59 protein-coding genes (2 of these 59 only partly in view) are annotated in these 56801 nt (G+C 67.2%); 27 read left to right on the forward strand and 32 right to left on the reverse strand.

The window, feature by feature from the left end:
* Positions 1-2118, forward strand: the 3' portion of a protein-coding gene (gene metE, locus BST28_RS07125) for a 5-methyltetrahydropteroyltriglutamate--homocysteine S-methyltransferase (protein ID WP_083080539.1). The gene continues 153 nt to the left of window position 1, outside the view; 2118 of the gene's 2271 nt are visible here — the last part of the coding sequence; the start codon falls outside the window, past its left edge; its stop codon occupies positions 2116-2118.
* A gap of 217 nt (positions 2119-2335) precedes the next feature.
* Entirely contained in the window at positions 2336-3214 is an 879-nt protein-coding gene (locus BST28_RS07130; protein ID WP_065287793.1) for a crotonase/enoyl-CoA hydratase family protein, read from the forward strand.
* A gap of 11 nt (positions 3215-3225) precedes the next feature.
* Here BST28_RS07130 and BST28_RS07135 read toward each other — a convergent pair whose 3' ends face one another.
* On the reverse strand, positions 3226-3453 hold the full coding sequence (locus tag BST28_RS07135; RefSeq protein ID WP_234808221.1) for a hypothetical protein: 228 nt from the start codon (positions 3451-3453) through the stop codon (positions 3226-3228).
* Positions 3454-3498: 45 nt separating this feature from the next.
* On the opposite strand from BST28_RS07135, the gene BST28_RS07140 reads away from it, so the two are divergent.
* Positions 3499-4398: a sigma factor gene (locus BST28_RS07140; protein WP_234808213.1), complete on the forward strand. Its 900-nt coding sequence runs from the start codon at positions 3499-3501 to the stop codon at positions 4396-4398.
* A gap of 22 nt (positions 4399-4420) precedes the next feature.
* On the opposite strand, the gene BST28_RS07145 is transcribed toward BST28_RS07140, so the two are convergent.
* The 9 genes from BST28_RS07145 to BST28_RS07185 form a co-directional block, all read right to left on the reverse strand.
* A complete protein-coding gene (locus tag BST28_RS07145) occupies positions 4421-5248 on the reverse strand; it encodes a sterol desaturase family protein (protein ID WP_065287791.1) in 828 nt (275 codons plus the stop codon).
* Positions 5249-5253: 5 nt separating this feature from the next.
* Positions 5254-5970, reverse strand: a complete 717-nt coding sequence (locus BST28_RS07150; RefSeq protein ID WP_065287790.1) for a FadR/GntR family transcriptional regulator — start codon at positions 5968-5970, stop codon at positions 5254-5256.
* Positions 5971-6029: 59 nt separating this feature from the next.
* Positions 6030-7754, reverse strand: a complete 1725-nt coding sequence (locus tag BST28_RS07155) for a DUF3556 domain-containing protein (protein ID WP_083080508.1) — start codon at positions 7752-7754, stop codon at positions 6030-6032.
* A 63-nt stretch (positions 7755-7817) separates the two neighbouring features.
* The gene (gene prpD, locus BST28_RS07160; RefSeq protein ID WP_065287867.1) at positions 7818-9323 is read right to left on the reverse strand and encodes a 2-methylcitrate dehydratase PrpD; all 1506 of its coding nucleotides are present in this window, start codon (positions 9321-9323) and stop codon (positions 7818-7820) included.
* Positions 9324-9352: 29 nt separating this feature from the next.
* Entirely contained in the window at positions 9353-9865 is a 513-nt protein-coding gene (locus BST28_RS07165; protein ID WP_083080541.1) for a DoxX family protein, read from the reverse strand.
* Between the two features lie 10 nt (positions 9866-9875).
* The gene (locus BST28_RS07170; protein ID WP_083080542.1) at positions 9876-11099 is read right to left on the reverse strand and encodes a WS/DGAT/MGAT family O-acyltransferase; all 1224 of its coding nucleotides are present in this window, start codon (positions 11097-11099) and stop codon (positions 9876-9878) included.
* 26 nt (positions 11100-11125) lie between these two features.
* The gene (locus BST28_RS07175) at positions 11126-12016 is read right to left on the reverse strand and encodes an alpha/beta fold hydrolase (RefSeq protein ID WP_083080509.1); all 891 of its coding nucleotides are present in this window, start codon (positions 12014-12016) and stop codon (positions 11126-11128) included.
* Positions 12017-12026: 10 nt separating this feature from the next.
* On the reverse strand, positions 12027-12500 hold the full coding sequence (locus BST28_RS07180; RefSeq protein WP_083080510.1) for a hypothetical protein: 474 nt from the start codon (positions 12498-12500) through the stop codon (positions 12027-12029).
* Positions 12497-13000 carry an Rv1363c family protein gene (locus BST28_RS07185; RefSeq protein ID WP_083080511.1) on the reverse strand — a complete coding sequence of 168 codons (504 nt, stop codon included), beginning with the start codon at positions 12998-13000 and terminating at the stop codon, positions 12497-12499. Before BST28_RS07185 ends, BST28_RS07180 begins: the two co-directional genes overlap by 4 nt.
* A gap of 25 nt (positions 13001-13025) precedes the next feature.
* On the opposite strand from BST28_RS07185, the gene BST28_RS07190 reads away from it, so the two are divergent.
* Together BST28_RS07190 and BST28_RS07195 are read left to right on the forward strand one after the other, a co-directional pair.
* A complete protein-coding gene (locus BST28_RS07190; protein WP_234808214.1) occupies positions 13026-13874 on the forward strand; it encodes an alpha/beta fold hydrolase in 849 nt (282 codons plus the stop codon).
* Positions 13875-14696, forward strand: a complete 822-nt coding sequence (locus BST28_RS07195; protein WP_083080513.1) for an adenylate/guanylate cyclase domain-containing protein — start codon at positions 13875-13877, stop codon at positions 14694-14696. It begins immediately after the preceding gene.
* A 58-nt stretch (positions 14697-14754) separates the two neighbouring features.
* Here BST28_RS07195 and BST28_RS23235 read toward each other — a convergent pair whose 3' ends face one another.
* Positions 14755-14910 carry a hypothetical protein gene (locus BST28_RS23235; protein ID WP_085990273.1) on the reverse strand — a complete coding sequence of 52 codons (156 nt, stop codon included), beginning with the start codon at positions 14908-14910 and terminating at the stop codon, positions 14755-14757.
* A 24-nt stretch (positions 14911-14934) separates the two neighbouring features.
* On the opposite strand from BST28_RS23235, the gene BST28_RS07200 reads away from it, so the two are divergent.
* Positions 14935-15627 carry a guanylate cyclase gene (locus BST28_RS07200; protein WP_065287785.1) on the forward strand — a complete coding sequence of 231 codons (693 nt, stop codon included), beginning with the start codon at positions 14935-14937 and terminating at the stop codon, positions 15625-15627.
* A 7-nt stretch (positions 15628-15634) separates the two neighbouring features.
* On the opposite strand, the gene BST28_RS07205 is transcribed toward BST28_RS07200, so the two are convergent.
* Positions 15635-15958, reverse strand: a complete 324-nt coding sequence (locus BST28_RS07205; protein ID WP_019738009.1) for a putative quinol monooxygenase — start codon at positions 15956-15958, stop codon at positions 15635-15637.
* Positions 15959-15963: 5 nt separating this feature from the next.
* On the reverse strand, positions 15964-16476 hold the full coding sequence (locus BST28_RS07210; RefSeq protein WP_019738010.1) for an OsmC family protein: 513 nt from the start codon (positions 16474-16476) through the stop codon (positions 15964-15966).
* Positions 16477-16549: 73 nt separating this feature from the next.
* On the opposite strand from BST28_RS07210, the gene BST28_RS07215 reads away from it, so the two are divergent.
* The gene (locus BST28_RS07215; RefSeq protein ID WP_065287784.1) at positions 16550-16903 is read left to right on the forward strand and encodes a Fe-S protein; all 354 of its coding nucleotides are present in this window, start codon (positions 16550-16552) and stop codon (positions 16901-16903) included.
* Between the two features lie 21 nt (positions 16904-16924).
* Here the strand turns inward: BST28_RS07215 and BST28_RS07220 are convergent, their stop codons facing one another.
* Genes BST28_RS07220 through BST28_RS07235 form a run of 4 tightly spaced genes read right to left on the reverse strand, consistent with a single transcriptional unit; the run spans position 16925 to position 18175 of the window.
* Entirely contained in the window at positions 16925-17272 is a 348-nt protein-coding gene (locus BST28_RS07220) for a type II toxin-antitoxin system PemK/MazF family toxin (protein ID WP_019738012.1), read from the reverse strand.
* A 1-nt stretch (position 17273) separates the two neighbouring features.
* The gene (locus tag BST28_RS07225; protein ID WP_065287783.1) at positions 17274-17489 is read right to left on the reverse strand and encodes a toxin-antitoxin system protein; all 216 of its coding nucleotides are present in this window, start codon (positions 17487-17489) and stop codon (positions 17274-17276) included.
* Positions 17490-17529: 40 nt separating this feature from the next.
* The gene (locus tag BST28_RS07230; RefSeq protein ID WP_019738014.1) at positions 17530-17928 is read right to left on the reverse strand and encodes a VOC family protein; all 399 of its coding nucleotides are present in this window, start codon (positions 17926-17928) and stop codon (positions 17530-17532) included.
* Positions 17929-17938: 10 nt separating this feature from the next.
* On the reverse strand, positions 17939-18175 hold the full coding sequence (locus tag BST28_RS07235) for a hypothetical protein (RefSeq protein ID WP_019738015.1): 237 nt from the start codon (positions 18173-18175) through the stop codon (positions 17939-17941).
* A 157-nt stretch (positions 18176-18332) separates the two neighbouring features.
* On the opposite strand from BST28_RS07235, the gene arr reads away from it, so the two are divergent.
* A complete protein-coding gene (arr, locus tag BST28_RS07240) occupies positions 18333-18743 on the forward strand; it encodes an NAD(+)--rifampin ADP-ribosyltransferase (RefSeq protein WP_019738017.1) in 411 nt (136 codons plus the stop codon).
* Between the two features lie 9 nt (positions 18744-18752).
* Here the strand turns inward: arr and ychF are convergent, their stop codons facing one another.
* Positions 18753-19826 carry a redox-regulated ATPase YchF gene (gene ychF, locus BST28_RS07245; protein WP_065287782.1) on the reverse strand — a complete coding sequence of 358 codons (1074 nt, stop codon included), beginning with the start codon at positions 19824-19826 and terminating at the stop codon, positions 18753-18755.
* A gap of 64 nt (positions 19827-19890) precedes the next feature.
* On the opposite strand from ychF, the gene BST28_RS07250 reads away from it, so the two are divergent.
* Complete coding sequence (locus BST28_RS07250) at positions 19891-20997, forward strand: DUF6542 domain-containing protein (RefSeq protein ID WP_065287781.1); 1107 nt, start codon at positions 19891-19893, stop codon at positions 20995-20997.
* A gap of 4 nt (positions 20998-21001) precedes the next feature.
* Here the strand turns inward: BST28_RS07250 and BST28_RS07255 are convergent, their stop codons facing one another.
* Positions 21002-22015: a 4-hydroxy-3-methylbut-2-enyl diphosphate reductase gene (locus BST28_RS07255; RefSeq protein ID WP_065287780.1), complete on the reverse strand. Its 1014-nt coding sequence runs from the start codon at positions 22013-22015 to the stop codon at positions 21002-21004.
* A 96-nt stretch (positions 22016-22111) separates the two neighbouring features.
* Here BST28_RS07255 and BST28_RS07260 point away from each other — a divergent pair, with 96 nt between their 5' ends.
* The 6 genes from BST28_RS07260 (at position 22112) to BST28_RS07285 (ending at position 27577) form a co-directional block, all read left to right on the forward strand.
* Positions 22112-22717, forward strand: coding sequence for a lipid droplet-associated protein (locus tag BST28_RS07260; protein ID WP_065287779.1), 606 nt, complete (start codon positions 22112-22114; stop codon positions 22715-22717).
* Positions 22714-23958, forward strand: coding sequence for an exodeoxyribonuclease VII large subunit (gene xseA, locus BST28_RS07265; protein ID WP_065287778.1), 1245 nt, complete (start codon positions 22714-22716; stop codon positions 23956-23958). Before BST28_RS07260 ends, xseA begins: the two co-directional genes overlap by 4 nt.
* Positions 23948-24190 (forward strand): exodeoxyribonuclease VII small subunit, encoded by a 243-nt coding sequence (locus BST28_RS07270; RefSeq protein ID WP_065287777.1) that lies wholly within the window; start codon positions 23948-23950, stop codon positions 24188-24190. Before xseA ends, BST28_RS07270 begins: the two co-directional genes overlap by 11 nt.
* Positions 24191-24244: 54 nt before the next feature.
* Entirely contained in the window at positions 24245-25354 is a 1110-nt protein-coding gene (locus BST28_RS07275; protein WP_065287776.1) for a 3-beta-hydroxysteroid dehydrogenase, read from the forward strand.
* 64 nt (positions 25355-25418) lie between these two features.
* The gene (locus tag BST28_RS07280; protein ID WP_083080514.1) at positions 25419-26456 is read left to right on the forward strand and encodes an NAD-dependent epimerase/dehydratase family protein; all 1038 of its coding nucleotides are present in this window, start codon (positions 25419-25421) and stop codon (positions 26454-26456) included.
* Entirely contained in the window at positions 26453-27577 is a 1125-nt protein-coding gene (locus tag BST28_RS07285; RefSeq protein ID WP_019735329.1) for an AI-2E family transporter, read from the forward strand. The genes BST28_RS07280 and BST28_RS07285 overlap by 4 nt, the downstream gene beginning before the upstream one ends.
* Here BST28_RS07285 and BST28_RS07290 read toward each other — a convergent pair.
* The gene (locus BST28_RS07290) at positions 27560-28189 is read right to left on the reverse strand and encodes a DUF4245 domain-containing protein (RefSeq protein ID WP_019735330.1); all 630 of its coding nucleotides are present in this window, start codon (positions 28187-28189) and stop codon (positions 27560-27562) included. The genes BST28_RS07285 and BST28_RS07290 overlap by 18 nt on opposite strands.
* A 65-nt stretch (positions 28190-28254) precedes the next feature.
* Between BST28_RS07290 and glpX the strand changes: the two genes are divergently transcribed.
* From glpX to BST28_RS07305, 3 genes are read left to right on the forward strand one after another with little or no spacing between them, the layout of a single operon-like run.
* Positions 28255-29286 (forward strand): class II fructose-bisphosphatase, encoded by a 1032-nt coding sequence (gene glpX / locus BST28_RS07295; RefSeq protein ID WP_205634582.1) that lies wholly within the window; start codon positions 28255-28257, stop codon positions 29284-29286.
* Positions 29287-29311: 25 nt separating this feature from the next.
* Positions 29312-30709: a class II fumarate hydratase gene (locus BST28_RS07300; RefSeq protein ID WP_065287773.1), complete on the forward strand. Its 1398-nt coding sequence runs from the start codon at positions 29312-29314 to the stop codon at positions 30707-30709.
* 8 nt (positions 30710-30717) lie between these two features.
* Positions 30718-32052, forward strand: a complete 1335-nt coding sequence (locus tag BST28_RS07305; protein WP_109510869.1) for an MFS transporter — start codon at positions 30718-30720, stop codon at positions 32050-32052.
* A gap of 6 nt (positions 32053-32058) precedes the next feature.
* Here the strand turns inward: BST28_RS07305 and BST28_RS07310 are convergent, their stop codons facing one another.
* From BST28_RS07310 to BST28_RS07335, 6 genes are all read right to left on the reverse strand, one after another.
* Positions 32059-33582: an HNH endonuclease signature motif containing protein gene (locus BST28_RS07310; protein WP_083080543.1), complete on the reverse strand. Its 1524-nt coding sequence runs from the start codon at positions 33580-33582 to the stop codon at positions 32059-32061.
* 41 nt (positions 33583-33623) lie between these two features.
* Entirely contained in the window at positions 33624-34472 is an 849-nt protein-coding gene (locus BST28_RS07315) for a polysaccharide deacetylase family protein (protein WP_083080515.1), read from the reverse strand.
* Between the two features lie 9 nt (positions 34473-34481).
* Positions 34482-35789 carry an RNA 5'-3' helicase PhoH2 gene (gene phoH2, locus BST28_RS07320; protein WP_083080516.1) on the reverse strand — a complete coding sequence of 436 codons (1308 nt, stop codon included), beginning with the start codon at positions 35787-35789 and terminating at the stop codon, positions 34482-34484.
* A 194-nt stretch (positions 35790-35983) separates the two neighbouring features.
* Positions 35984-36811: an acyl-ACP desaturase gene (locus tag BST28_RS07325; RefSeq protein WP_083080517.1), complete on the reverse strand. Its 828-nt coding sequence runs from the start codon at positions 36809-36811 to the stop codon at positions 35984-35986.
* Positions 36812-36878: 67 nt separating this feature from the next.
* Entirely contained in the window at positions 36879-38153 is a 1275-nt protein-coding gene (gene glyA / locus BST28_RS07330) for a serine hydroxymethyltransferase (RefSeq protein ID WP_083080544.1), read from the reverse strand.
* A gap of 49 nt (positions 38154-38202) precedes the next feature.
* A complete protein-coding gene (locus tag BST28_RS07335; RefSeq protein WP_083080518.1) occupies positions 38203-39408 on the reverse strand; it encodes a DUF885 domain-containing protein in 1206 nt (401 codons plus the stop codon).
* A 45-nt stretch (positions 39409-39453) separates the two neighbouring features.
* Between BST28_RS07335 and coaA the strand changes: the two genes are divergently transcribed.
* On the forward strand, positions 39454-40392 hold the full coding sequence (gene coaA, locus BST28_RS07340; protein ID WP_029249338.1) for a type I pantothenate kinase: 939 nt from the start codon (positions 39454-39456) through the stop codon (positions 40390-40392).
* A 3-nt stretch (positions 40393-40395) separates the two neighbouring features.
* On the opposite strand, the gene BST28_RS07345 is transcribed toward coaA, so the two are convergent.
* The 4 genes from BST28_RS07345 to BST28_RS07360 all read right to left on the reverse strand — a co-directional run bounded on the left by BST28_RS07345 (position 40396) and on the right by BST28_RS07360 (position 43610).
* Entirely contained in the window at positions 40396-40854 is a 459-nt protein-coding gene (locus BST28_RS07345; protein ID WP_083080519.1) for a DUF732 domain-containing protein, read from the reverse strand.
* Between the two features lie 53 nt (positions 40855-40907).
* The gene (locus BST28_RS07350; RefSeq protein WP_207570051.1) at positions 40908-41315 is read right to left on the reverse strand and encodes a hypothetical protein; all 408 of its coding nucleotides are present in this window, start codon (positions 41313-41315) and stop codon (positions 40908-40910) included.
* A gap of 98 nt (positions 41316-41413) precedes the next feature.
* Entirely contained in the window at positions 41414-42781 is a 1368-nt protein-coding gene (locus BST28_RS07355; RefSeq protein ID WP_065289670.1) for a hypothetical protein, read from the reverse strand.
* A 7-nt stretch (positions 42782-42788) separates the two neighbouring features.
* A complete protein-coding gene (locus tag BST28_RS07360; RefSeq protein ID WP_029249572.1) occupies positions 42789-43610 on the reverse strand; it encodes a (2Z,6E)-farnesyl diphosphate synthase in 822 nt (273 codons plus the stop codon).
* A 72-nt stretch (positions 43611-43682) separates the two neighbouring features.
* On the opposite strand from BST28_RS07360, the gene trhA reads away from it, so the two are divergent.
* On the forward strand, positions 43683-44396 hold the full coding sequence (gene trhA / locus BST28_RS07365; RefSeq protein ID WP_019738847.1) for a PAQR family membrane homeostasis protein TrhA: 714 nt from the start codon (positions 43683-43685) through the stop codon (positions 44394-44396).
* Positions 44397-44407: 11 nt separating this feature from the next.
* Here trhA and BST28_RS07370 read toward each other — a convergent pair whose 3' ends face one another.
* A complete protein-coding gene (locus BST28_RS07370) occupies positions 44408-45517 on the reverse strand; it encodes a PucR family transcriptional regulator (RefSeq protein ID WP_083080520.1) in 1110 nt (369 codons plus the stop codon).
* Between the two features lie 145 nt (positions 45518-45662).
* Here BST28_RS07370 and BST28_RS07375 point away from each other — a divergent pair, with 145 nt between their 5' ends.
* The 4 genes from BST28_RS07375 (at position 45663) to BST28_RS07390 (ending at position 50881) form a co-directional block, all read left to right on the forward strand.
* Entirely contained in the window at positions 45663-46007 is a 345-nt protein-coding gene (locus BST28_RS07375) for a sensor domain-containing protein (RefSeq protein ID WP_133054285.1), read from the forward strand.
* A gap of 1118 nt (positions 46008-47125) precedes the next feature.
* Positions 47126-48487, forward strand: coding sequence for a cation:proton antiporter (locus BST28_RS07380; RefSeq protein WP_083080522.1), 1362 nt, complete (start codon positions 47126-47128; stop codon positions 48485-48487).
* A 39-nt stretch (positions 48488-48526) separates the two neighbouring features.
* Positions 48527-50197, forward strand: a complete 1671-nt coding sequence (locus tag BST28_RS07385; protein ID WP_083080523.1) for an MFS transporter — start codon at positions 48527-48529, stop codon at positions 50195-50197.
* Positions 50198-50317: 120 nt separating this feature from the next.
* Positions 50318-50881 (forward strand): PadR family transcriptional regulator, encoded by a 564-nt coding sequence (locus BST28_RS07390; protein ID WP_083080524.1) that lies wholly within the window; start codon positions 50318-50320, stop codon positions 50879-50881.
* Between the two features lie 102 nt (positions 50882-50983).
* On the opposite strand, the gene BST28_RS07395 is transcribed toward BST28_RS07390, so the two are convergent.
* Positions 50984-51871 carry a MaoC/PaaZ C-terminal domain-containing protein gene (locus BST28_RS07395; RefSeq protein ID WP_207570053.1) on the reverse strand — a complete coding sequence of 296 codons (888 nt, stop codon included), beginning with the start codon at positions 51869-51871 and terminating at the stop codon, positions 50984-50986.
* 259 nt (positions 51872-52130) lie between these two features.
* Here BST28_RS07395 and BST28_RS07400 point away from each other — a divergent pair, with 259 nt between their 5' ends.
* The 3 genes from BST28_RS07400 to BST28_RS07410 all read left to right on the forward strand — a co-directional run.
* Positions 52131-54971, forward strand: a complete 2841-nt coding sequence (locus BST28_RS07400; protein ID WP_083080547.1) for an MMPL/RND family transporter — start codon at positions 52131-52133, stop codon at positions 54969-54971.
* A 224-nt stretch (positions 54972-55195) separates the two neighbouring features.
* The gene (gene fabG / locus BST28_RS07405) at positions 55196-55903 is read left to right on the forward strand and encodes a 3-oxoacyl-ACP reductase FabG (protein ID WP_083080525.1); all 708 of its coding nucleotides are present in this window, start codon (positions 55196-55198) and stop codon (positions 55901-55903) included.
* Between the two features lie 30 nt (positions 55904-55933).
* Positions 55934-56801, forward strand: the 5' portion of a protein-coding gene (locus tag BST28_RS07410) for an AfsA-related hotdog domain-containing protein (RefSeq protein WP_083080526.1). 146 nt of this gene lie beyond the right edge of the window; only the first 868 of its 1014 coding nucleotides appear in the window; its start codon is at positions 55934-55936; the stop codon falls past the right edge of the window.

Consider the following 56801-nt stretch of genomic DNA (forward strand, 5'->3'; position numbering starts at 1 on the left):
GCGCAGCTGGCCGACGCCGGGCTGGACTCGGTACCGGTGAACACGTTCTCCTACTACGACCAGATGCTGGACACCGCAGTGCTGTTCGGTGCGCTCCCGAAGCGGGTGGCCGGTGTCACCGACGAATTGGACCGCTACTTCGCCGCGGCCCGGGGCAACTCCGACGTCGCCCCGCTGGAGATGACGAAGTGGTTCGACACCAACTACCACTACATCGTTCCCGAGATCGGCCCGGACACGACGTTCGCGCTGAACCCGGCCAAGGTGCTCTCCGAGCTGGCCGAGGCCACGGAGCAGGGTGTCAACGCGCGCCCGGTGCTCATCGGCCCGATCACGTTCCTGCTGTTGAGCAAGGCCGTCGACGGTGGACCGTCGCCGATCTTCCGGCTCGACGAGCTGACCGATCTCTACGCCGATCTGCTGGGCCAGCTGGCCGACGCCGGCGCCGAGTGGGTGCAGATCGACGAACCGGTGCTGGTGACCGACGTCGCCGCCGACGCGCCCGCGCTGGCCGAGCAGGTCTACGCCCGCCTCGGCGCAGTGAGTAAGCGGCCGGCGATCTTCGTGGCGACCTACTTCGGCGACCCGGGCGCGGCGCTACCGGCCCTGGCCCGCACCCCGGTGGAGGCTATCGGCGTCGATCTGGTCTACGGCCCGAACACCAAGATCGCGTCCGTGCCGGAGCTGGCTTCCAAGACCCTGGTCGCAGGGGTCGTCGATGGCCGCAACATCTGGCGCACCGACCTGCAGGCCGCACTGGCCAAGCTGGCGTCGCTGCTCGGAAGTGCCGCGGCTATCGCGGTATCCACCTCCTGCTCGACCCTGCACGTCCCCTACTCACTGGAGCCCGAGACGGGTCTGGACGAGAGCCTGCGCAGCTGGCTGGCGTTCGGCGCCGAGAAGGTGGCCGAGGTGGTCACGTTGGCCCGCGCCCTGCGTGACGGCCGCGAAGCGGTGGCCGACGCGATCGCCGCGTCCAACGCCGCAGTCGCCTCACGCAAGGCCGACCCGCGGCTGAACAACGCCGAGGTCCGCTCCCGGATCGCCACGATCACCGCATCCGGTGCGCAGCGCGGCAGCGCCGAGGCCCGCCGTGCCGCGCAGGCGGAGCGGCTGCATCTGCCGACCCTGCCGACCACCACGATCGGGTCGTTCCCGCAGACGGTCGATATCCGCAAGGCCCGTGCTGCGCTGGCCGCCGGGGAGATCGACCAGGCCGAGTACACCCGCCGGATGAAGGCCGAGATCGCCGCGGTGATCAAGCTGCAGGAAGACCTCGGGCTCGATGTGCTGGTGCACGGTGAGCCGGAGCGCAACGACATGGTGCAGTACTTCGCCGAGCAGCTCGACGGCTTCTTCGCCACCACCAACGGGTGGGTGCAGTCCTACGGCAGTCGCTGCGTGCGCCCGCCGGTGCTCTTCGGCGACGTGGCCCGGCCGCACGCCATGACCGTCGAGTGGGCCACCTACGCCCAGTCGTTGACCGACAAGCCGGTCAAGGGCATGCTGACCGGTCCGGTGACGATCCTGGCCTGGTCGTTCGTCCGCGACGACCAGCCGCTGGCCGACACCGCCAACCAGGTGGCGCTGGCCATCCGCGACGAGACGGTGGACCTGGAGAAGGCCGGCATCGCGGTGATCCAGGTCGACGAGCCGGCCCTGCGCGAGCTGCTGCCGCTGCGCAAAGCCGACCAGCAGGCCTATCTGGACTGGGCGGTCGGCGCCTTCCGGCTGTCGACCTCCGGGGTGAGCGACTCGACCCAGATCCACACCCACCTGTGCTACTCGGAGTTCGGCGAGGTGATCGGGGCGATCGCCGATCTGGACGCCGACGTCACCTCGATCGAGGCGGCCCGCTCGCACATGGAGGTGCTCGACGATCTCAACGCGGCGGGGTTCGCAGGCGCAGTGGGGCCGGGTGTCTACGACATCCACTCCCCGCGGGTGCCCAGCACCGACGAGATGGCCGCATCACTGCGTGAGGCGCTGGATGCCGTTCCGGCGCAACGCCTCTGGGTGAATCCGGACTGCGGCCTCAAGACCCGCAAGACCGACGAGGTGACCGCTTCGCTGGCCAACCTGGTCGCCGCCGCGAAGAAGGCCCGCGCCGGGGTGTAGTTCCCCGCCATCTCGCCATCTCGCCATCTCGCCATCTCACCGCCAGCAGACGCAGAATCGCACGCAAGCAGGCATCGCGGTGCGATTCTGCGTCTGCTCGCCGGGGTAACCGACCCGCCGGGCGAAATCCCCGATCGGCAGCAAGGTCGTCACACCGTCGAGTGTGGAGTCTCCCCCAGGGGCAGAGTCAGCACATCGGTGCAACTAACCTCCAGGCATGGACTTCACCACCCTCCGACACGAGGTCACCGACGGCATCCTCACGGTGTATCTGAACCGACCGGACAACCTCAACGCCTTCACCGTCGAGATGGCCGAGGAGTTGGAGCGCACCTTCGTCGAGGTCAACAACGACGACGACGTCCGCGCGGTGATCGTCACCGGTGAGGGGCGGGCGTTCTGCGCGGGGATGGACCTGTCCAGCTCGGGCAACGTGTTCGGCCTGGATGAGACCAAGTCCCCGACACTGGCCGACATGGCCGATCTCGACGATCCGGAGCTGGCCCGGGTGCGCGACACCGGCGGGCGGGTGACGCTGGCGATCTACGGCTGCCGCAAGCCGGTGATCGCCGCGGTCAACGGTGCCGCGGTCGGGATCGGCGCCACCATGATGCTGGCGATGGACGCCCGGCTGTTCTCCACCAAGGCGCGGTTCGGTCTGGTGTTCGGGAAGCTCGGAATCACCCCGGAGGCCTGCTCGACCTGGTTCCTGCCCCGGATCGTCGGCATGCCAACGGCTTTGGACCTGCTCTACCGCGCCGACATCCTCGACGCCGACGCCGCACACGCCTGCGGGATTGCCCAGTCGCTGCACGAGCCGGACGCGCTGCTGGCCGAGGCGCGCGCGCTGGCCGACGCCTGGACCAAGGGCCGCTCGCCGGTGTCGTTCGCGCTGATCCGCCAGATGCTCTACCGCAACTCCGCGCAACCCGATCCGGTAGAGGCCCACCGGGTGGATTCGCTGGCCATGTTCTACACCAGCATCGGAGACGGAGCCGACGGAGTGCGGGCCTTCCTGGAAAAGCGTGACCCGCAGTTCACCTCCCGGGCATCGCAGATGCCGCCGTTCTACGGCGAGTGGGTCCCACGCGAGTAGACCCCTCGGTCTTACGCCTCGGGCAGTTCGGCGAAGCGCTTTTTGACACCGTTGTACCAGCCCATCGCCTTCATCGGACGGCGCCAGCGGCCCTTCATGTCGGCTCGGGCGGGCACGTGGGCGTCGTCGCCGGCCCTGACGAGTTCCTTGAGGTGGCGGTCCTGCGCCTTGATGATCTCGTCGGCGCTCTCACCGCGGTGGACGAAGTTGCACGGGCCACCTAAGTCCTGGCAGGTCATGGTCTTCACGGGATTCTCCTCCTCTGGTCGCACCGGGCGGTCCGGGTGCGTCAGGATGTTGACGCACCCGACGACGAAAGTGTGACCGCCATGGTGAGCGACGAGCAGCTTGCTCACGGCTTCGAGGCCGAGCGCCCCCGCCTGCAGCGCATCGCTGCGCACATCCTGGGCGATGCCGACGCGGCGCAGGACGTCGTTCAGCAGGCGTGGTTGCGGCTGGTGGCCGCAGACGCCCCGATCACCAATCTGCCGGGCTGGCTGACCACGGTGACCTCTCGGCTGTGCTTGGACCGGCTACGAGCTCGTACGCCGATACCGACGGAGTCGGTCGACGTTGAGACGACCGCACCCGATCCCGCCGACGACGTGGTACTGGCTGACACCGTCGGGATCGCACTGCAGGTGGTGCTCGACCGGCTCACGCCCGCCGAGCGGGTGGCGTTTGTCTTGCACGACAGCTTCGGTTTTGACTTCGAGTTGATCGCGACGATGCTCGACACCACCGCGGTCGCGGCACGCAAGCTGGCCTCGCGGGCTCGGGCCAAGGTGCGCCCGCCAGCACCCGTCGATGCCCTCGCCGACTGGGAGGTCGTGGACGCCTTTATGGCCGCGGCGCGCGAGGGAGACTTCGCACAGCTGCTCGAGTTGCTGGCTCCCGACGTGGTGGTGACTGCCGATGCGTCCGCGGTTGCGCTCGGTACGCCGACTCGCATGGAAGGCGCCGGCGAGGTAGCCGGTTTCTTCAACGGCGCTGCGGCAGCTGCCTTTGCCGTCTTCGTCGAGAATCGCCCGGGCGCCGCCTGGATCCACCGCGGGCAGGTCAAGGTCGCCTTCGACTTCACCGTCATGGCCGGGCAGATCCATCACCTGCGATTCCGTGCGGCCGAGGACGTCCTGGCGGGTGTCCGGCATCGTGTCGGCGGCAACGCCCGGGATTCCGGCTGACCTTCGCCAGTCGAGCTGCCTGTCAGCCGGCGGGCTGCCATCCCGGCCCGCGAAAGAGGTGGCCCCACACCGCGCGCCAATTGCGTGCGCTCCGCACGTCGCGCCAGATCGCGACGTACTCGTGGGTGGCCACCCGCACCGGGTTGAACGTCTCGATGTTCTTGGTCAGCCCGTAGACGACCCGCTCCCCCTCCGGCTGGAAGGTGCCGAACAGCCGGTCCCACACGATGAGGATGCCGCCGTAGTTCGTGTCGAGATACTTCTCGTTCGAGCCGTGGTGGACCCGGTGGTGCGACGGGGTGTTGAAGACGAATTCGACAGGCCGCCAGAGCTTCCCGATCCGCTCGGTGTGGATGAAGAACTGATAGAGCAGGCTGATGGACTGCTGCAGCAGGATGATCCACGGGGCGAACCCGGCGAACGCCAGCAGCACCCAGAACGGGACCGCGGTGAACGGCGTCCAGGTCTGGCGAAGTGCGGTGGACAGGTTGTAGTGCTGACTGGAGTGGTGCACCACGTGGCTGGCCCAGAACACCCGGATGGTGTGGTGAGTGCGGTGGTACCAGTAGTAGGCGAAGTCATCGGCGACGAACAGCGCGATCCAGGTCAGCGGGTTACTCGCCGGCAGGTGAACAGGCGCCAGCAGGTAGACCGCGGTGAAGACCGCCAGCACCGCCAGCTTCCAGCCGATGTTGATGATCACGTTGCCGATACCCATGGTGAGACTGGTTCGGGTATCCCGTAATTCGTAGCCACGCTCGTCGTCGTTGGGCAGCACCGCGAAGGACACCGCCTCCAGCACCAGGCAGAGCACGAAGACCGGGATCGCGTGGGCGATGAGATCGAACACCGCGGTTACCCCTCCCCTTCGGTGTCGGCCTGGCAGGCCGCCACGAACCGGGTCAGCAACTCTTCGGCCAACCGGTACGCGGCGGCCTCGTCGGCGGCCGCGATCGCGGCGGCCAGGTCGATGTGAGCGCTGCGGTCAGCGAATTCGGCGGCCCCCAGCGCGTAGATCGCCTCTCGTCCGATCTCGTCGTAGGCGGCGACCAGGGTGTTCAGCGCCAGCCGGTAGGCGATGTTGCCGGACCCGTCGATGACGGCGATCCAGAACGTCAGGTCGGCGTCGATCACCAAATCCAACTCCCCGGAAACCGGGTATGCCTTGGCGGCGGCAGTGATCACAGACCGCTGCTGCGCCGAGGCGCTCCGCGCGCAGAGTCGTGCGGCATCCGCGGCGATCGAACGCCGCATCACCGCGACGTCGCCGATGATCTGGCGCGCGGGGATCACTCCGGCGAGGGCCAGCCCGGTCAGGGCATCCAGGCCGGCGCTTTCGCGCCAGTCCAGCACCCGGGTCTTGCCGCCGTGGCTGATCCGAACCAGCCCGGCCTGCTGCAACCGCTTGAGTGCCTCGCGCACCGCATGCCGGTTGACCTGCAGCGTCAGGGACAGTTCGCGTTCCGACGGCAGGGGTTCGCCGGCCGGCAGGCGTCCGGTCAGGATCTCCTCGACGAGGCGCACGAAGATCGTGTCGGAGACCGCGGTCCGGGGAATAGGCGCCAGATCCATGGGCTCTATAGTCGAGCACCCGGGCTCAACTGGTCAACTGGTTGGACCAGTTATCTGGATCACATCTCGGCGTGTACCGGCACGTCGTCGTCCCATGGCTGGCGGGTCACCATGTCGGCCACCCGCACATAGCCGCGCTCGAATTCCCCGGTGGCGGCGTCCACCAGCCGGTACTGCTGGGTCTGCCGGTGGATGGGCTGAGCGTCGAGAATCACCACCCGCACCTCCCCCGGCTCGAACCGGCACCGCTGGTGCAACGCGGCGATCAGCTGTTCGTTGCTGAAGTGCCCGTCACCGAAGTTCCAGCCGACCGCGGTGCTGGTGATCCGCTCGCCGTCGGTGAGGACGTAGTCATCCTCGTTCTGATCGGCCATCGCGCGATGCGCCAAGGTGAACAACGCCCGGCCATGAGTGTTAAAGGCACGGAACGCATATCCCATATACATCGGGATCTGGGCAGCCTCCTTGCTGCCGTAGAACCGTTCCAGCTGGGCGGCGGGCATGCTGGCGATCGCCACGATGCCGTCGGCGATCTTCGCGTCGGCGGACGGCTTGACGCACCACAGTGTGGTGTCCCAGTTACCGGCGTAGTAGCGCATGCCCGGCAGGAAGGACACCTTGCGCGGGAACAGGTTTCCGAGCACGACGGTTCCCGCGACGACGACGAACAGCAGGATCGGCAGCGGCGTCGTCAGATCGCCCAGCCCGACGCCGGCGTGCCCGACGAACAACGCCAGCACCGAGAACATCATGAAGACGTTCCATTCCAGCGGAACCCCCATCGGAATCGCCGACAGGATGCCGAAGTGGAAGCACAGCATGACGAACGCGGCGATCGCGCCTGCCCACCCGCCGCGGCTGAAGAACAACACCAGCGGAACACCCATCTCGATGACGGTGGAGAAATGCGCGAGCCAGCGCGATAACCGGCCCGGCCGCAGATCGTCTGGAAAGTGTTCGAAGAACTTGCGTTTGACCGACCGCGCCCGAAACAGCGGGTTGTTGCTCATCATCGTGGAGATGACGAAGGGGAAGTGCTTGTTGAGTTTGGAGGTCGCCGCGCCCAACCAGATGACCAGGCATACCAGCTTGGCGCCCAGGATCAGGTCTACGCCGTACCCGGCGAACAGGAAGGCGACCGTCAACGAGGCATAAACCTCACCGCGGGCCGCCAAAAAGATCACCTTGTCGCGCAGCCCCAGCACCGCCAGCACGCCCAGCACCGCCCAGATCTGCCACGCCGGCAGCACCCCGACCGTCGTCCCCAGCGCCGGGACCGGCCCCGTCGCGTCGGAGAACAGCGCAATGACCAGCAACACCAGCAGCGCCGCGTACAGCGCGGCGTCGAACGGGGTGCGGCGATCGCCGCCCGTCAGCGGTATCCGACCCGGCCACGGCGGCAGCCGAATGGTGTTCGGGCGCAACCAGTACAGGATCGATCCCATCGGTGGGAAGAACCGGTTGTTCAGCGGCCCGAACCCGCAGCCCAGACCGATCACCTCGAACAACATCGTGTACAGCACGACCTTCTCGAACACCACCGGCTCGGCGTACCACTGCGTGACATTGGCGAAGCCATCGATACCGCGCGTGCTCAGACAGATCAGCCACGCACCCAGGATGTACAGGCCGACCTTTGCCACGTAGAACAGGTGCAGCAGCACCGGAGTGCCGAAGCCGACTTCGGCCCAGTGCCGGGCCATCGGAATGATCCGCTCCGCGCGAGTGCCCCGGCTCCACTCCTCGAAGTCGATCTGTGGGGTGTCCTGTTTGAGAAATCCCATAACGGCCAGATTAGAACGTGTTCTAGGTACGCGCGGGTAAAACCCCGTGCTCACCTGGCCCGCTCACCGGAAGATCCCCGCCGGGGTATCTGGTGCCTTGGCGAGCACTACGGGATCGGCCACGATGTTCAACGCGTCCAGTTGCCCGCCACCGAGGCCCGCCAGGCCCTCGACCGCCGCCAGAAACCGATGCTGTTCGGCCGGTGCGACCACTGCATCGGCGAGGCCGGTGAACTTGGCGGTGTACTGCGTGCGCCCGAATGGCCGCGCCCCCAACGGATGCGCGTCGGCGACGGCTAGTTCGTCGGTGATCACCGCGCCGCTCTTCAATGTCACCTCGGCGCGCGCCCCGAAGGCTTTCTCGCCGGGCTCGGTCGAGTGGTAGCGGCGGGTCCACTCCACGTCCTCAACCGTGGAGATCTTGTGCCACAGCGCAATGGTGTCCGGGCGGTGCGCCCGCTCAAAAGCGTAGGAGCGTTCATGATGCCAGGTACCGTCCTGCAAGGCCACGGCGAAGACGTACATCGCCGAGTGGTCGAGGGTCTCGCGCGTGGCGTCCGGGTCGAACTTCTGCGGATCGCCCGAGCCCGTCCCGATCACATAGTGGGTGTGGCGGCTGGTGTGCAGCACGATCGATGCGACCTGGTCCAAATCGCCGATGCGTTCCCGCAGCCGGCACGCCAGATCGATCAGCGCCTGGCTCTGGTATTCGGCCGAGTGCTCCTTGGTGTAGCTGTCCAGGATGGCGCGCTTGGGTTCCCCGCGGCCGGGCAGCGCCACCCGGTAGGTGTGTTCCGGCCCGGACAACAGCCACGCGATGACGCCGTATTCGCCCTCCCAAATCGGTGCCGGGGATCCCTCCCCTCGCATCGCCCGGTCGACCGCCTCGATGCCCACCTTGCCGGCGTGAGCCGGGGCGTAGGCCTTCCAGCTGGAAATCGCTCCCTTGCGGGACTGCCGGGTGGCCGTCGTCAGGTGCAGCGCCTGGCCGATCGCGGAGTAGATGACCTCCGGATCGAGCCGCAGCATGGTGCCGATGCCGGCGGCCACCGACGGGCCCAGGTGCGCGACATGGTCGATCTTGTGCTCGTGCAGGCAGATTCCCTTGGCCAAGCCGATCTGAACCTCGTAGGCAGTGGCCAGGCCGCGGATCAGCTCGGAGCCGGCAACACCGAGTTGTTGGGCGACTGCGACCAGTGGCGGGATGTTGTCGCCGGGGTGGGAGTAGTCGGCGGCCAGGAACGTGTCGTGAAAGTCCAGTTCGCGCACCGCAACCCCGTTGGCCCAAGCCGCCCACTCCGCCGAGTAGCCACCCGGAACCCCGAAAACCTGTGCGCCCGGATCACAAGGGTGGGCCAGCGCTTGCCGGCGGGCGACCGTCACCGGCCGGCGCAACACCGCCGCGGCGCTGACGGCGGCGTTGTCGATGATCCGGTTGACCACCATCTCGGCGGTGTCATCCGGGACCGCGACCGGATCGGCCGCTACCTCGGCGATCTTCCAGGCAAGGTGCTCCGAGCGGGGAAAGTCCTCGGCGCTGCGGCGGGTTCGGACCTCGTGTACCTGCATGCGCCACACCTGGCCGGCAGCGGACTGCCTTACTCGCCGGTCACGGCCGGCGGACGGTAGAACAGCAGCAGCTGGCCGAGCGCGCCGGCCAGCCCCAGCCCGACCGAGATCGCCAGGCCCGCCCAGCCGTTGAGCCAACAGCGGCAGAAGATCTGGTGATCGAGGCTGAGCCGGCCGGGCCCGAGCATCGCCACCACGACGGCACCGGTGGCCAGCACCAGGTTGTATTCCCAGCCCTCGCTGAGCACGAAGAACCCGTTCCCGCGATGCACGGTCCACACCGCGACCGACATCAGCGCCACGAACCCGGCGGCCGCGATCGGGGTGAGCAAGCCGGCGGCCAATCCCAGCCCGGCGGCGATCTCGGCACTGGCGGCCGTCACCGCCTGGAATTTGCCGTATTTCATCCCGATGCTCTCGAACCATCCCGCGGTGCCCGGGATGCGGCCCCCGCCGAAGAACTTGTTGAAACCGTGTGCCGCCAGGGTCACACCCAGCACCAGGCGCAGGATCAGCAAAGCGGTATCGGCAGCGGTGATCATGTGCCCCAACCTACAACGACGCATCCAGTAATCGTAGATATCGGTCGATTCCGCTGATCGCCGACTGCGCGGCGTGCACGCTGATCACCACGGTGTCGCCGATGCCGTGCACGCCGTGCGTCAGGCCCATCGCCGGGGACAGTGCGGGAAACCCGGCCGTCATCAACACCGGCGCGGCGCCCAGACGCAGGTCCGCCGCACCCCGGTAGACGCTGGAGACCACGGTGTTACCGGCCACCCGCACCGGACGGGCCTGCGGGTCGAACTTCTCGACGCCCCAGTGCAACAGCGCCGCCGGTGTCGCCGCGAACGCCCGGTCGGCGGCGGCCGAAGCGGGATGCCGGGCGCGAAGCCGGCCGGTGGCGACGTCGGCGGCAATCGCCTCGATGCGGGCGCCCGGATCGAGTCCCGGGTACAGCCCCACCGGAATGTTGCCGAAATGGTTATGCGCCAGGCGAACACCAGATTTTGCCATCGGCACTTCGGCGCCCAGCGATTCGCACGGCTCGTCGAGATACTCCGACAGCGCCTCAGACACCGCCGACAGCACCGCCACGGTGACGGTGGGTCCGTTCAGTTCGCCCCGGTGGCGCACCAGCGTGCGCACCGCGCGGGCGCCGGCGGGCCGGTTGTTGGTGGCCAGCGGCGGACGGTCTCCGACCGCAGGCGGCAACAGGCCGGCCGCGGTGTCTCGGACCCGGCTGCGGTGGGCGCGTGCCGCGACGACGGCACGCCAGGGCAAAAACTCGCGACCGGGTGGCTGCACCGCGGCCACGGGTGCGGCACGCCCGAACAGCCACGCGGCCAGCGCCGAGGCGCGCGCACCGTCGGCGAGCGCGTGCGCTACCTGCAGGACGGCCACCGTGGCGGGGCCGCCGTGGCCCGGAATGCCGTGCACCGGCGCGAACACGTGCAGCCGCCAGGGCGCGACCCGCACGTCGAGTTGGTCATCGGTGAGGCGGACCAGCGCGTCCAGGCAACCCGCCCAGCTGTCGTCGGCAACCCGATGCCGGACCGCGCCGATGTGGTCGAAAGCCGGCACCCACCGCGGGTAGCGCAGCGGACCGGCATCCTCGACCCGCATGGTCAGCTCCGGGCACGCCCGCGCCCGGTCGAGCACTTCTGCGACGGCGCCGTCGAGGTCGGCCGGTACTGCGGCGAAGGCGTAGAGCAGGAACTGGTCGCTGGGGATCTTCGCCGACATCCAGTAGAACTGGGCGTCGATCGCGGCCATCGGGTGTCCCCGCGTCGCCCGGCCCATCAAGTCAGGAATTGCAGCACCCGGTCGGCCACCTCGTCGGGTTGCTCGAGTTGCAGGAAGTGCCCGGCATGTTCGACCACGGCCACCGCACTGCCGTCCGGCAGCGCCGGCTCCACCCACCGCGTGAAGGCCGGCGACATGCAGCCGTCGGTGCGACCGTGCAGGTACAGGCTCGGCAACAGCGGCAGCTCCAACCAGTGCCGGTGCAGATTGGCGTAGCGGTCCGGCACCCGGACACTGCGCAGGGCCCGGTAGGGACCCAGCGCCGCACGCCAGCCCTCCGGCGTCCCGATCGCCGCGTCGACGTGGCGCAGATCCTCCTCGGCGGGATAGCCCGGCGACCATCGCCGCCACAGCCGCGGCAGCACCCAGGAGGCGGACCGCTCCGGCAGCCACGGCAGTTGGAAGTAGCCGATGTACCAGCTGCGCACCATCTGCGCCGGCAGCTGGCCGGCAATCGCGATCCGGTCCGTTGCGCCGGCCGAGCGAAGCGCCGCCGGCGGGGGCACCGACATGATCACCGCCTTGGTGAACGGGCTGTCCGGCGTGGCGGCCAACCCGGTGGCCGCCATCGCACCCCAGTCGTGGCCGATCACCACATCACGACCGGTCGACCCGACCGTTTCGTAGACCCGCAGCGCGTCGTGCATCAGGGCGCCGATGTGATAGCTGCCGTCCTCGGGAATGGCCGAGGGAGCGTAACCCCGCATGAACGGCGCCACCACATGCCATCCGGCCGCGACCAGTCGAGGCGCCACCCGACGCCATCCGTACGCGGTGTCGGGAAAACCGTGCAGGCACAACGCCACCGGGTCACCCGGCTGTCCCCAGCTCAGTGCTTTGAGCGCCACCCCGGGCGTTGTGACGTCGATCCAGCGCGGTTCACTCATCGCCTGCTCCTCAGACCGGCTCGAAATCTGCGACCAGCCACCGGCCGTCGACCTTGTCCAACGTCACCAGGTAGCTCGAGTCGACGTCGGCTGGTTCGGCCGAGCCGACCGTGACGGTGCGGTCGGCGAAGACCAGCACCGCGGCGTGATCGCCCGTCGCCCGCACCGAGGCCGCACCGGAGACCTCGGCCGCCGCGGTGACGTTGCGCGCCTTGGCATCCGGGACGATCTGATCGCGCGCCCGGGGGGCGAACCGGTCCCGGAAGTCGTCGGTCATCAACTGCTGCGCACCGGCCAGATCACCCTCGATCGTGTCGGGCCGAAACGAGAGCATCTTGACCGCGAATTCGCTTGCGGTATCGATGGTTTCGGCGCGAGCCAACTCACCGGCCCGCTGCGACCCCTCGTACCATTTCAGCCATCCTGCGGCGAGCGCCATGGCCAGGATCAGACCCGGCAGCACACCGTAGACCAGCCGCCTCATATCACGTACTCGACTTCGGAAACCTTGGCCTGCTTGCCCACCCGCTGCACCGTCATCCGCATCCGCAGTTCATGCGGCCGCAGTTCCAGACCGCCCAGGTGCTTTGAGGCGACGCTGACAGCCACCAGCACCTGCGCCTCGTCTCCGGACTGCCATTCCAGACCCGCCTCGCTCACCGAGCTGACCGCCTGTGACTGCTCCCGGGTGACGGTTTCGACCAGCAATGGGGCGCGGCTGGAGAACCGCTCATAGAACTCGCCGGTCGCCGACTCGAGGACGCGCCGCACATCACCCTCGGGGTCTTGGTAATCGACCGTGGTCAGGTCGAGCGCGGCCTGGCGAGCCACCCGCACGAACATCTCCCGCCCGGTGGCGGCGCTGTGGGCCGCTTCGGCGCGAACACCGAGCCAGCCGAGCAGGCCCGCCAAGACCAGTACCGTGATCAGCCCTGCAATCAGTGCGCGACGCTGTCCGACGTCGGCGATGTCATCACCCACCATGATTCACACTGTCTACCATCTCCTGATGAGCACAGCCCAGACCGTCGAATTCGCCGGCGTTGACGGAGTCACGCTGGTCGCCGACGAATGGAACCGGGGTGTCGCCGCAGACACCACCCCGACGATCCTGATGCTGCACGGCGGCGGCCAGAATCGGCACTCCTGGCACAAGACCGGTCAGATCCTGGCCGACCGGGGTTATCACGTCGTCGCGCTCGACACCCGCGGGCACGGCGACAGCGACCGTTCGCCCGGCGCCGACTACGCCATCGAGACTCTGGCCGCCGACGCCCTTGCGGTGATCGAGGTGATCGGCCGCCCGGTAGCGCTGATCGGGGCGAGTATGGGCGGGCTGACCGGCATCCTGGTCGCCGATCAGGCCGGACCGCAGCGGGTGGCCAAGCTGGTGCTGGTCGACGTGGTGCCGCGCTACGAGAAGGACGGCAGCGCGCGGATCCGCGACTTCATGTTCAGCCACGTCGACGGCTTCGACTCGCTCGAGCAGGCCGCCGACGCCGTCGCGGAGTACCTGCCGCACCGGACCAAACCCCGCAGCCCCGAGGGGCTGAAGAAGAATCTGCGGTTCCGCGACGGCCGGTGGTACTGGCACTGGGATCCGGCGTTGCTGACCAAGCCCGGGGATGATCCGGCGCTGCGCACCGAGAAGATCGAGGCGGCCGCCATCGGCCTGCAGATCCCGATCCTGCTGATCCGGGGCAAACTCTCCGACGTGGTCAGCACCGAAGGCGTCAGAGACTTCCTGGACAAGGTTCCCGGAGCGCGCTTCATCGAATTGTCCGAGGCCGGGCACACCGCGGCCGGCGACGACAACGACGCCTTCAGCGCGGCCGTCGTCGAGTTCGTGTCCAGCTGAATGTTCGGGATCGAATGGCTGACGCCGACGCTGCTCGCGGCCGGCGTGCTGGCCGCGGTGGTCGTCGCCGAAGCCGTCGCCCTCGCGATCTTGACCCGACAGCTGCACCGCGCACGGGCCGAGGCCGAGACGCTGCGACAGCGCGTCGACACCCGCAACCTGCTTTTATCCGGCGGTCGTGAGGCCGTCAAAACCGTGTGGCAGACCGCGAACCTGGTGCGCAAACAGGGGTTCGGGGCGGCGGTGCGGTCCTCGATCGAAGAGCTCGCCGATTGGGCCGAGGTGGAGCGTCCCGATTTGGCCCGGCTCACCCCGGACGGGCACGTGGTGATCCTGTTCACCGACATCGAGGAATCCACCGCCCTCAACGAGCGGATCGGCGACCGCGCCTGGGTGAAGCTGATCGCCCGGCATGACGAGATGGTGCAGCGAACGGTCGGCCAGCACGGCGGGCACGTGGTCAAAAACCAGGGCGACGGCTACATGATCGCGTTCGCGCAGCCCGAGCAGGCGGTGCGCTGCGCCATCGACATCCAACGCGCGCTGCAGCAGCGCCGGGGCCGCAAACCGGCGCATCCGCTGCGGGTCCGGATCGGGATCCACATGGGACGCTCGGTGCGCCGCGGCGACGACCTGTTCGGACGCAACGTCGCGATGGCCGCGCGGGTGGCCGCCGCCGCCGACGGCGCCCAGATCCTGATCAGCGGGCCGGTGCGCGACGCGGTCAAGGAGTGCGACGACATCACCGTCGGCGCCGGCCGCGACGCCGAGCTCAAGGGCTTCGCCGGCACCCACCGGCTCTACGCCGTCGAGGTCGGTTAGTCGTCGCCGCCGGGGCCATGCGGCGGGGCAGCTTCGCCTCTCCTTCGGCGAGCCTCGCTCAACCGCCGGCTTCGGCCAGCCGCTCATGCAGCCGGGCGCGGACCTCTTCGGGCGTGTACGCCCGTCGCCGTCGCTGGTCTCGCGCCACCAGCACTCCCCCGGCGGCGACGCCGACGACGCCCGCCAGGCCGATCCATTTCCAAATGCTGCGCACGATCACACCCTAGGGTGCTGATTCGTGGACGAACACACCGTGACGCTGGAGCGCGCGCTGGCCGAGACCCGCACCGGCGATATCTGGCTGTTTCGCGGCCGCTCCGGGCCGGACCGCGCCATCCAGACCCTGTCCAACGCCCCGGTGAACCACGTCGGGATGACGGTGGCCCTCGACGACCTGCCGCCGCTGATCTGGCATGCCGAGCTCGGTGACAAGCTGCTCGACTTCTGGACCGGCACCAATCACCGCGGGGTGCAGCTCAACGATGCCCGGGCCGCCGTCGAACAGTGGATGGGCCGCTATGAGCAGCGGTGCTGGTTCCGTCAGCTCCACGGAACCATCACCCGCAAACAAGAAGACCGGCTGCTGCAGGCGATCGCCCGGATGGACGGCACCGCGTTTCCCACCACGGCGCGGCTCACCGGCCGGTGGCTGCGCGGCCGGCTCCCGACGCTGGGCGACTGGACCCGCGGCATCCCGGTTCTGGATCGCAAGGTGCAAGAGATCAGCCAGCGCCGCAAGGCGCGCCGCAGCAAGGTGGGGCTGCAAACCGCCTACTGCGCCGAGACGGTGGCCATCACCTACGAGGAGATGGGCCTGCTGTCGACCGACAAGAACGCGAACTGGTTCGATCCCGGGTCATTCTGGAGCGGTGACATCCTGCCGCTGACCCCGGGATATCAGCTGGGCCGGGAGATCGTCGTGGCGCGCTAGGCACGTCCTAGTCGACGGTCAGCTCGCCCATCAGCGACCAGTCCGTCGCGTCGATCTGCTGGCTGATGATCTTCGGTGTCGACGCCAGCGCCTGGGGCATCTCGGCCATGGCCCGTTTGAAGTGGTCGCTGTTGACGTGCGCGCTGCCGGCCGCGCCGTCCCGGAACGCCTCGACGAGCACGTATTCATTCGGATCGTCCAGGCTGCGTGACCAGTCGAACCACAGGTTGCCCGGCTCGGCGCGGGTGGCCTCGGTGAACTGAGTGACCAGCTGCGGCCAGCGCTCGGCCCACTCCGGCTTGATCGCGAACTTGACCACGATGAAGATCACGGCTGCTACCCGACTTCCAGAGTGCTGTGCACCGGTGTGACGTTGGTGGTCAAATCCAGTACCGGGCAGTGCTTTTCGACGACCTGGTGCAGTTCGGCGTAGCGCTCTGCGGTTTCCGGGCCGGTCACCGTGATGACCACCCGCACCTCCTTGAAGCCGGGGCGCACCGCGTCGTCGAGGCCGAAGAACCCGCGCACGTCCAGATCCCCCTCGGCGCGCCCGGTGATCTCGTCGACGGTGATGCCCAGTTTCTCGGCCCAGTACCGCCAGGTGACGATCTGGCAGGACAGCAGCGAACCCAGGTAGTACTCGACCGGGTTGGGGGCGGTGTCCTCGCCGCCGAGCGTCGGCGGCTCGTCGACTTCGACGCTGTAGCGCCCCATGGTGATCGTGCTGGCGACCGCGTCGTGGGCGACCGCGGAGGCCCGGAAGACGACTTGGGAGCCGGCCGGATCGGCGGCGGCCGGGTCACTGGTGGCGGCGACGACGGCGGCCAGGCGGGTGGTCGATGAGGTCATGGCGGTCAAGGGTAGCGGCCGCCCGAGTGCCGAGGGTTGGCCCACGCCCATGTCGCGGGCTAGCCTGGGCGACGTGGAGGTACTACGGCACGTAATAGTTCTGCTGCACATCGTCGGCTTCGCGGTGACGTTCGGGGCGCTGGCCGCCGAGGCCGCAGCACGGCGCTTTCAGCTGACCGCGCTGATGGATTACGGCGTGGTGCTGTCGTTGCTGACCGGTCTGGCGCTGGCCGCGCCCTGGCCGGCCGACGTGGTGCTCAACTACCCCAAGATCGGGACCAAGCTGGTGCTGCTGATCGCCCTGGGCGCTGTGCTCGGGATCGGCCGGGCCCGCCAGCGCAAGTCAGGTGGGGAAGCGCCGCGTCCGCTGTTCTACGCCGCCGGCGCACTGGTGCTGACCGCCGCGGGCATCGCCGTCATCTGGTAGCGGGCCGGTAGGGCCTGAGCATCACGGCAACCCGAGGAAGTCGCGCAGCCAACTGTCGACCTCACGCATCGTCGCGCTGCCAACGGTGCCGATAACATCGAAGATTCGTTCACGCGTGACCGTCCGCGGTTGCTCCGTCATGGCGAACGTCGGCCCGCCGAATGTCAGACCCGGCCCCTGCAGAAGCACATGGTTGGGCCAACCACGGCCTTTCGTCGTCGCCGGGACGATGATTGCCAGGGTGTCAGCCTGTTCGAGGTAGAGATCGCTGGCGACCACGAGCGCCGGCCGCCGGCCGGCCTGCTCGCGCCCGCGTACGGGATCGAGTTCCGTCCAAACCACCATCCCCCGCCGCAACTCGCTCGCCATGTCAGACGTCGTTCAGTACGACGTCCCACTCGCGGAACTCGTCCCGGTAGGCACGATCCGCCCCGCGGAATGCCCGCCCGAATTCCTCCATGCGCCGGCGTCGTTCGTAGCCATCGACGAGCCCTTCGATGAAGCCGGCCGCAGTTATGCCTCGTTCCTGCGCTTCGCGGTTGATCCGGTCGCGCAGCTCGGCCGGCACCTTGATCGTCGTGGCCATGACGCGAGTATACCGATTGGTATTCCAGCTGTTCAGGCCATCAAATTGCGAATTTGAGCCTGGCCTGGTCGGTGACCGGAGTGAACAGGTTGACGAGATTGCCGTCCGGATCCCGAAACAGCAGCGCGCGGTTGCCCCACGGCATGGTCGTCGGCTCGGTCACGACCTCGGACACCTGCCCGCGGAGGCGCTCGAACTCGGCGTCCACGTCGTCGACGGTGAACTCAAGGATCGCGCTGCGATTGGCGCCCGGCTCGGCGGATCCGGCCCCGAACAGCGGGACCGTCTTGTCGCTGCCGATGGCCAGTGTGCCGACAGGTGTCGGGATTTCGGCGAACAGCTCATTGCCCCACACTGCGGAGACGCCGGTGACCAGCTCGTAGAAGCCGACCAGTCGCTTGACGTCGGCGGTGATGATGCGTGTCGAGACGAATTTCATGCCGGGGACGTTAGCCGCGACCTCCGACAACCCGTCCTCGCGATACGGCAAGGACCGGCCGCGCCACAGCTCGATACGGGCCCATGGCGCGCTCAAGCGACAGGCGCACACCGCCGACCAACCGATTGATGCGACGCCGCCGGGCGCGGAGCTTCAGGAAGTACCGGCCTCCGACGCACGCCGCCGCGGTCACCACAAGAATCCACAGCGTCGCCGCCACCAGGTAGATCGCCTCAACCACCGCCATGACGACGAGCGTCCTCTGCCCCGGTTGCGGTCAGGTCACCGGCACGACACACGTCGGGGACGTTCTTTCCCGCGAAAGTGAAGCCATGCAGGTGATCCGGCGATTTTTCCAGCACTGCTGCAATCTCGCGGCCAACCACGCCCGGTAACCTGACGCGATGGATCCCGTGCTGGATGAAGGCCCGTTCTTCCACGGAACCAAGGCAGAACTGCGGGCCGGCGAGCTACTCACCGCGGGATTCCGCTCCAACTACCGACCCGAAATCGTGATGAACCACATCTATTTCACTGCCGTGCGCGACGGCGCCGGGCTGGCGGCCGAACTCGCGGCCGGCGACGGCACGCCGCGGGTCTATCTGGTCGAACCGACCGGTGCCTTCGAGAACGATCCGAACGTCACCGATAAGAAGTTCCCCGGCAATCCGACCCGCTCCTACCGCAGCACAGAGCCGCTCCGTGTCATCAAAGAAGTCGACGACTGGACGCGGCTGTCCCCCGAGGCGCTGCAGGAGTGGCGCGACCGATTGGCCGCGTTGCGAGCGCAGGAGCGCGACGAGATCATCAACTGATGAAGGCGACTACACGTTGAACCGGAACTCCACCACGTCCCCGTCGGCCATCACGTAGTCCTTGCCCTCCATGCGAACCTTGCCGGCGGCCTTGGCGGCGGCCATCGACCCGGCCTCGACCAAGTCGTCGAACGACACCACCTCGGCCTTGATGAAGCCCTTCTCGAAGTCGGTGTGGATCACCCCGGCCGCCTTCGGTGCGGTGTCGCCCTGGTGAATAGTCCAGGCCCGGGCCTCCTTGGGTCCGGCGGTCAGGTAGGTCTGCAACTTCAGGGTGTGAAACCCGGCCCGCGCCAACGCATCCAGACCTCGTTCGGTCTGCCCGATCGACTCTAGCAGCTCCATCGCCGATTCCTCGTCCAGTTCAGCGAGCTCGGCTTCGATCTTGGCGTCGAGGAACACCGCATCGGCCGGAGCCACCAGATCGCGCAGCTCGGCGATCCGCGTCGCATCGGTGAGCACCGACTCGTCGGCGTTGAACACATACAGGAACGGCTTGGTGGTCAACAGGTTCAGCTCGCGCAGTGACGCGGAGTCCACCCGCGCGGCGAACAGGGTCTTGCCGCTGTCGAGGATCTGCTGCGCCGCCACCGCCGCCTCGAGCACCGGCTTGCGGTCCTTGTTGTTGCGGGCTTCCTTCTCCAGGCGCGGGATCGCCTTCTCCAGGGTCTGCATGTCGGCCAGGATCAGCTCGGTGGCGATCACCTCGATGTCCGCCTCGGGATCGACCTTGCCGTCCACATGCACCACGTCGTCGTCGGCGAAGACCCGGACCACCTGGCAGATGGCGTCGCACTCGCGGATGTTGGCCAGGAACTTGTTGCCCAGCCCGGCCCCTTCCGAGGCGCCCTTGACGATGCCGGCGATATCAACGAACGTCACCGGCGCCGGCAGGATCCGCTCGGAGCCGAAGATCTCCGCCAGCCTGGCCAACCGGGGGTCCGGTAGCGGAACCACGCCTTCGTTCGGCTCGATCGTCGCGAACGGGTAGTTGGCGGCCAACACATCGTTGCGGGTCAGCGCATTGAACAGGGTCGACTTACCGACGTTGGGCAACCCCACGATTCCCAGGCTCAGGCTCACAGGGAGCCAAGTCTAGAGCGTGCCGCCATGCAGGCCCTCTGAAGCCAGCCGGTACCGTCAGTGTGTGGCAGCACAGCGGGACAGATCGGCGGTGGCGCCCGACCACCGTTCGATTTTGCCCAACGCAGCCGGTTTTCCGTGGTGGGCCGCCATCGCGGTGGCCGTGGTCGCGACCGCCATCGGCGTCGCCTTCGACGCCGGCTCCGGCGAGAAGGAACTGAGCTCCGTCTTTTCCGCGCTGTATGTGATGGGCTGCCTCGCGGCGGTGCTCATGGTGCAGCAATCGGCGGTGTTCACGGCGGTCATCCAGCCTCCGCTGATCCTGTTCTGCACCGTGCCGGCCGCCTATTGGTGGTTCCGCGGCGCCGGCTTCCCCGGGCTCAAGGCCATCGCCATCAACTGTGGATATCCGCTGATCGAGCGGTTCCCGCTGATGCTGTTCACCGCGGCTGCCGTGCTGTTGATCGGAATGATCCGCTGGTATCTCGGAATGCTGAACGGCGCGGCGAATCCCGCGACCGACGACGAACCCGCGAATCGCCGGCCCACGCTGCTGAACAAGCTGGGCGGCATGATCACCGCGGCGCTCAACCGCAACCCCGCCCACGCCATCGAGCCGCCGGCCTCCCGCAGCCAGCGCGAACGCCGCCCCGGGGACCGTCCCCGGCGGGCCACCCCGGAGGCTCGTCGCGCCGCCCGCAAGACCACCCCGGGCCGGTCGACCGCGCGGTCCGGCGAGCGTCGTCGTGGCGCCGAGGCATCCGTCCCGTCCCGCTCACGGCACGTCCGGCCACCGATGGACGACGTTCCGGTGACCGAACGCCCACGGCGGCGGCGCCCGGCGCCCGACCCCCGCGACGAGCCGCCCCGGCGGCGACGCCCGGCACCCGAGTGGGCCGACGAGCCGCCGCGGCGACGCGGTGAACCGGCACCGAGGAGGCAGCGGGATCCCCGCGCACGCAGTTATCGGCCCGCCGAGGCACCCGAATCGCTACCCCGGCGCCGGCCCGGCACGACGGCCGGTCGCGGCAACGGCACCGGCAGCACCCACCACCCGATCTCGCGGGTGCGCTACCGCGGCAGTGCCGGCGACGAGCCCGGCGTGGAACCACGCACCCGGCCCCGTCAGCCGCGCAATGAGGAACTCGACTCCTGGGAGTACGACATCTGACCGGCTAACGGCGGTCCGGCCGGATCTCCCGAGGCAACGCGAACACCAGCGTCTCGTTGGCCGTGGCCACCGGGTACACGGTGCCGTAGCCGTGCTCGGCCAACCGCTCCAGCACACCACGGACCAGGATCTCCGGGACCGACGCGCCCGAGGTGACGCCGATGCTGTCGACGCCGTTGAGCCACGACGGGTCGATGTCTTCGGCGTAGTCGACAAGATGGGCGGCGTCGGCACCGGCGTCCAGCGCCACCTCGACCAGACGGTTGGAGTTCGACGAGTTCTTCGACCCGACGACGATCACCAGCTCGCATTCCGGGGCCATCGCCTTGACCGCGGTCTGGCGGTTCTGGGTGGCGTAGCAGATGTCGTCGCTGGGCGGATCCTGCAGTTTGGGGAACCGCTCACGCAGCTTGACCACGGTCTGCATCGTCTCGTCGACGCTGAGCGTGGTCTGCGACAGCCACACCACCTTGTTCTCGTCGCGCACCCGCACCGAGTCCACGGCGTCCAAACCGTCGACCAGCTGCACGTCGTCGGGGGCCTCGCCGATGATCCCGATGACCTCTTCGTGGCCGGCGTGGCCGATCAGCAGGATGTCGTAGCCGTCCCGGGCAAACCGCTTGGCCTCGTTGTGCACCTTCGACACCAGCGGACAGGTCGCGTCGATCACCCGCAGATTGCGGTCGGCGGCCAACTCGTGGACGGTCGGGGCCACCCCGTGCGCAGAGAACACCACCATCGCGCCCTCGGGTACCTCGTCCGCCTCGTGAACGAACACCACACCCTTGTTGGTCAGGGTCTCCACCACATGCTTGTTGTGCACGATCTCGTGCCGCACGTACACCGGCGCGCCGTGCTTCTCCAGGGCCCGCTCCACTGTCTCGACGGCCCGGTCGACACCCGCGCAGTAGCCGCGGGGCTCGGCCAACAGCACCCGCTTGCCGGTGGGGGCGCCGGCGACCGGCGCCCCGGCGCTGGCTGAACGGTCAGCGGTCTCCGTATCGAGGGTCGGCGGCATGGCAACCAGCGTACGGTCTGGCGACACGGGACCGCCAGCTCGCGGCTGGACAGGCAGTACTTGGAGATGACCGGCAGGTAAGGCACTCTGGTGGCCATGGCTACTGCACCATTCGGAGTCCGGCTCCTGGTCGGCGCGGCAACCGTCGCCGTCGAGGAGACGATGAAGCTCCCGCAAACCATCCTGACCTACCCGATGACGCTGGCAAGCCAGGCCGCGCACGCCGTGATGCGCTGGCAGCAGGGCATCGCTGAGCTGGTCAACAAGGGCGACTCCACCCTCGAGTCGCTGTTCCCGCCGAAGGACGAGCAGCCGGAGTGGGCCACCTTCGACGAAGACATCGAGGACGGCCTCAACGGCGCCGACGCGGCCGATTTCGACGGTTTCGAGGAGGCCGATTCCGGCCCGCGCGCCGACGGTCGCTTCGCGCTGTACTCGTTCAGCGAGGGTGCCGAGGACCGGCCCGCCGAGACCGATGTCACATCGGGTGATCGCAAGGCCGCGAGCTCGCAGGTGCCCACCCCCGACCTGGTCGACGAACTCGACTACGGCAACCTCACCCTGGCCCAGCTGCGGGCCCGGCTGGCCTCGCTCAGCGTCGACGAGCTGGAGACCCTGCTCGCCTATGAGGAGGCCACCAAGGCCCGAGCCCCCTTCCAGACGTTGCTGGCCAACAGGATCACCCGCACCACGACGAAGTGACCGCCCCCGCACCGGGCAATTCTGCCGAGAACCCGTTCCCGGTCCGCGCGGTCGCCATCCGGGTCAAGGGCTGGATCGACCGTCTCGGATCGGTGTGGGTCGAGGGCCAACTCACCCAGATCAACCTGCGCCCCGGGGTCCGGACGGTGTTCATGGTGTTGCGTGATCCCGCCGCCGACATGTCGCTGACGGTGACCTGCAGCCCCGAACTGGTGGCTTCGGCCCCGGTCAAGCTGACCGAAGGCACCCAGGTGGTGGTCTGCGGAAGACCCAACTTCTACACCGCCCGCGGCACCTTCTCACTGCGGCTGACCGAGATTCGCGCCGTCGGGATCGGCGAACTGCTGGCCCGCATCGAGCGGTTGCGCCGACTGCTGGACGCCGAGGGGTTGTTCGATGCGCGGCTCAAACGGCCGCTCCCCTTCCTGCCGCACACCATCGGCCTGATCACCGGCCGAGCCAGCGCCGCCGAGCGCGATGTCATGTCGGTGGCCGGCACCCGGTGGCCGGCGGTGCGCTTCGCGGTGCGCAACACCGCGGTGCAGGGGCCGGCCGCCGTCGCCCAGATCGTCGAAGCGCTGCGCGACCTGGACGCCGACGCGAGCGTCGACGTGATCGTGCTGGCCCGGGGCGGCGGCAGCGTCGAGGACCTGCTGCCGTTCTCCGACGAGACACTCTGCCGGGCGATCGCCGCGTGCCGCACCCCGGTGGTGAGCGCGGTCGGTCACGAACCCGACAACCCGCTGTGCGATCTGGTCGCCGACCTGCGGGCCGCCACCCCCACCGACGCGGCGAAGAAGATCGTCCCCGACGCCGCCGCCGAACAGGCGCTGGTCGACGACCTGCGCCGGCGCAGTGCCCAGGCCGTACGCAACTGGGTGGTGCGCGAGGAACGCGTGCTGGCCCAATTGCGCAGCCGCCCGGTGCTGGCCGACCCACTGCGCGCGCTGACCGAGCGGGCCGAGGAGGTTCGACGTGCGCTGGCGGCGGTGCGCCGCGACATCACCCGGCTGATCACCGTGCAGACCGAACGGGTCGGGCACCTGTCGGCCCGGTTGGCTACCCTGGGCCCGGCCGCCACCCTGGCCCGCGGCTACGCGGTCGTCCAGACTGTGAGCAGCGACGGGCCGGCGCATGTCCTGCGGTCGGTGCAGGACGCACCGGAGGGCACCCCCTTGCGGATCCGGGTCGCCGACGGAGCGATTGCCGCTACCAGCGAAGGACACCACGATGGCAACTGACGAACCCGCTTCGACGAGGCCCGTTAGTGAACTCGGGTATGAGCATTGCCGCGACGAGCTGATCGAGGTCGTGCAGCGCCTGGAGCAGGGCGGGCTGGATCTCGACGCATCCCTGAGCCTGTGGGAAAGGGGCGAACAGCTGGCCAAACGGTGTGAAGAGCACTTGGCCGGCGCCCGCCAGCGGGTTCAGGAGGCACTGGCCTCCGACCCCGATGATCCCGACCGAGCGTGAGCTCCCCCACCCGAAGCCCGGGAAAACTGGAACACGTTCAGTTATGCTCTCCCGATGGGTGATCCAGCACTGACAACTGAACTCGGCCGGGTATTGGTCACCGGGGGCTCCGGCTTCGTCGGCACCAATTTCGTCAAGACGCTACTCGAGCGGGGCTACCAGGTGCGCTCGTTCGACCGGGCACCGTCACCGCTGGGCCAACACCCCAACCTCGAGACGCTGCAAGGCGACATCTGCGACCCGGCGACGGTGGCCGCCGCCGTCGCCGACATCGACACCGTCTTCCACACCGCCGCGATCATCGACCTGCAGGGCGGCGCGAAAGTCACCGATGAGATCCGGCGTCGCAGCTTCGCGGTCAATGTCGACGGCACCAAGAATCTCGTTCAGGCCGGGCAGAAGGCCGGGGCGAAACGGTTCGTCTACACCGCGTCCAACAGCGTCGTGATGGGCGGTAAGGCCATCTCGGGCGGCAACGAGACCATGCCCTACACCACCAAGTACAACGACCTCTACACCGAGACGAAGGTGGTCGCCGAGAAGTTCGTGCTGGGCGAAAACGGAGTCGGCGGCATGCTGACCTGTTCGATCCGCCCGTCGGGAATCTGGGGCGACGGCGACCAGACCATGTTCCGCAAGCTGTTTGAAAGCGTGGTCGCCGGTCACGTCAAAGTGCTCATCGGCAGCAAACGCGCCAAACTCGACAACTCGTACGTACACAACCTGATTCACGGCTTCATCCTGGCCGCCGAGCACTTGGTGCCGGGCGGAACGGCGCCCGGCCAGGCCTATTTCATCAACGACGGCGAACCGATCAACATGTTCGAGTTCGCCCGGCCGGTCATCGAGGCGTGCGGGCAGCACTGGCCCCGGCTGCGGGTCTCCGGCCGGATGGTGCGCGACGTCATGTTCGGCTGGCAGTGGCTGCATTTCCGGTTCGGGTTGCCCGAACCGCTGTTGGAACCCGGTGCGGTGGAACGGCTCTACCTGAACAACTATTTCTCCATCGACAAAGCCCGCCGCGAACTGGGCTACCAGCCGCTGTTCACCACCGAGCAGGCGATGGCCGACTGCCTGCCCTACTACACACAGCTCTTCGAGCGGGTCAAGGCCGAAGCGCACCCGCACCTGGCGACGGTGGTGGCGGAGCCGCATCCGGAGTAGGTGTACCCGGAATCGGTATCGCCGAGCGAGTTTTTCGGCTAAGGATTGACGTGTGAAAACAGTGATGGTCACCGGCGCATTCGGTCTGGTCGGTTCGGCGGTGGTACGGCAATTGGCGGCGGACAGCCGCACCGTCGTAGCGACCGATCTGGACATCCCGGCCAACCGCAAAGCGGCGGCCGGATTGCCGAAGTCGGTACAGGTGCGGTATGCCGACCTCACCGACGCGGCAGCGGTCGATGAGCTCGTCGGCGCCGTCCAGCCCGCCGCGATCATCCATCTGGCCGCGGTGATCCCGCCGCTGATCTATTCGCGCCGCAAGCTGGCCCACCGGGTCAATGTCGAGGCGACCGGGCACCTGCTTGCCGCGGCGGCCCAACAGCCCGAGCCGCCCCGGTTCGTGCAGGCCTCCAGCATCGCGGTGTACGGCTCCCGCAACCCGCACACCGTCTCCGGCGTGCTGACCGCCGACACCCCGACCAACCCGGCCGACATTTACGGCCACCACAAAGTGCAAGCCGAACAACGGGTGCGTGACTCCACGCTGGACTGGGTGATCCTGCGGCTCGGCGGCGTGCTCGCCGTCGACCTGGGCTCCAGCATCAATCTCGACGGCCTGTATTTCGAGCAGTTGCTGCCCTCCGACGGCAGACTGCAAACCGTGGACGTGCGCGACGTCGCGTCGGCGTTCGTCGCGGCCACCACCGCACCCGTGGTCGGCGAGACCTTGCTGATCGGCGGCGACGACACCCACCGCCAACTCCAGCGCGACATCGCGCCGGCAATGGCCGCGGCCATGGGATTGGTCAACGGGATCCCCGCGGGCCTGCCCGGCAACCCCGACCGCGACGAGGACTGGTTCAACACCGACTGGATGGACACCGGTCGCGCCCAGGACGCGCTGGGATTTCAGCATCACTCCTGGCCGCAGATGCTGGCCGAGACGGCGGCGCACGCCGGCGCCAGCCGATACCTGCTGCGTGTGGTCGCGCCACTGGTTCGCGTCGTATTGGGGTGGCGCGCCCCCTACCACGGCTCCGGCAAGAAGTTCGCCGACCCGTGGCGGGCCATCGCCGACAAGTGGGGCGATCCGCGCCCGTGAACCAGGACTTCTCCCCCACCCAGCGGCGTGCTCTCGCGGTCTTCACCGTCGTCGCGCTGCTGTTCGGGGCGTACTTCCTGCGCACCTTTTTCGTGCTGATCGTGGTGGCCGCCGTCGGCGCCTACCTGTTCACCCCGCTGTTCCGTGCCCTCGGTCGACGGCTGCCCACCGGGCTGGCGGCCACCGGCACGCTGCTGGCCGCCTTGGTCGCCGTCATCGTCCCGGTCGGCGTGACGATCGTCTTGGCCGTCGTGCAGATCACCCGCACCGCCAACGACGTGGCCGAATGGGTGCAGGCCACCGACCCCACCACGCTCGGCGACAAGGTGCTGAAGTTCGTCAACGGCCTGCTGGAGCGGATTCCGTTCGTGCACGTCCAGGTGACCATGGATGCGCTGCGGGAGGCGATGGTCAACGTGGCGCAGCGGGGCGGCGAGCTGCTGCTGCACGTGCTGCAGGGCGCCGTCGGCGGCGTCGTCGGCGCCATCACGGCGGCGATCATCTTCCTCTACGTGTTCCTCGCGCTGCTGACCCACGGCGACGAAGTGCAGACCCTGATCCGCCAACTCAATCCGCTCGGTGCCGAAGTCACCGATCTGTACCTGGGCAAGATGGGCTCGATGGTGCGCGGCACCGTCGGCGGGCAGTTCGTGATCGCGGTCTGCCAGGGGGTGGCCGGGGCCGCCTCCATCTACATCGCCGGATTCCACCAGGCGTTCTTCATCTTCGCGATCCTGCTGACCGCGTTGTCGGTCATCCCGCTCGGCGGGGGCATCGTCACCATGCCGTTCGGCATCGGCATGGCGCTGTTCGGCAACGTCGTCGGCGGGGTGTTCGTGGTGGCGTTCCACCTGATCGTGGTGACCAACATCGACAACTTCCTGCGCCCGATCCTGGTGCCGCGCGATGCCCGGCTCAATTCGGCGTTGATGCTGCTGGCCGTCTTCGCCGGGATCGGCATGTTCGGCTTCTGGGGCATCGTGATCGGTCCGGTGCTGATGATCATCATCGTCACCACGATCGACGTCTACCTGGCGGTGTACCACGGTGTGGAGTTGCAGACCGGCGAGGAGGAGCCCAAAACCCGCCGCTGGCGTATCCCCCTACCGGGCCGCGGGTAGCGGCGGCTGCGACTGGACGGCCGCCGCCAGGGTCCGAAACGCCGCGGGGCCGGCCGCGCCGGTGATCGCCAGCTGCGCCGGGCCGTCCTTGGAGGCCAGCCGAGCGGTCCACACCGGCTCGCCGTCGCCCTCATAGACCACCCAGCGGGTGCCGTCGACGTCTTCGGTCCCGGTCGGGCGCAGGCCGGGCTGGATCGCGGCGACCAGGGCCGTCTCGTCGGCGTTGCTCTGCGTCAGGCTCACATACATGCCGCTCGGGCTGATGTAGCCCACCCGCGAGGTGACCGCGCGCAGCCGCTGGCCCGACGCGTCGGAGCGCCCGTCGGTGATGCTGTCCCGATTGCCGGAGTTGGGTTGCCAGCCTTCCGGCAGCTGCGGCAACCGGACGGGGAACCCGAGCGTCTGCGCGTCGGCGTTCAGCGCGGCGACGGCGTCGTAGGAGGGCACCGGCCCGGCCGACATGCCGCCGGGACGAAACGAGCACGTCCCGGCCAGACCGGCCAGCACGATGCAGGCCAGGACCAGCGGCGCGATCGACCAGAACATGTCCCGGCCGTCCTGCAGCAGGCGCGGTTTGGCGGGCTTGGGCGCCGGTTGCGGCTCAGTACTCACGGAAGCCAGTATCCCAGCTCAGCGGGGCTGATCCGGTTCTGGGAGAATCAACAGCCGTGACTGGCATGACGGGACCATCTCGACGGGAAGCTCCAGACCGCAACCTGGCCTTGGAGCTGGTGCGGGTGACCGAGGCCGGCGCCATGGCCGCCGGCCGATGGGTCGGCCGCGGCGACAAGGAAGGCGGCGACGGCGCGGCCGTCGACGCGATGCGCGAGCTGGTGAACTCGGTGTCGATGCGCGGCGTGGTGGTGATCGGCGAGGGCGAGAAGGACCACGCGCCGATGCTCTACAACGGCGAGGAAGTCGGCAACGGCGACGGCCCCGACTGTGACTTCGCCGTCGACCCGATCGACGGCACCACCCTGATGAGCAAGGGCATGCCCAACGCCATCTCGGTGCTGGCGGTGGCCGAGCGCGGCGCGATGTTCGACCCGTCGGCGGTGTTCTACATGAACAAGATCGCGGTCGGCCCCGAGGCCGCCGAGGTACTGGACATCACCAAGCCGATCGCCGAGAACATCAACGCGGTCGCCAAGGTCAAGGGCCTGTCGCCCCGCGACATGACGGTGTGCATCCTAGACCGGCCCCGGCACGCGCAGCTCATTCACGACGTGCGGGCCGCCGGCGCGCGGATTCGGCTGATCACCGACGGCGACGTGGCCGGGGCGATCGCGGCGTGCCGGCCCGACTCGGGCACCGACATGCTGGCCGGGATCGGCGGCACCCCGGAGGGCATTATCGCCGCCGCGGCGATCCGCTGCATGGGCGGTGAGATCCAGGCGCAGCTGGCGCCCACCGATGACGCCGAGCGGCAGAAGGCCTTGGACGCCGGCTACGACCTGGACGAGGTGCTGACCACCGAGCATCTGGTCTCCGGTGACAACGTCTTCTTCTGCGCCACCGGCGTCACCGACGGCGACCTGCTCAAGGGTGTGCGCTACTACCCGGGCGGCTGCACCACCCAGTCGATCGTGATGCGCTCGAAGTCCGGCACCGTCCGGATGATCGAGGCATACCACCGGCTGTCGAAACTCAACGAGTACTCGGCGGTCGACTTCACCGGCGACGCACACGCCGCCTACCCCCTGCCCTGACCGTCGAACGAGGACTTGAATAGCTATGAGCGAGACCGAATACCGCATCGAACACGACACCATGGGCGAGGTCCGGGTGCCGGTGAGTGCGCTGTGGCGCGCGCAGACCCAGCGTGCGGTGGAGAACTTCCCGATCTCCGGGCGCGGCCTGGAGCGCACCCAGATCCGGGCGCTCGGCCTGCTCAAGGGCGCGTGCGCGCAGGTGAACGCCGACCTGGGTCTGCTGGCGCGCGAGAAGGCCGACGCGATCAAGGCCGCCGCCGCTGAGATCGCCGACGGCAAGCACGACGACCAGTTCCCCATCGACGTGTTCCAGACCGGCTCGGGCACCAGCTCGAACATGAACACCAACGAGGTGATCGCCTCGATCGCGGCCGCCAACGGGGTGACGGTTCATCCCAACGACGACGTGAACATGTCGCAGTCGTCCAACGACACCTTCCCGACCGCCACCCACATCGCGGCCACCGAAGCAGCGGTGCGTCACCTGATCCCGGCACTGCAGGTGCTGCACGACGCGCTGGCCGCCAAGGCGACCGAATGGCGCACCGTGGTGAAGTCGGGCCGCACCCACCTGATGGACGCGGTTCCGGTGACCCTGGGCCAGGAGTTCTCCGGCTACGCCCGCCAGATCGCCGCGGGGATCGAGCGGGTGCAGTCGACGCTGCCCCGTTTGGGTGAGCTGGCCATCGGCGGCACCGCCGTCGGCACCGGCCTGAACGCCCCCGACGGCTTCGGCGCCAAGGTGGTCGAGGTGCTGGTCAAAGAGACCGGGATCACCGAGCTGCGCACCGCGGTGAATTCCTTTGAGGCCCAGGCGGCACGCGACGGTCTGGTGGAGGCCTCCGGGGCGCTGCGCACCATCGCGGTGTCGTTGACCAAGATCGCCAACGACGTCCGCTGGATGGGATCGGGTCCGCTGACCGGGCTGGCGGAGATTCAGCTGCCGGACCTGCAGCCGGGCAGCTCGATCATGCCGGGCAAGGTGAATCCCGTTCTGCCCGAGGCGGTCACCCAGGTGGCGGCGCAGGTGATCGGCAACGACGCGGCGATCGCCTGGGGTGGGGCCAACGGCGCCTTCGAGCTCAATGTCTACATCCCGATGATGGCCCGCAACATGCTGGAATCCTTCAAGCTGCTGACCAACGTCTCGCGGCTGTTCGCCGAGCGCTGCATCGTCGGGCTGGTCGCCAACGAAGAGCACCTGCGCGAGCTGGCCGAGTCCAGCCCGTCGATCGTGACGCCGCTGAACTCCGCGATCGGCTACGAGGAGGCCGCCGCGGTAGCCAAGCAGGCCCTCAAGGAGCGCAAGACGATTCGCCAGACGGTGATCGACCGCGGCCTGATCGGCGACAAGCTGTCGGAGGCCGAGCTGGATAAGCGCCTCGACGTGCTGGCGATGGCCAAGGTCGACAAAGGCTAAACCACCTGATGAGCGCCGATCCCGCCGCGTCCGGGACGGGCAGATCGGCGATGGCGAAGGTGACTCGCCGTCTCATCCCTTTTTTGGCGTTGTTGTTCTTCGTCAACTACCTCGACCGCGTCAATATCGGGTTCGCCGGCCCCAACGGTATGAACGACGAACTGGGTATGACCGCGACCATGTTCGGCTTCGCCTCGGGCATCTTCTTCTTCGGCTACCTGATGCTGGAGGTGCCCAGCAATATCGCACTGCACCGGTTCGGTGGCCGACGCTGGCTGGCCCGCATCATGCTGACCTGGGGAATCGTCAGCACCGCAATCGCTTTCGTGCCCAATGCATCCACGCTCGTCGCGCTGCGGTTCTTGCTCGGGGTGGCCGAGGCCGGTTTCTTCCCGGGCATCATCCTCTATCTCACGTTCTGGTTTCCGCAGCGGCACCGGTCCCGGGCGGTTTCGCTGTTCATGGTGGCGGTTCCGGTTTCGACGGCGATCGGCTCCACCTTGTCCTCGCTCGTCATCGACTGGGGCCACGGTGTTTTCGGCCTCGCCGGATGGCGCGTCATGTTCCTCGTCGAGGGACTGCCCGCGGTCGCGCTGGCGTTCGCGTGCTGGTTCTACCTCACCGACCGGCCCGCGCAGGCCCCATGGCTCGACACCGACGAGAAGCAGTGGCTGGAAGCGATACTGGCGGCCGAGCGGGCGGTGGCCGAAGCGGGTCAGGATTGGCCGCTGAGCAAGGCCCTCAGCCATCCCCGGATGCTGGCACTGGCGATCGTCTACTTCGGGATCGTCTACGGGCTCTACGCCGTCGGGTTCTTCCTGCCGACCATCGTCGCCGGATTTGCGCAGCAGTACGGCAGTGAGCTGAGCATCATCGGGCGCGGTGTCGTCACCGCTGTCCCCTGGGCCGTCGCCGCCGTGGTGATGGTGCCGTGGGCGCGGCACGCGGACCGCACGGGTGAGCGCGTCTGGCATGTGGCGATTCCCGCGATCGTCGGCGGCGTCAGCATTCCCGCGGCGCTGTACATGGCCAACCCGTACCTGGCGATGCTCGCGATCACGTTGTCGACGTGCTCGATCATGTGCGCGATGCCGGTCTTCTGGGCTCTGCCGAGTGAGTTCCTCACCGGGACGGCGGCCGCCGCAGGGATCGCCTTGATCAATTCGCTGGGCAACCTGAGCGGCTTCGGCGGCCCTTACGTCACGGGCTGGCTGACGGACCTGACCGGCAGCAGCAAGGTCGCACTGTGGGTGATCGGGGCGTTTTCGCTGGCCGCGGCCGGCTTGGTGGTTTTCCTGGGATCCGATCCGAAGCACAAGCGCCACAACCTCATTGAAAGGTGACTCCGGCTAGAACGGGGGTGGGTCGTCGTCGGAGCCGGGTGTCACTTTGGGGCACAGGGAGGCGGCCCGGGCGGCGCGGCGAGCTTCGCGGGCGTTGCGGTTCTGGTTACGTTCAGCGTTGATGCGGGCCGAGCGGTTCTGCGCCCGGGTGCGCCGACGCCGGGGCATCATCGCGGTGCGCTCCCCGCACGCGGCGTCCGGTTGTCGCTCGGGCGGCGCCAGGTCCCCGGTGGGCGCACCCAGTTGGGGAAACAGCAGCGCGCTACCCGGTGTGGTCACATAAGTGTGCCCCGCGGGCGACACCAGGATAACCGTGCCATCCGGCAATTGGGTGTCGCGCCAGCCCCAAAAGGTCTTCACCAGATGATGTGTGCGGCAAAAGCACTTGAGGTTCGAGGCATGCGTCGGGCCGCCGTCGCTGAACGGAATCGTGTGGTCGATGTCGCAGTCGGTCGCCGGGCGGTCACAACCGGGCCAGCGACAGGTCAGATCCCGGCAGCGCACGAACGCCGCCAACGCCGCCGACGGCACATAACCCGGTTCCGGCGGAGCATCGCCGGGATGAACCAACGACACCAGCCGCGCCGAGGCGGCCAGCTCTTCGATCATCTCCGGGGGAACCAGCCCGTCGGCCTCGACCAGCCATCCCGGCTCGGACCCGTTGCCCTCGATCGTGGCCTGCTCGGCGATCACGTGAATGACCACCGGCGAGGCAGCCGGACGTCTTCCCGCGGCACAGTCGGCACGACCGCACCGGCATCCCAGCCGGTCCGCTCGTGCGGCCAGCGCGCCCAGCGCATCGGCACGGCGTTCCTCACGGCTGCGCGGATCATGCTCGCATACGGTGGCCGCCAACGCATCCAGGGCTTTGCCCAACGCGCGCGCGTCCACGGTGAACAGGCTGCCGTTGATCTCGGAGATCCCGCCCTCCTGATCGCTGAACGCGATCTGGCGCTGCGCCTGGCGTTCTTTGCGACGGCGCACCGCATCGGCATCGGCTTTGGCCACGACCTTGTCGATCCTGCCGGCCAGGCGCGCCGCCGTCAGCGACGGCCAGCGGGGCACCTTGACCGCCAGCTCGGCATCCACCGCCGCAAGCACCTCACGATCAGTGATCAGTTCGGTGCGGTACACGATGGTGCGGAACAGCCGAAAGTCGATATCACCGGCCTTGAACACCTCGGCCACCTTCGGCAGCTCCTCGCGCATCGCCCGGGCGTAATGCAGCCGAGAACCCGCCAACGCCTGGCTGATCCGCAGCTCCGCCGCGACCTCAGCGGTGACCGCCGCCGTGGTATCAACCGCCCACTCCTCGGTCTCACTGCACCGGCTCAACCGCAGCGCAAACAGCTCCCCGATCGCCACCAGATTCGCCGCCGCCGCCCGGTTCTCCGCCCGCGCCGAGGCGCCGATGCGATCCACCAACGCCGCGGACTCCGGCGTGGTCGACGGGTTATGCCGCTCGAAGAGCTCGTCGAACCAGGCGATCACCTCCGGCGGCGATCCGTGCGACGAGTTCGATTCGAACATACGTTCGATCATACCGAAAAGGTCCGACACGCGCCGCTCGGTCACGCTCCGTTGTTCGGGCCCCCCGAATTCGCCCCGGCGATGTCGGTGATCGGGAAGTTCGGCATCGGCGGCGGCGACGGCGTAGCCGGCAGTGCCGGGATGTCGGCGGCCGGGATATCGTGCAGCTCGTTGACCGGCGGGCCGTTGTCCCGACTCCCGTAGACGCTGCCCGCTGCGCGCGGACCGAGCAACTCACTGACCGAAACCATGTGGTAGCCATTGGCTTTCAGCACCGGCAGGAATTGGTAAACCAGGTCGACGGTGGACGAGTAGGTGTCATGGAAGAGCACCACCGACCCCGGTTTGATCTGCGTCATCAGCATGTACCGGGTCGCGGCGGTGTCGGCGTCATTGATCCAGTCGAACGGGATGACATCCCACAGGATCGCGGCCAGACCGAACTGGGCGGCCTGAGCATTCACCGCGTCGTCGGTGAGCCCTCCGGGCGGGCGCCACAGCCTCGGGGTGACCCCGGCGGCCGAGGCGATCGCGTCGTTGGCCCGGGCGAACTGGGCCGGCACGTCGGCCGCCGGGATGGTGGTCATGTTCGGGTGTTCCCAGGTGTGGCTGCCGATCTCCATCCCGGCGTCGGCGATCCGCTTGGCGCGGGCCGGGTCGGCGGCCACCTTGTTGCCGATCAGGAAGAAGGTGGCGCGCGCGTCGGCGTCGTTCAAGACCCGCAGCAACCGGTCGGTGTAGGGCGAGGGCCCGTCGTCGAACGTCAGCGCCACACATTTGACCACCGCGCAGTCCACCGGTCCGGCATCGGCCCGATGCACGTGGCCGGTGGCGCAGGCGCCGATGAACAGCGCCGCCAACAGGGCCGCAATGGTGGGCGGGTATCGCACCCCGGCAGCCTACGGCAGCGCGGCGGGGTTGATCTCCTCGAGCATCTCGGTGACCAATGCGGCGATCGGCGAACGCTCACTGCGCAGCAGCGTGATGTGGGCGAACAGCGGGTGGCCCTTGAGCTTCTCGATCACCGCGGCGATGCCGTCGTGGCGGCCGACCCTCAGGTTGTCGCGCTGGGCGACGTCGTGGGTGAGCACCACCCGCGACCCGGTGCCCAGCCGCGACAGCACCGTCAGCAGCACGTTGCGCTCCAGGGACTGAGCCTCATCGACGATCACGAACGAGTCGTGCAGCGACCGGCCCCGGATGTGGGTCAGCGGCAGCACCTCGAGCATGCCGCGCGACAACACCTCCTCGAGCACCGCCGGGCTGGCCAGGCCTTCCAGCGTGTCGAACACGGCCTGGGCCCACGGCCCCATCTTCTCGTTCTCGCTGCCCGGCAGGTAGCCGAGTTCCTGCCCGCCGACGGCGTAGAGCGGCCGGAACACCACGACCTTGCGCTGGGTGCGCCGCTCCAAGACCGCCTCCAGACCGGCGCAGAGTGCCAGCGCCGACTTGCCGGTCCCGGCCTTGCCGCCCAGTGAGACGATGCCCACCGATTCGTCGAGCAGCAGATCCAGGGCCACCCGCTGTTCGGCCGAGCGACCGCGAAGCCCGAAGGCCTCCCGGTCGCCACGGACCAACTGCACCCTCTTGGCCGCGTTGACCCGGCCCAACGCGTGCGAGCTACCGCCGATCAGCCGGATTCCGGTGTGGCAGGGCAGATCCCGCGCAGCAGCCAAGTCGATCTCGCCGTCCTCAAACAGCACGTCGATGTCGTCGACGGACGCCTCGACCTCGTCCATCCCGGTCCAGCCGGAGACGATGACGTCCTGGGCGTGGTATTCGTCGGCCGCCAGACCCACCGCGGCGGCCTTGACCCGCAACGGAATGTCCTTGCTCACCAACGTGACTCGTCGCCCCTCCGCCGCCAGGTTGGCGGCACAGGTCAAGATCCGCGAGTCATTGTCCTCGGTGCGGAACCCCGAGGGCAGCACCGCGGGGTCGCTGTGGTTGAGCTCAACGTGCAGCGTACCGCCCTGTGTCCCAACGGGAATCGGCTGATCAAGCCGGCCGTGTTCCAACCGCATATCATCGAAGAGGCGCAGCGCCTGGCGGGCGAACCAGCCGAGCTCGTGGTGGTGCCGTTTGGCCTCCAACTCGCTGATCACCACTAACGGGACGACGACCTCATGCTCGGCGAACCGGGTGCAGGCCCACGGGTCCGACAGCAGCACGGAGGTGTCGAGCACATACGTCCGGATATCAGGCACTAAGCGCTCCAGCGGGTGAGGGCCCGCGCGGCCCCGCGCGAGCAAATCGACGGGGCGGTGGCACCAGGACCGGAGCCGGTCCTGTCGAGTTCACGACCAGTGGTGCCGCCTAGACAGCAGAGCGTGTGGCTAGCCATCGCTTGCGACGGTACCCCCGTCGGCGCGGGCCTGCCGGGCAGGCGCGCCGGAACGCATCAGCCGATGACGAACCGCTTCAGGTCGGGGTGCGCGGCCAGGCCCCAGGCGCTGATCCGGTCGGAGATCACCCGGCGCAGCTGGTCGGGCCCGAAGATGCCGGCGTCGGCGAGTCCGGCCTGCCGATCGGCGTAGGCGTCGATGTCGGCGCCGACGATCTTGAGCTCCGCGGCCCGGGCGGCGATGGCGGCCACCGTCTCGTCGTGCACGTAGTCCAGGCAGTGGGTGATCAGGTTGGCGAAGAATTCCTCGTGGCGTTCCTCGTCGCCGGCGATCCGGCCGATCAGACCCTTGAGCACCGGCTCGTCGGTCTTGTCGGCCAGGTTGCGGCAGAACTCGGCGCACGCGCGCTCGTAGAAGGCCATGAACACCAGCGTCTCGACCTGGCTGTAGCGGTCGGCGCGGTAGCCCTTCTGCACGTGCTGCATGCGGACGCTCTCGTTGGCGTCGGGGTCGATCTCGCGGGTCACCACCAGGTACTCCCGCAGTGCGATGGCGTGCAGGTGCTCCTCGGCGGTCCACCGGCCGATCCAGCGGCCCCACTTGTCCTCGAGGATGAAGTGTTCGACGAGTTCGCGGTGATAGCCGGCCAGGCTGTCCTTCTCGATGAGCAGGATCTCGCAGGCGTCGGTGATCACCTTGGGCAGCGTGACCTGCGACGGGTCCCAGTCCTTGCCGCCGAGGAAGGCGAAGTTCTGGCCCTGCTCGAACGGCACGTAGTCGTGCGCGTACCACGGGTCCACCGTGTCGATGTGCCGGGTCAGGTTCGCGTCGACCACCGGCTCCAGCTCGAGGATCAATGCATTAGCAACGGGACGTTCAGCCATGAAAGTAACTGTAACCCGAATTCACACTATCTTGTCAACTCGGGTGCGGCGTGTCCGTCCGCCGGGCCTAGGCGAGCTTCCAGTCCTCCAGGCCGTCATAGAGCGGGAAGTCCTGCGCCAGCTTGGTGACCCGGGCCCGCAACGCCGCCACGTCGGCGGCCGAACCGGCCGCCAGCGCGGTGGCGATGACGTCGGCGACCTCGGTGAACTCGGCGTCACCGAAGCCGCGGGTGGCCAGCGCCGGGGTGCCCACCCGCAGCCCGGAGGTGACCATCGGCGGCCGCGGGTCATTGGGGACGGCGTTGCGGTTGACGGTGATACCGACCTCGTGCAGCAGGTCCTCGGCCATCTGGCCGTCGAGCGGCGAGTCCCGCAGGTCGACCAACACCAGGTGCACGTCGGTGCCACCACTGACCACCGACACACCGGCCTTGGCGACGTCGGCGGCCAGCAGGCGCTCGGCGATGATCTTGGCGCCCGAGAGCACCCGCTGCTGACGCTCGGCGAATTCGGGGGTGCCGGCGATCTTGAGTGCGACGGCCTTGGCGGCGATCACGTGCATCAGCGGGCCGCCCTGCTGACCGGGGAAGACCGCCGAGTTGATCTGCTTGGCGAACTCCTTCTTGCCGACGATCAGCCCGGACCGCGGGCCGCCGAGGGTCTTGTGCACGGTGGTCGACACCACCTGCGCGTGCGGCACCGGCGAGGGGTGCAGCCCGGTGGCCACCAGCCCGGCGAAATGCGCCATGTCCACCCACAGCGTCGCGCCGACCTCGTCGGCGATCGAGCGGAACGCGGCGAAGTCGAGGATGCGCGGGTAGGCCGACCAGCCGGCGATGATCACCTTCGGCTTGAACTCCAGCGCCTGACCCCGCACCACGTCCATGTCGACGCGGTGGGTGACCGGGTCGACGCCGTAGAAGGCGTTCTCATAGAGCTTGCCGGAGAAGTTCAGCCGCATCCCGTGGGTCAGGTGCCCGCCGTTGGCCAGGTCCAGGCCGAGCAGCCGGTCACCGGGCTCCATCAGCGCCTGCAGCACCGCCGCGTTGGCCTGCGCACCGGAGTGCGGCTGGACATTGGCGAACTCGGCGCCGAACAGTTCCTTGGCGCGGTCGCGGGCGATGTTCTCCACCACATCGACGTGCTCACACCCGCCGTAGTAGCGCCGCCCGGGCAGACCCTCGGCGTACTTGTTGGTCAGCACGCTGCCGTGGGCCTGCAGCACCGCCCGCGGCACGAAGTTCTCCGAGGCGATCATCTCCAGGGTGTCGCGCTGACGCCCCAGCTCCTTGCCGAGCAGCTCGGCGATATCGGGGTCGAGCTCGCGCAATGGGGCCGACAACACAGCGGAGGCGGGGCGGGATTTGGGCATCGCAGTCACGCGGGCCAGTCTATCGAGCCAATTCGGCCCGCAGCGACGACGGGATCAGCGGCTCGTCCAGCAACCGGCCGAACCGCTCGATGAGGTTCATCCCGGCGGGACGGGCGTCCAGCCAGCAGCGCAGCAGCCGGTAGCCCTCCACATAGGTCGAGGTGTAGGCCCGCCACAACGGCGACGACAGGAATCGCAGCATTTGGCGGGCCCGATCCTCGGTGACGAGCAGCCAGCGACGCAGGTAGTCGGCCACCTCGTCGGTGTCGCGGTGCTCGTCGTGCAGCATCAGCGCGGCGTCTTGGCGCACATCGGCCAGCGCCGCGGCAGCCTCGGCGACCGCCTCGGCCCGTTCGCCGTCGAACCGCAGCCCCAGATCGGCGTAGATCTCCGCTGCCCAGCCGCCCCAACCGGGACCGACCGCGGCGTGCAGCGCCAGGTCGGCCAGCCCCTCGGCCATCAGACACTGCGGGGTGTTGACCAAGAAGATGGTCTGCTCGGCCTGGCCCAGTCGCGTGACCAGCCCGGCCTCCTTGCGGCAGTGCTCGGTGTGATGGCCCGGGTAGGACTCGTGGGCCACCAGCCTCGGCAGATTCGACATCAACTGTTTGAGATCGGCATTGACCGCCACCGTGGAGCGGTAGTCGCCGCGGTAGTAGTTGAACCCCGACCACGGCTTGTCGGTGACGACCTCATAGGTGATGGTCTCGGTCTCCGGCAGCGGGAACTGCGTACGCACCCGGTCGCGCAGCGCCGAGGAGAAGGCGTGGATGGCCGCCTCCAGCCGCTCCGGCGGGATCTCCTCGGCGCGACGATGCGCGGCCATCCGGTCGGCCAGCGGGCCGGTACCGCCCAACAGCTCACCGAGCCGGGCGTGCGCCTGCCGGTAGCGGTCGGTGTCGCCCTTGACGATGTCGACGTCGAAGTAGTCGCGCACCTCGTCGACGAACCCGACCTGTTCCCCGGCGAACTTGCGTCCGGCGCACGCCAGCGCCCGCAGGTGCACCCGCAGATAGTCCGCCCGCGCAGGGTCGAGGCCGCCCGGCAGTACCCCCAGCAGCGTGTCGGCCTGACGGGCCAGCGCAGCCGGGTCGGGCGTCGGCTCGTTCTCGACCAGTCGCCGCAGCGCAGGATCGCCGGTGAAGGCGTCGACATAACCTGGCTCGATACGGTCGAAGCGCAGACCGAGCAACAGGTATTCACGGATCAATGCGGCGGGCTCCATACCCGATCAGGCTAACCGCAGCGGTTACTGCAAGACTGTATGGTCATGCGGCGGCTTAGCGAGCCGAGTCCATACGTGGAGTTCGACCGACGTCAGTGGCGGACATTGCGTATGTCGACGCCGATGCCCCTGACCGCCGAAGAAGTCGTGGCCCTGCGCGGCCTCGGCGAGCAGGTCGACCTGCTGGAGGTCGAAGAGGTCTATCTGCCGCTCGCTCGGCTGTTGCACCTGCAGGTCGCCGCCCGCCAGCAGCTGTTCGCCGCGACCGCGGAATTCCTCGGTGAGAACGATCAGAGCCCCGACCGGCCGGTGCCGTTCATCATCGGCGTCGCCGGCAGCGTGGCCGTCGGCAAGTCGACGACGGCCCGCGTGCTGCAGGCGCTGTTGGCCCGCTGGGATCACCACCCGCGGGTGGACCTGGTGACCACCGACGGTTTCCTCTACCCCAACAAGGAGTTGGAACGCCGGAACCTGATGCACCGCAAAGGATTTCCGGAGAGCTACAACCGGCGCGCGCTGATGCGTTTCGTCACCTCGGTGAAGTCCGGCGCCGACTACGCGTGCGCGCCGGTGTATTCACACCTGAGCTACGACATCGTCTCCGGCGCCAAGCAGGTGGTCCGCCATCCCGACATCCTGATCCTCGAGGGCCTCAACGTTCTGCAGACCGGGCCCACGCTGATGGTGTCGGACCTGTTCGACTTCTCGCTGTACGTCGACGCCCGGGTGGAGGACATCGAGCACTGGTACGTCTCGCGGTTCCTGGCGATGCGCTCCACCTCGTTCGCCAATCCGGAGTCGCACTTCCACCACTACGCCGGACTCAACGACCAGGAGGCGGTCGCCGCGGCGCGCGACATCTGGCGCTCCATCAACCGGCCCAACCTGGTCGAGAACATCCTGCCCACCCGGCCTCGGGCCACCCTGGTGCTGCGCAAGGACGCCGATCACTCCATCAACCGGCTGCGCCTGCGCAAGCTGTAGGTCTCAGGGCTGCGTGGCGGTGCCCGGCTGCGGCTGCGGCGCCGGCGGCGGCGGGAACCCGGGCGGCGGGGGGAACCCGGGAGGCGGAGCCTCGCCTGCCGGCGTGGGCGGCACATTTTCGGGAGGTCCCGGTGGCGGCGCCGCCGGGGTCGGGGTCGAGGCGGCGACCAAGGTCTCCGGGCACATCTCGTTCTGCGCGGCATCGACCACGACTTTGGAGATGCCGTCGGCGATCTTCTTGTCGAACCGGTCCCGGGCGGGACGGCCGCGCCGCAGGTTCTGGCAGATGATTTCGCCGAACTTCACCGCGCCGGACGGCGTGCTGAGTCCCGGGCTGTTCTGGTACTTGAAACCGTGCGACTCAAGGTAACTGAGATAGCCCTTCTCGTCCGCCTGGGCCGGCGCGGCGGCGAACATCAGGGTCCCGGGAATCAGCGTTATCGCCGCCAGCCGCCACATCATGGGAGAACTGTAGACGGTGGCGGCCGGGGCGACACGCTGCCGTGGCCACAAACTCAAGGCAGGCGGCGCAGCCCGCGGTACTGCGCGAGCGCGAAGAAGGCCGTGTAAGCGGCGCTCGCCAGCATCGCGGCGACGCCGAACCCGGTCAACGGCAGCACGCCGGCCTCGACAACGGCGACGGCGGCTATGGTGCACACCACATTGGCGGCGAGCACACCGACGCCGGCCCCGCGCACATCCGGCAGCGCGGACAGGACATAGACCACCGCGCCGTAGAGCACGCAGAAGGCGGCCAGAGCGTATTCATGGGCCGGGGTCAACCCGGTCAGCGCCGCCATCGGGCGGGCGGCGAACACCCCCGCCAGGCCGATGACCCCGGTGACGGCGGCGTCGGCGCGCAGGGCAAAGCGCAGCAGTGAATCGGTCGAGTCGGACAGGACCCGGGTGGTGATGGCGGTCACGGCGAACTCCCTTCAAGGTCGATGCGAACACCCTCGACATTGCTCACCAAGTGCTGCCACATCGACCCGGGATACTGCCAAGCACTGCCAAGCGCAGGTCACAGGCCTGGCGAAACCGTCACCTTGCCGCGCAGATCGGCGGCGATCACCCGGGCGGCGGCGTTTTGCCAGTTGTGCAGCGACCGCTGCGGCACCTCGGTGACCAACCACTGCCAGGCCTGCCGGGCGGTCGGATCCAGCCCGGCCGCGGTGGCATTCTGCGCGTAGGCGCGCACTCCGACCACATAGGGGAAGTGCAGGGCGTTGTAGTGGCGCCACTGTTCGGTGGTGCCGAACTCGCCGCCGTCGCGCGGTTTGAGCGCGGCGATGCGCTCGGCCAGCAGCGCCTTGAGTTCGTTGGCGCGCTCCAGCGGTGCGTCGGGCGCACCGCGGGCCGCCAACCGCTCATCGATGGCCGGCAGCGCGGTCAGCGGGCTGGCGACGAGCTTCGACAGGTCTCCGTAGTGCGTCAAGGCCCGCCGGGTCAGCCGGACGAAGGTCTCCTCGTCGACGTCGTCGAGCGGTCCGGTCGAGCGCAGTGCCAGCGCTGCCTCGGTGTCGCGCAAGGCGGCGCGGTCGGCACGCAACACCGGAGAGCGCCAGAACGCCAGCCGGTCCCAGAGTCGGGCCAGCAGGTCGACGAACACCTGAACCTCGATCGCGACCGCGATCGTGCTGAACAGCAGCACCGTCAGCACGGTCTGCGCGGTGGGTTCGCTCCGGGTCAGCACCAGCCCGATCAGCACCTGCCCGCCCAGCAGCCCCGCGATCGCCGTGGCGGCCAGAAACGAACGCAACATGTCCAGCCGCAACGCCTGGCCCTCGTCGAAGGCGTCCCAGAGCGCCACCGCCAGACCCAGCAGCAATACGTCGACGCCGGTGCTGGCCAACGCGATCCCGCTGGGCACCACCCCCAGCGGGATGATCAGGATCGCATTGGCCAGGGCGAAGAACAACGTCGCGACGATCACCACCCCGAGCACCGAGCCAGGCTGCGCGGGCCGGGTGAGGGCTTTGATCATCGCCCCCAGCGTCGATACCGAGATCACCGCGAACAACAGCCAGTGCCCCGGCCGCAACGGGCCGTCGACGCTGCCGGCCCACGCCGCCCCGGCCAATGCCGCCGCCGCGACCACGCCGATCAGCAGGGTCTCGCGTCCGCGGCCGCCCCAGCGGTCACACGGCCGGGCCAGCTCCAGCAGCACCGCGAACCAGGCCACCCCGGGCAGCACGGCCAGGTAGATCTCCACCTGGCCGAGCAGCACCGGCTGCCAGATCGCCCGCACGGCGTCGGCGGCGACCACCGCCGCGAAACCGCACAACCCGATGGCGGCATGCACCAGCACCGGCTTGCGCGGGTCACGGGCCAGCAGGTAGGTCCCGAGCCACCAGCTCAGGGTGAAAACCAGCGCCGACAGCACGACCACGCCGCACCTACCTCCCGAATCGCCGGTGCCGCACGCTGTAGTCGCGCAACGCCCGCAGGAAGTCCACCCGACGGAAGGCCGGCCAGTGCGCCTCGGTGAACCACATCTCCGAATAGGCGCTCTGCCACAGCAGAAACCCGGACAACCGCTGCTCGCCGGAGGTGCGGATCACCAGGTCCGGGTCCGGCTGGCCCGAGGTGTAGAGATTCTCCGAGATGCCCTCGACGGTCACCGCGTCGACGAGTTCCTCGGCGGTGGCGCCGTTGGCCAGCTCCTTGCCGAGCAGGCCGCGCACGGCGTCGACGATCTCGCGGCGGCCGCCGTAGCCGACCGCGACGTTGACATGCAGCCGTGGAAGCCCGCCGCCGTCGGCGCCCGTCGTCTTCGCCGCGTTCGCCGTGCTTTCCACCGCCTCACGCAACCGGCGGGCGGGCTCCTCGCCCAGCAGCTCCAGATCCCCGACGGTGCGCACGCTCCAGCGGTTGGCGGGCGCGCAGATCTCCTCGACCACGTCGGTGATGATCTCGATCAGCGCGGCGAGCTCCGCGGGGTCGCGCTGCAGGTTCTCGGTGGACAGCAGGTAGACGGTGGCCATCTCGATGCCGGCGTCGGCGCACCAGCGCAGCATCTCGGCGATCTTGGCCGCACCCATCCGGTAGCCGTAGCTGACGTCGTCGTAGCCGGCATCACGCGCCCAGCGCCGGTTGCCGTCGCAAAGCACGGCGATGTGCCGCGGCAGCGCCGACCGTGAGGCCGCCAGCCCTTGCCGGAGGCGCATCTCGTAGAGCCGGTACAGCGGCTCCTTCAGGCGCGCCGGGATGATCGCCACAAAAACCCAGACTACTGTGATCGGCAGAAGTTGCCGCGAATCGCATCCGGGAATCCACTGGAGGAAAGGTTCATGAGCACGCACCCCGACACCATTTCCGAGCCCAACCCGGGTGAGCTGCCCGCCGACATCGCCCCAGCACACACCAGACCGCGGGCCCGCGGATGGATTCACCTGGTGTCGGCGATCGTGGCGGCCATCGCCGGGGCGACGCTCATCGGGGTGACCTGGCCGCTGGCCGGACTCGAGGCAGGCTTGGCCACGCTCGCCTACACCATCTCGGTGGTCGGCATGTTCGCCGTCAGCGCCACCTATCACCGGGTGACGTGGAAATCGGTGGCCACCCGGATCCGGATGAAACGGCTCGACCACGCGATGATCTTCATCTTCATCGCCGGCACCTACACCCCCTTCGCGCTGCTGGCGATGGACCACAGCGCCCAGGAACGGCTGGTGATGACCATCGTGTGGGGCGGTGCGCTGGCCGGCGTGCTGCTGAAGCTGTGCTGGCCGACCGCCCCGAAATGGGTCGGGGTGCCGCTGTATCTGCTGTTGGGTTGGGTGTCAGCGTTTTTCATCGCGACGATCATGCACAACGCCGGGGTCGCGGCGATGGTGCTGCTGACCGTCGGCGGCATGCTCTACAGCATCGGCGCGATCATGTACGCGCTGAAGTGGCCGGACCCGTGGCCGCAGACCTTCGGCTACCACGAGTTCTTCCACGCGTGCACCGCGGTCGCGGCGATCTGCCAGTACATCGCGATCTGGTTCGCCGCGCTGTCCTGAGCCGTAGCTTTTCAGTGGCTCACGCCACGCCAGTGCAGGGCTTCCAACGCTACCGCGATGTGCACGCCGTCTTTTTCCAGTGGTCGCGGTAGCAGTTCGTTGGCGCGGGTGATCCTGCGCAACACCGTGTTTCGATGCGTGTACAGCAGCTCCGCTGTCCGTGCGGCGTTGCATTGTTCGTAGACGAAAGTCAGGACGGTCCGCTGGAGTTCAGCGTCAGCCGATTCGAAATCGCCGAGCGTCTGTTTGATGAATCGATCCGCATGTTCAGGATTCGAGCTGATCAATGCGATGAGGTAGATGTCGGTGAATATGGCGAGTCGCTGAGGTGAACCAAGACGCGCCATCATCCGCTGAACGGTTATCGCATCGAGGTGGCTGCTCCGAAATCCCTCGATCCCCGCTGCCGTCGGCCCGACCGCCATACGCACGCCGGACCGTTGATTCAGCTCGGCGGCGACACCACTCAGGTCCGGGTAACCGGCCCCGGGGAGCCACACCCATCGAGTCCGGGCATCGGCCAGCACCGACAACGCCCGCCCCTCGCTGTTGCGGATCAATATGTCCGCGACACGGTCAAGATCGGACAGGTTGGTATTGAACTCGTCACCCCAGATGACCGCCGCAGTGTGGCTCTGCCCGAACTCGTAGCCGAGGCGGTCCTCGATGTGCTTCGGGATTATCGGTGCCCCATCGATGATCAGCGCGATGGTCTGCCGGCGTTGGGCGTGCGTCCCACGGGTCAGCTCATTGCGTTCGATTCGGATCTGGTGACAGACCGCACTGACCGTCTCATCGATGAAGCTGGCCAGAGAGCGAGCTGACAAATCGAGCAGCTCGCGCAATTCGTCCGCGTCGGACGTCAATGCAAATGCGATCTGCAGCCAGTACCGCCATGCCATGTTGTGCGCGACTCGATACGCGTCGACGATCGCGGCTTCATCCAACCCGTGACGAACCACGTCACGGGCGGCGATAAGCGATTCGTCATCGAGATTGGCCGCTACCGGCGTACCCGTGTAGGTTCCACTCGCACGTGGCGGATACCAGCTCCCCTGCCTGCGCTTCTCCCGGATTCCGCTCCAGATGGCGGATGCGAAATTCCGTTCTCGGTGGCGGATCCTAGAACCGGACGGTTGTCCAGGTCGTGATCGCTCACCAGTATCGAGGCGACCAGCCTTGGCGGGAACACCAGCAGTAGTTCGGAACTAAGTAGATCTGAGACAAACGCAGACCACGTTCGGACTGTCGTGGTTCGCCAGGACTTTGCCCAATCCGCGTCCGGCCACCCCAGCGCCGAAGGCGGTGGTCGGTGACTTCTCCCGCATGCTCGGATACTGCGACGCAGGCCAACCGTTCACGACCACGAGCGGTACAGTCACCCAGCATTGGACACCCACCGCCGTCACCACCGACGCCACCGACCCGCTGAGCACGGCGACCCGGGTGGGCGCTGGCGCCACCCGCCAGGAGCCACCCGCTCGTAGCTGTTATCACGCGGCGCTCGCCCGCGCCAATGTGACCGTGGAATCCATCGTGTGCGGTGACACTGATTCCGCCGCGGCCGCCAACCAGCTCGTCGACCGGATCAGCGCCAAGCTTCCGCGCTAACCCTGCTCAGCCAAGCCCACTTTCGACTCACCGGCACGGGCGATGAAGCCTCCGCTGCAACGACACTTGCAGTTCGTACGGCCCGGTCTATGCGCCGCGCCACTTCGTGTCCGGCTGTGTCGTCGGCGCGTGTGGCGGCATAGGCCGTCTCTCGCCGGAAAGGCGATCTCTGATCCCCATCGAAGGGGCACCCCCGCTCGGTTCGGTGGGAAATGCCTGGCAATGGTGGCCGGACGCCTTGTGTCGATGATCGGACTTCCCCGCTGACACGCACGCGAGGTGCACGCAGCACTTGCAAAACAGGCCTCAGCATCTCCCCGAGGTCACATCGCCGACGCGGGCCTGCCAAACATTCGGCACGCGTTAGTATCTCGACCACGGCACGAGCATCACCGAGCCGCCTTCCGCGGCACGCACGTTCCGACCGATGTCCCCAGACCGAGCAGTCTGTGCAAGCTGACGGCCACACCGGCGGCGCGGCCGCGTTCCGTCGGCCTCAACCATCGGGGGGTGTATCTGGTTGGTCAAATTGCCCGTGCGCGGCGTCCACGTCGTCGTCTGCGAAGGCAAACTGGACATGTGCTGTCATGCGCCGCGACAGCCACTTAGCTCCCGGGCAAACTTTGACCGCCATCCTCGCTAGGCCAGAACGCCCGGCCGCGGCGTGTTCGCCAGCGCCAAATCTACACTTATGTAAATGGTCACCGCGCGGTCGCCGCCTGTGGCGCACACGTACCGCCTACGAACGCACCCTTGACCAATGCGCAGCTGGCAAATAGTGTTCGTCCAACTCAGATGAGTTGACGGCGGCCGAGGAGGCCGGGTCCGGCGCACATATGTCTGTCGAACGGGGGCGAGTCATGGCGGCAAAGGCTCAACGCGCGTGACGGCAATCTCGACCCGGCCGCGACTCGAACCGGCAAGGCAAGTAATTCAACGCCGCCGCCTCAAGGGCATATCACCCTCGACCCCAGTCACCCGAGTGTTTGTGATGTCACGTCCCGCCTTAAGGGCCCGCCCGATGGAAGGCGTCCGTACTGCCCAGCCAGGGTCACGACGACTGGCGCCACTGAGTTGAAGACCCGCAGCATAGTGTCCATTTTCCGATCGGAAACCACATGCCCACACTGCTCGAGATCACGACCCACTTCTTCCTCCAGATCGCCTTCATACTTGTAACGTTCCGATTGCTTTGGCCCCTGTTCCGTCGACTGGGCCAGGTGCAGGTAGTGGCAATCATGGTGGCCGGCTTCCTTCTTGGCCCTTCGGTATTGGGCTGGGTGTGGCCTTCCGCGCAGCAGTGGCTGTTTCCCACGAAAATAACGGTTGGCGCCGAGACATTTACACATCCCAACCTCACCGCCATCTACGTTGTCGGCCAATTGGGTCTCGTGCTCTATATGTTTCTGGTGGGGGCCTCTTTCAAGCTGGAGATCCTCAGCGCCCATATGCGGCAGGCTGGTGCTACCTCGGCTGCCGGTGTGGGGATTCCGTTAGTCCTGGGTGGTCTCACCGGGTGGTGGCTGGTCAGTCTCGGCGGCTACTTCACCGGCGACGTCGTGCCCTGGCAGGGTGGTCTGTTCGTTGCAGCCGCTGTTGCGATCACAGCTTTTCCCATGCTGGCGTGGATCATCTACGACTCCGGCCTACTCAACACCCGGCTCGGAACCATGTCACTGTCATGCGCCGCGGTCGACGATGCCTGTGCCTGGGTACTGCTTGCCACGGTCGTCGCCACGACGAAAGGGAGCGCGCTCGGAGCCATCCTGGCGTTGGGTGGCGGTCTGACCTATCTGCTCTTGATGATTTACATTGGCCGGCCGCTACTCGCACGGCTGAATACGTGGACTCCCAGCCGTAATGACGTCGAGCGGACCGGCGGAGTGCCGATCGCGCACCTGTGCATCATTCTCTTGGTTGTGCTGACGGCGAGCTGGTTTACGGACTTGGTCGGCATATACTCGGTTTTCGGCGCGTTCGTCGCCGGTGCCGTAATGCCACGCGGTGCGCTACTCGATGCGATCCGTGAGCGTTTCGAGCCGCTGGTGGCCTACCTGTTGGTTCCGGCGTTCTTCATCTATTCGGGTTTGAACACTGAGCTCTCACTTCTGCTCGATGGGCCCACTCTGCTTATGGCCGCAGTCGTGCTAGTGGTGTCCTTCGCCGGCAAGTTCGCAGCCGTGGGGCTCACTGCCCGTTGGCAAGGAATGAGTTGGAACGAGGCCGGCGCGATGGGAGCGCTCGCCAATGCGCGTGGCCTGATGGAACTGATCTTGCTGAACATCGGTCTCGAAGCGGGTTTGATCACAGGCAAGCTCTACACGATCCTCGCCATCATGACGATCATCACCACGTTCGTCGCCGGTCCGCTGCAGCGTCTCTTCGAACGCCGGCTCAAGAGATCCGGATTGGTCTTCGGACCCACGGGTGAGGAGCCACATCATGGCCTATCAAGTCCGTCGTCGGCGACCGCCCCTTAAGCCGAGCACGCTCGCGCCGCGGATGGCTGGGAGTCCTCCATGAGCAATGTGCCTGTACAAGGCCGATTCTCGGCCAGGCCCGTGGCCGGTATCTCTTATGCGCATCCACGAGCCTTCTGGTTCGGCGTCGCTACGACAACCATCGGTGTTCTGCTCCAACTCCCTGACTTCTACGCGACTCGCGATATGGGCTATCACATGGCAGGGATGCCCGTGAGCCTCAATATGAGTATCGGGATGGCTCTGCTGTTCCTCGGGGTAGCGGTGACGGCATATGGCTTGTTCCCGACTGACACGATCAGAAGACGACCCGCACCGATCCGTGGCGTCGGCCCCCTCGACGGCGCGCCGTTGCGAAGAGCTCATATCGCTCTTCTGATCGTCGTCGGGGCCGCCGTCACGATCGATGTGATGAAGCCGGTGTCTCTGGCTTTTGTGGCTCCCGGTGCTGCCGCAGAGTATGGGCTTCGCGGGCCGCTGAATCCGACCGCGGATGCGTTGTCTATCGGGTGGTATCCCCTCTCGGGAATCGCCGGCACTATGATCGGATCGTTCATCTGGGGCTGGATGGGCGACCGGATAGGGCGGCGTGCGTCGATTCTCCTCGCCGCCATCATCTTCATCGCCACCTCCACCTGCGGCACGATGCCCGAGTACTGGATGAATCTCCTCACGTGTTTTGTGATGGGCCTCGGCGCGGGCGGCATGCTCCCCATCGCCTTCGCTTTACTGTCCGAGACGATGCCGAGGAAACACCGCGGATGGATGCTGGTCCTCGTCGGCAGCGATATCGCCGGCGCATACATCATCGTGAGTTGGTTGGCGGCGACATGGGCCTCACCGGAACACTTCGGGTGGCGGCTTCTATGGCTTATCAGCCTTCCGACGGGCCTTGTCCTGCTGCTGTTGAACCGGTGGATACCCGAGTCGCCCCGGTATCTGCTACAGCAGGGACGCCAAACAGAAGCTCGCGCAGTGATGGAACGGTACGGAGCGGTCTTTGAGCCGACCACCACCGCCGATGCTGTGGATAGTGACGGTGAGTCGCATCCGACTAAGACCGCCGTACGGAGCTTGCTGGGTCTGTCTGCCGCCATATTGCTACTGGCGCTGAGTATCGGGGTGACGCAGTACGGGTTCCAGCAATGGATGCCGTCGAACCTGCAGCGGCTAGGTCTATCTGCCGTGAATGCGAATTCGACGTTGCGTGATGCGGCGATGATCGGATTTCCGCTGAGCATACCGATAGGGTTGATGTACGGCTTCTGGAGCAGTAAAAAGACGCTGCTGTTGATCGTCGCCCTGATGGCGTCGTCCTTATCGGTTTTCGCGATCCTCGGCGACCAGGTCGCCACCAATTCGGTATGGCTGCATGTACTTCTCGTGATTCCCATCTGGGGTATCAGTGCGTTCAACGCGGTGCTGATCGCCTACACGGCTGAGGTGTACCCGACCGCTATCCGTGCCCGTGGCAGCGGCATTTCTGCGGGTGCGACGAAGGCGGGCGGCGTGCTGGTCTTGACTCTCGCCGCAGCGGCCGTCGCCTCGCCCTCAATTCGGGTCACAGCCGCCTTGGGCGTGGTGCCGATGCTGCTCGCGGTGATAGCTCTGGTGAAGTTCGGGCCGGAGACGAGAAACATGCGCCTCGAGGGCATTACCGACGTAGAACTGGGGGTGTCGAACCGCCGTGTCGAACCGGCTACCGAGTGAACGCCTGTGCTGGGCCACGACAACTGTTGAGGACACCACTTCGGGCCCCTACGGACAGGGTGCCACTCTCGCACCGGTCAGCGTCGATACTGATCGGCACCGACTGAGAACCGGCCTGGCATGAGCCTGCGTATCGCGGTGTTAGGGCTGCTATCCCAGCAGTCGGGCAGTGGCTACGACCTTCTCAAGCGGTTCGAGGAATCGTTGGCCAATGTGTGGCCGGCGACGCAGAGCCAGCTTTACGGCGAGTTGCTCAAGCTTGCCGACGCGGGGATGATCGAAGCGAGTGCTGTCGGCGCGCGTGGGCGTAAGGAATATCGAATCCTGCCGGCGGGGCGGGCCGAATTAGAGCGCTGGATGACCGATCCGCTGGGCGATCCTCCCTTCCGCAGCGCGCAGCTCCTTCGGCTTTTCTTGCTCAGTGAGGTGTCACCTGACCAGGCCCGTGCCTATGTCGGCGCCATCGCTGAACTGGCCGATGCCGAGATCGATCGCCTGGGGAAACTGAAGGACTCGATCGAATGGTCGGAAGGTGACAGCCACTTCTATGGTCGGGCAGTGCTCGAATACGGGTTACGTATGAAGTCAATGGAAGCCGACTATGCGCGTTGGCTCGCCGAGGCCATTGCCGATCGGCACCGGAGATCTCGGCGAAGCGGCGGTACTCGCCGCAAGACCTCATAGGCTGCCCCTTCAGACTGCCTCGGAAGTCCCCTGTGCGCGCCGCGCCTGCTCGACCTTCGACACACGCGGCCTTCAGCCCGCTCGGCCGTACCGATCAATCAGTCACGGACACAATTCGGCCAACCCATCGGTGATAACAACATCCTTGCCGCGCATCGTCTCGAACACGTAGTCGTGCACCGTAGCCGTCTCGGCCTCAGTCCGCTTCCAAAGCCTGGTTTCCAGGTCGTCACCGGGGCGCACCATGTTGGAGAACCGCACGGCGATCCGCTGAAGGCGGGTAACATCCGCACCGCACACCTCGGTGAGGATGGCCCAGGAAGCGAAAGCCATCGTGCACAAGCCATGCACAATGATGCCCGGCAACCCAGCGTCGATGGCCACGTTTTCGTCGAGGTGGATCGGCATCTGATCACCAGAGGCCGCCGCGTACCGAAACGTCTGGTCACGATCCACATGCTGTGCGACGCTGGCGACGGGTGGCCGGTCGCGAACGCTTTCCTCAAGAGCGTGATGAGGGCCGAGCTCGCCCACCGGCTCCCCCGCGTTGAAGCCCAGCACGAGGATCGTGACGTACTGCTCGGTCACGAGAGCACCCGCGTCCGTACGCGTTTCGAGCATCATCACCATCCGGGTCCCTTTTTGAGCTCGGCGGCCCTTGCGCATGCCCTCGTAGCCGATCATCCTGCCGCGCGAGGCCAACGTGTCACCGGGTCGGATCGGCCGGTGAAAACGAATGTCATGCGCACTGTGCAACACTCGCGTGAACAGCTCGGCCGGTATCGCGTCGACACCAGCCGCCATCATCGTCTTGAACACCGGCACAACAGCAAACACCGGAGGTGCCACCTCCCCGGCCAGGTGAGCGGGGATCGGGTCGTTGGTGGCGGCCGCGTAGGCCGCGATCCGCTCGCGAGTGACAACCAGTCGTTCTTCATCGGTCCATCGACCGACACGACGGGCGTCCAGCTTTACGTCTTCGCCCACCAAAACCCCTTCGCAATAAGATTTTACGCTGTTGTAGATTCGGGAGCGCCGATCCCGGTCGGGCTCTGGGCTCGCCTCGTTAGCGCCGCCGCTTCGACCCCTTCAATCATGGAGCTTGCCATCCAAACCCACACCTAGAAAAGCGGCAAAGACGTTATGATCCCCAGCAACAGATCCTATCTGCGATAGGACCGTTACGGGGGGAGTCGCATTGCTTCGAGGGCGGGCCGGGGGTGCAGCCGGCACCGCGATCGCAACGCTGCTGGGCCCCCTTGCGCGTTTGTCCCGTCGCCACGCCGGACTCGTCGTCTTGGCCTGGATCGCCGTCGCGGCGGTGGCCAACGTCCTGGTGCCGCAGCTCGAGCGAGTGGTCGAGGCGCGCTCACCATCGTTCATGCCCACAGACGCACCGAGCGTGATCGCGGCCGATCGCTCGGCCGCGCTTTTCGACGCGCCGTCGAGTAACAACCTCGTCTACGTCGTACTGGAGCGGCGGGATCCCCTGCAGCCCGCAGACCGGCGTTACTACGACGCCCTGGTTACTGAGCTGCGGTCCGACACCGAGCACGTGCAAGCGGTCACTGATCTCTGGTCGGCGCCTCTGAGTGCGGATGCGGTGCAGAGCAAGGATCGCCGGGCGGTCAACCTGATGGTGCGGTTGACAGGACTGCTCGGCACCGCGCAGGCCAGTGCATCTGTCTCCGCGATCCGGGAGGCGGCGGCCGAACTCGGCCCGCCCGCCGGTCTGCGCGTATATGTCACAGGTCCCGGCGCGACGCTGGCCGACGAGTTCGCCGCCGTCGACCGCCAGATGTTGCTCATCACCGCCGCGACCGTGGTAGTGATCACGCTGCTCCTACTCGTGGTCTACCGCTCGCTGGTGGCTATCGCCATCCCGCTGATGGCGGTCGGGCTGACTTTGGCCGTCGCGAAGGCCGTAGTCGCCGCGCTCGGCAATCACGGTGTCCTTGAGGTGTCGCTGTTCACTGTGGCGCTCATCGCCGCGATGATCCTAGGGGCCGGTGTCGACTACGCCATCTTCCTGATAGGTCGCTATCACGAAGGCCGTCGCCAGGGCATCGAACACGAGGCGGCCTTGATCGCCTCGTACCGCGCTGTCTCACCGGTGATCGTCGCCTCCGCGCTGACCATCGCCGCGGGGCTGTCCTGCCTGGGCCTGGCGCAGATCAGCATGTTTCGAAGTATCGGGCTGCCCTGTGCGATAGGAATTCTCATCGTGGCGCTTGCCGCGCTGACCTTGACGCCGGCACTTATTCAGATCGCCGGTCGGCGCGGACTCTTGGAACCCAAACGCGCTGTCATCGCCCGACGTTGGCGGCGCGTCGGCATCATGCTTGCCCGATGGCCGGGTCCACTCTTCGTGGTGAGCGCCGGGTTGATCATCGCCCTGACTGTGCCGTTGATCGGTATGCAGGTGAATTGGAATGAACCAGCCGCAACGCCCGACGATGCCGAATCGAACCTAGGCTACGCGGCGATGGACCGGCACTTCCCGCCGAATCAACTGTTACCTAACGTGGTCACCGTTGAAGCCGACCACGATCTACGTAATCCGGCCGGGTTGATCGCCATCGAACGGGTCACACGCCAGATCATGGCGATTCCCGGGGTGCGCATGGTGCAGTCCGCCAGCCGCCCGGCGGGCACTGTCCCCGCGGAAGCGAACCTCACGTATCAGGCCGGGATGATCGGTGACCAGCTGAATGACGCCATTAACTCGCTGACGAACCGGCTCAACGGAGTCGCCGGCGACCTCGATGCCGCCCTGGCTCAAGTCGGCGCGGCAGTGGACCAAATGGGCGGGGCGATGGCCGGCGGGGCGGACGGCATGCGCGAGATCGGTTCGGCCGCAGACGGCATGCGCGCCGGAGTGGACGGCTTGAGGGACAACCTCACAGTCGTCTCCGGTTACCTCGACCCATTGCGCAACTTCAAGAACGGCATCCCGGACTGCGCGGTGAACCCGATCTGCTCCTTGGTGGCGAAGGTCGTCGACCCCGTCGACAGCTTGGTTCGAAGCTCGACCGACTTGTCGGCTGGCACAGTACGGCTGACAGCGGGGTCGAGCACCGTCACCTCTGCCCTGGCTGCGGTGCCGCAGACGCTGCAGCAGATGCGCGGCACCTTGGACCAAGTGCAGGAGGCGACCAGAGGGCTACGCGGCGCGATCGGCGCCATATCGCCGCAGATGCGCCAACTCACCGACTACCTCAACGAGATCGACCTGAACTTCGAGGGCAGTGCTGCAGGTGGGTTCTACATGCCGAACCGCGCATTGGAGGACCCTCGATTCCGAGAAGCGCTCAAGGCACTCGTCTCACCCGACGGCCACGCCGCTCTTCTGCTGGTGTTCAGCCGCGGGCAGGAGTGGGGCGTGGACGGCGCGCATCATGCCGCGCAGATTCAGGCCGCGATCGACGAGGCCACCAAAGAAGGCACCCTCACTCCGTTGTCGGTGCAGCAAGTGGGAGTCGGCCCGACCACCCACGATCTGCAGGCGCTGCTTCGCGACGACGTCATCCTGCTGGCGGTCGTGACCGTCGTCTTGATCTTCCTCATTGTCGCCGTGATGCTGCGCAGTCCAGTCGCTGCTGTGGTGGTGGTGGGCACCGTGATCGTCTCCTACGGATCCACGCTCGGGGTCAGCGTGCTGATCTGGCAACACGTGCTGGGTCAACCACTGCACTGGATCGTCGCGCCGATCGCCTTCATCGCCCTGGTGGCTGTGGGCACCGATTACAATCTGCTGCTGGCGATACGCATACGCGAGGAGGCCTGGGCCGGTATCAATACCGGGCTGATTCGTGCCTTCGCCGGCACGGGCGGAGTGGTCACCACCGCCGGAATCATCTTCGGCATCACCATGTTCGCGATGCTGGGCAGCACCGTCCAAAGTATCGCCCAGATGGGTTCCACAATCGGTATCGGACTTCTCCTGGACACGCTGATCATCCGCACGGTTCTGATGCCGTCGATCGTAGCGTTGCTGGGCCGTTGGTTCTGGTGGCCTAACCGGGTCACCGCACCGCGCACTGGCTGGTCCTTCCGCCGGAAGCTTGCAACCACACAACCACCCACGTGATCGATCTCATTGCGCGTCAACGACTTCAATGCGGCGGCAGCAGACAACCGCCCGCTGCACCCACGACCCAAAACCCCGCGCTGGCGCCTTCAGTCCGATCCTCAGCCGTGGCGGGCTGACTGAACGGTGAGCGCATTCGGCAACGATGAGTGTGCGATGCACCTAAGACGAACGGAGGATCGCAGTTGACCAAGCCAGTAATTCGACCACCAGGGTGCGCGCTGGTGACCGGCGCTTCAAGAGGCATCGGGGCCGAAACCGCGCGACAGCTCGCACGCGACGGATGGCCCGTCGCCGTCAACTACCACAGCAACGAACGCGCAGCGCAGTCAGTTGTCGAGGAAATTGCGCGCGAGGGAGGTCGCGCAGCGGCATTCGCCGCGGACATCGCCGACCGGCAAGCGCCGTCGATATTGAACGACGCGATCGTCGCCGAATTCGGCGTACCCATCCTCGTACTGGTCAACAATGCGGGCATCGCCCGCGATCGCCTCACTATCCACTTGGAGGATGACGACTGGGACGCTGTGGTGGACACCAATCTGGGTGCAGCGTTTCGCATCACACGTGCCGTTCTCGCCGACATGCGCCGGGCCCGGTTCGGTCGAGTCATCAACATTGCGTCCGTCGCCGGCCTACGCGGACGCCCCGGCCAGGGTAACTACGCGGCTGCGAAGGGCGGTCTCATCGCCTGGACGAAAGCAGTTGCGCTCGAGGTCGCTCGCCGCGGAGTCACCGTCAATGCGGTCGCCCCAGGCTGGATCGAGACCGACATGACTGCTGAGGTCCCTGGAGACCGGCTGGATCGCATCCCTGCTCGTCGCGTCGGCCTGCCGCGCGAGGTGGCTGCCTGTGTAAGGTTTTTGGCGTCGGAGGAGGCGAGTTACGTCACCGGTGCAGTGCTGCCCGTGGACGGAGGATTGAGCACCTAACCGCTCGCCCCGGTGTTAAAATCTTGTTCCATGACGTCATCCTCGTCGCTGTCGGACGTCGTAAGAGACGCCGGGCTCACATTCGACCAAATGGTGCCGCGCGGTCTGGTCCATAAGCGAGCAATCGAGGAAGTTCTGCTCTGCGACTACAAGCAACTCGGGCCCAATGAGTATCTGGTGGCGGCGCAGCTGCCACGATGCCACAGCTACTTCAGCGACGTCTGCTTGCCGTACTACGATTTCACGGCGCTCGGTGAGGTGATGCGCCAGTCAGGTCTTCTCACTGGTCATTGCTTCCACGACGTCCCGCCGGGAACCCATTACATCTTCCGGAAGGTCTCCGGCAAGAACGAACGCGAAGACGTCGAAACCATGCGCATCGGGGACACGCCGACCGATCTCCTTGTCCACTACAGCGTTCGGAACTTGCGTCTGCGCCGCAACCGGCTGACGTCCTTCGAGGCTTTCGGACAGATGTACGCCAACGGAGCATACGTAGGCAGCGGCTACGGGTTCTGCCAGCTGCTGCCGCCCGACAGCTACGGCGCCATGCGAGACATGATGCGCGACCCCGAGGGGGCGGCAGACCGAACGACGGAGTCGCCGGACCCCGTCTCGGTCGAGCCGCTCGATCCTGTGATGGTCGGAAGACGCGACGTACGCAATGTCGTCATCGGCGCGTTCGCGAGCGGCGACACTCCTGATACCTATACAGCCGGACTCGTGATCCGACCAGATCACAGGGTCTTCTTCGACCATCCTCAGGACCATGTCCCTGGCCCGCTTCTTATTGAGGCCATCCGTCAGCAAGCGCTCCGCGCAGCATGCGTGCACCACAACCTTCACTCGGAAAAGGTGTACATCGCCAAGGTAGACATTGAGTTCAGTAGCTTTCTGG

Source organism: Mycolicibacter kumamotonensis (genome assembly GCF_002086285.1).
GTDB classification, from domain to species: Bacteria; Actinomycetota; Actinomycetes; order Mycobacteriales; family Mycobacteriaceae; genus Mycobacterium; species Mycobacterium kumamotonense.

Coding starts and splice junctions, on each gene's coding strand:
- BST28_RS07130 (WP_065287793.1), top strand. CDS start 2,336: ATGGACTTCACCACCCTCCGACACGAGGTCACCGACGGCATCCTCACG.
- BST28_RS07135 (WP_234808221.1), bottom strand. CDS start 3,453: ATGACCTGCCAGGACTTAGGTGGCCCGTGCAACTTCGTCCACCGCGGT.
- BST28_RS07150 (WP_065287790.1), bottom strand. CDS start 5,970: ATGGATCTGGCGCCTATTCCCCGGACCGCGGTCTCCGACACGATCTTC.
- BST28_RS07155 (WP_083080508.1), bottom strand. CDS start 7,754: ATGGGATTTCTCAAACAGGACACCCCACAGATCGACTTCGAGGAGTGG.
- prpD (WP_065287867.1), bottom strand. CDS start 9,323: ATGCAGGTACACGAGGTCCGAACCCGCCGCAGCGCCGAGGACTTTCCC.
- BST28_RS07165 (WP_083080541.1), bottom strand. CDS start 9,865: ATGATCACCGCTGCCGATACCGCTTTGCTGATCCTGCGCCTGGTGCTG.
- BST28_RS07170 (WP_083080542.1), bottom strand. CDS start 11,099: ATGGCCGCGATCGACGCCCAGTTCTACTGGATGTCGGCGAAGATCCCC.
- BST28_RS07175 (WP_083080509.1), bottom strand. CDS start 12,016: ATGAGTGAACCGCGCTGGATCGACGTCACAACGCCCGGGGTGGCGCTC.
- BST28_RS07180 (WP_083080510.1), bottom strand. CDS start 12,500: ATGAGGCGGCTGGTCTACGGTGTGCTGCCGGGTCTGATCCTGGCCATG.
- BST28_RS07185 (WP_083080511.1), bottom strand. CDS start 13,000: ATGGTGGGTGATGACATCGCCGACGTCGGACAGCGTCGCGCACTGATT.
- BST28_RS07190 (WP_234808214.1), top strand. CDS start 13,026: ATGAGCACAGCCCAGACCGTCGAATTCGCCGGCGTTGACGGAGTCACG.
- BST28_RS07195 (WP_083080513.1), top strand. CDS start 13,875: ATGTTCGGGATCGAATGGCTGACGCCGACGCTGCTCGCGGCCGGCGTG.
- BST28_RS07210 (WP_019738010.1), bottom strand. CDS start 16,476: ATGACCTCATCGACCACCCGCCTGGCCGCCGTCGTCGCCGCCACCAGT.
- BST28_RS07220 (WP_019738012.1), bottom strand. CDS start 17,272: ATGGCGAGCGAGTTGCGGCGGGGGATGGTGGTTTGGACGGAACTCGAT.
- BST28_RS07225 (WP_065287783.1), bottom strand. CDS start 17,489: ATGGCCACGACGATCAAGGTGCCGGCCGAGCTGCGCGACCGGATCAAC.
- BST28_RS07230 (WP_019738014.1), bottom strand. CDS start 17,928: ATGAAATTCGTCTCGACACGCATCATCACCGCCGACGTCAAGCGACTG.
- BST28_RS07235 (WP_019738015.1), bottom strand. CDS start 18,175: ATGGCGGTGGTTGAGGCGATCTACCTGGTGGCGGCGACGCTGTGGATT.
- arr (WP_019738017.1), top strand. CDS start 18,333: ATGGATCCCGTGCTGGATGAAGGCCCGTTCTTCCACGGAACCAAGGCA.
- BST28_RS07255 (WP_065287780.1), bottom strand. CDS start 22,015: ATGCCGCCGACCCTCGATACGGAGACCGCTGACCGTTCAGCCAGCGCC.
- BST28_RS07260 (WP_065287779.1), top strand. CDS start 22,112: ATGGCTACTGCACCATTCGGAGTCCGGCTCCTGGTCGGCGCGGCAACC.
- BST28_RS07270 (WP_065287777.1), top strand. CDS start 23,948: ATGGCAACTGACGAACCCGCTTCGACGAGGCCCGTTAGTGAACTCGGG.
- BST28_RS07275 (WP_065287776.1), top strand. CDS start 24,245: ATGGGTGATCCAGCACTGACAACTGAACTCGGCCGGGTATTGGTCACC.
- BST28_RS07280 (WP_083080514.1), top strand. CDS start 25,419: ATGGTCACCGGCGCATTCGGTCTGGTCGGTTCGGCGGTGGTACGGCAA.
- glpX (WP_205634582.1), top strand. CDS start 28,255: ATGACGGGACCATCTCGACGGGAAGCTCCAGACCGCAACCTGGCCTTG.
- BST28_RS07300 (WP_065287773.1), top strand. CDS start 29,312: ATGAGCGAGACCGAATACCGCATCGAACACGACACCATGGGCGAGGTC.
- BST28_RS07305 (WP_109510869.1), top strand. CDS start 30,718: ATGAGCGCCGATCCCGCCGCGTCCGGGACGGGCAGATCGGCGATGGCG.
- BST28_RS07310 (WP_083080543.1), bottom strand. CDS start 33,582: ATGTTCGAATCGAACTCGTCGCACGGATCGCCGCCGGAGGTGATCGCC.
- BST28_RS07325 (WP_083080517.1), bottom strand. CDS start 36,811: ATGGCTGAACGTCCCGTTGCTAATGCATTGATCCTCGAGCTGGAGCCG.
- BST28_RS07335 (WP_083080518.1), bottom strand. CDS start 39,408: ATGGAGCCCGCCGCATTGATCCGTGAATACCTGTTGCTCGGTCTGCGC.
- coaA (WP_029249338.1), top strand. CDS start 39,454: ATGCGGCGGCTTAGCGAGCCGAGTCCATACGTGGAGTTCGACCGACGT.
- BST28_RS07345 (WP_083080519.1), bottom strand. CDS start 40,854: ATGATGTGGCGGCTGGCGGCGATAACGCTGATTCCCGGGACCCTGATG.
- trhA (WP_019738847.1), top strand. CDS start 43,683: ATGAGCACGCACCCCGACACCATTTCCGAGCCCAACCCGGGTGAGCTG.
- BST28_RS07380 (WP_083080522.1), top strand. CDS start 47,126: ATGCCCACACTGCTCGAGATCACGACCCACTTCTTCCTCCAGATCGCC.
- BST28_RS07385 (WP_083080523.1), top strand. CDS start 48,527: ATGAGCAATGTGCCTGTACAAGGCCGATTCTCGGCCAGGCCCGTGGCC.
- BST28_RS07390 (WP_083080524.1), top strand. CDS start 50,318: ATGAGCCTGCGTATCGCGGTGTTAGGGCTGCTATCCCAGCAGTCGGGC.